Raw genomic sequence first — 57,671 nt, forward strand, 5'->3', positions numbered from 1 at the left:
CTGTACACCCGATTAATCCACCTGCAAACATCATCGTAGAAAGCGTTAGAATTGTTTTCCTCAAATTTAAAACCTCCTTTCACCTTTAGAATGTGAGGAGGCTGATGTTTTTAATCTGTTAGTTCTAGGTAACAATGGTACCTATTAAAGCACTTGCCGAATGAATGCCGACCTTTTCTCTTTCTGCTGCTCTGTTTTTACCAATAGTTCATTTCTTCCACTGGGATTCATTAACCATTCCCGGTAAAAATCGGCAGGATAAGCAAGAAGTCTTCTAAGAGAAGAATGTTCGATGCAATGACGAAGTGAAGAGATATGTGACTTCTCCCATTCCTCTAGCGACCAGTTACAGTGAGGAAGCATTCGATTTATCAACTGCAAATAATCATACTCACGCGGAGCGTAACTTATGAGATCACCATCAATTAAAAGCAACTGATCAAAATTAAAGATAAAGTTATGATGTGCAGGATCGCCGTGGACAATGCAATGACGTCGATAAGCAGACCGTTCAAGTTGTTCGACTTCCTTCATCTCAGAGAGAACACTTTCACCAATCGTTAAAAAATAATTAATAAGCTTTTCCTGTTCAAAAGAGAGTACCTCAGAATCTAAATTTTGCTTAAACCGTATGAAGCGGTTCGTCCATTTTCGAGTAAGAGAGACATATGGTATGTGCTTACTAACAATCCCCTGAACTTCATCTTGAAAATGATTGGTTTTTTCCAGCGCAAGAAATCGATCTTCTTTAATACTATAGTCAAGCGCTCGCCCTTCTATTGCTTTCATGCAGGCAAACGTCAGTCCACCACTTTCTTTCATCCACTCGCCATCTGCGAAAGGAATATAAGGAACAAAAGAAGTAGCACCAGCAGATGATATTTCGATTTGTTTTTTTATCGTTTCTTTCTTTACTGCTGCTTTTAAAAAAACAGGCTCGCCATTGTAAGAAATGCCCCTCCAAACGAGTGAATTTATCTGCTTCATTTGTAGAAAAAAAGGGCGTATCCCCTGTAGGATAGCCCCATTCATCTTACTAGCGTGATTCCGCATAGCTACTTTCCATTCCCATATAATCCATCATCGGCGCTTTATTAGCTCCCTGAACGAATCCAGGGTTCGCATATGACGGCATTTGTTGATAAGGCGATACTTGTTGATTTCCTCCACATCCACAGTCATGTTGCTGATAAGGTGAGACCATTGGTTGGTTAGGATAGCCAGGCGGCATCATCATGCCACCTAAATTTTGATTCGGATAACCATAAGCACCCATCACAGCTTCAGGATATTCTTCATTTCCTTTATGAGCATATGGCGCCATACCATAACCATTCATTGCTGCCCCGGCTACTGATCCAGGATAGCCGCCATTGTTTCCTTTATGGCCATAACCTTCATACGCTCCTGCTACGTCCTGATTTGGATACCCTTGTGTTTGCATGCCCGCTACATTTCCTGGGTAGCCGCCATTGTTTCCTTTATGGCCATAACCTTCATACGCTCCTGCTACGTCCTGATTTGGATACCCTTGTTTTTGCATGCCCGCTACATTTCCTGGGTAGCCGCCATTGTTTCCTTTATGGCCATAGCCTTCATACGCTCCTGCTACGTCCTGATTTGGATACCCTTGTGTTTGCATGCCCGCTACATTTCCTGGGTAGCCGCCATTGTTTCCTTTATGGCCATAGCCTTCATACGCTCCTGCTACGTCCTGATTTGGATACCCTTGTGTTTGCATGCCCGCTACATTTCCTGGGTAGCCGCCATTGTTTCCTTTATGGCCATAGCCTTCATACGCTCCTGCTACGTCCTGATTTGGATAACCGCTACCATACATATGCGCGCCAGCGACTGAACCAGGGTATCCCGGCATGCTTTGATTTGCTTTGTTTCCGTAGCTTGCTCCTGCAACATCAGAGCTTTCTTCCCCCATACCATAGTTGTTCATGTTAGTGTTAGCACCAGCTACATTTTGATTTGGATAGCCGTTTTGCTGGTAAGCCCCCGCTACGCTCTCTTCTCCTTTTTGACCATATCCGTTCATTTCAGCTCCTGCTACCGCACCTGGATAGCCGTTCCCTTTATTTCCAAAACCTCCATAGGCTCCAGCAACGTTTTGATTTGAATAGCCATAAGCTCCTGCTACTTCTCCAGGATATCCACCAGAATTTGCTTTACTTCCATACCCTTCATAAGCACCTGCTACGTTCTGATTGTTAGAGCCCATTTGTGCTCCACCCACAGAAGTCGGATAGCCAGGATAACCACCATTGTATTCTTTGTTCGCATAACTTGTAGTTCCAGCTACGTTACTAGGATACCCTTGATTCATTGGAGGTGGTGGCATTTCCATTGACGAAGACTCAAATTCACTTAACACTTCTTCATCATTCATTGGATAAAATAAATTTTCTGCTTTTTTGGCTTTTTCAACTGGTTTCTTTTCAGCTACTTTTTTTGCTTTCTCAACCGGTTTTTTCTCAACTGTTTTTTTCGCTTCCACTTTCTTTTCAGGCTTTGTTTCTTTTGGCTTTACTTTCTTAGGCTTTTCTTCCTGAGGCATCATATTCATATTCATGTTCATATTTAACCCCATGTTTAACTCATTGTTGATTGGCATAGTCATAGACGGCTTTTCTACTGGCTTCATCGGCGCTTCTTTTTTCTTAGGCATTTCTTTGATCGGCATTTCTTTTTTCATTTCTTTGATCGGCATTTCTTTCTTCTTAACGGGAACACCACCCGATGGTACTTTCACTTTCATACCTGGCATAATCATATTAGGATTCTTAAGCTGCGTATTGACAGCTTTTAATTGTTCAAAATCGACGCCATATTTTTTAGCGATTTTCCATAAAGTATCGCCTTTTTGAACGACATGTATTTTCAACCTAAAAACTCCCTCCTGTAATCAGTACAATGAAATTCAGTACAGTGTATGCATGACTGGGCAGATTGCTACCTTTTTGAAAGGATAAGATCATCACATTAATATGCAAAGGAGAGGGCGCCTATGAGTAATGTCAATTTAAAAACGAAAAAGGAATCAAACATAACGTTTGATCCCTTGATTTTATGCGCGAGCAAGCATTCGATTTAACGCTTGGATCGCATAGAATGCTGTATCTGATTCCACTTTAATCTGATTTGTTTTCTGCCCAACTAGAGCTTCTTCAAGCGCCCATAGAAGATGAGGCAAATCAATTCGATTCATAGTTAGACAAGGGCACATGTTTGGATTTAATGAAACGATTGTTTTATCGGGATGTTGTTGAATAATGCGATTAACAAGGTTCATCTCTGTCCCAATCGCCCATTTTGAACCAGGTTGTGCCTGTTCAATCGTCTCAATAATCATTTTTGTAGAGCCAGAGAAATCCGATCGTTCCACAACTTCAAAACTGCACTCTGGATGAACGATGACGCTAATGTCAGGAAATTCTCGTCTCACTTCATCAATATTTTCCACAGTGAATTTTTCATGCACCGAGCAATGACCTTTCCATAATATCACTTTAATTTCATTATAATCTCCTTCATACTCTAGCGTATCTGTAATCGGATCCCATACGGCCATCGCCTCTAAAGGGACACCAAGTTCATAAGCGGTATTCCGTCCCAGGTGCTGATCAGGCAAGAACAGGATGCGGTCTTTCTGAGTAAATCCCCAGTCAACCATCGCCATTGCATTAGACGATGTCACCGTTGCTCCACCATATTTTCCAACAAACGCTTTTATAGCAGCCGTAGAATTCACGTATGTTAAAGGAAGAATCGTATCACCAAATAACATTTGAAGCTTCGACCATGCGCGCTCAGTTTGATGAATATCCGCCATGTCTGCCATTGAACAACCTGCCCGCATGTCAGGAAGAATAACAGTCTGTTGGGTTTCTGTTAAAATATCAGCTGTTTCAGCCATAAAATGAACCCCACAAAAAATGATCGTTTCCGCTTTTTTATTACGTGCAGCAAGCTGCGCGAGTTGGAGAGAATCTCCTGTATCATCTGCAAACTGAACAACTTCATCCTTTTGATAATGATGGGCAGGAAGGTATAACCTTTCCCCCATCTCAGCTTTAATCGCTACAACCCTCTTAACCATCTCCTCTTCGGTAAGGTTTTTATATCGTTCTGGAAGACCAGGCTTTTTTAATGCATCTAAAATGTTCATTTCACTTCCCCTTTCATACGTAAACTAATATCAAGACTTTTAACAGAATGGGTTAAGCAACCTAGCGAAATCATCGTAACTCCTGTTTGCCGATAAGTTGCAAGATTATCAAGCGTAATGCCTCCTGACGCTTCTGAAATTAACGGGTAGGGAACTAATTTCGCATATCCGGCCACTTCTTTTGGCGAACAGTTATCAAACATAATCACGTCAGCCTGAGCTTTTACGGCTTCACGAACTTCCTCTTCCGTTGATGTCTCCACTTCGATTTTAGTCATATGTCCAAGGTGTTTCTTTACATGTGAAACTGCTTTTTCAATACTTCCAAACTGTGCAATGTGATTATCTTTTAGCATTACGCCACCATCAAGGGTCATTCGATGATTAACCCCACCTCCGCACCTCACTGCATACTTTTCATACATCCGAAGACCAGGTGTCGTTTTCCTCGTATCACAAACACGTATAGAAGGATCGTTAAGAAGTTCAACTGCTCGAGCCGTCATCGTAGCCACGCCACTCATTCGCTGAATCAGATTTAAAATAACGCGCTCCCCTGTTAGTACTGTTCGTACTTTCCCTTTTACAGAAGCAATGACGTCCCCACTTTGAACAACATCACCATCTGTCACGTAAACCTCAACGCGACTTCTTTCATCAAGTATTCGAAAACCAATTTCAATCACTTCTCGGCCACAAAAAACGCCACTTTCTTTTGCTATAAATAGCGCTTCTGATTGCTCGTCTGAAGGAAATAGCAGCTCACTCGACAAATCTGAAGTTCCTATATCTTCAATAAAAAATTGTTCGAGATCTTTCCTGACTTTTAACCCAATCATCCTGATAAATCCCCCTAAGTATTCTTTTTTGCTTCCATTTTTGCAGCTGCTTCGGATAGTCTGCTCGGTAATGAGCACCACGGCTTTCTTTACGTAAAACGGCCGAAGTTGCCATTAGCCAGCTGACTAGCCCCATATTAGCTCGTTCAATTGACTGAAAATCCAACTTACCAACTTCTTCCGTTGCAACGGGGTGAAGTAACTTAAGCGCATAACTAAGCCCCACCCTTGTTCTTTTCATTCCAACAAATTCATCCATGGTTTCTTTTAGTTCATGGAGTAATATTGAGGGTTGAGAAAATCTCGTATCTTGATCTATTAACTCTCTTTTTCTTACGTCTCGGTGATGGTGCAAAATCCACTCAGCTGCTTCACGTGCAAAAACAATACCCTCTAAAAGAGAGTTGCTGGCCAGGCGATTAGCTCCGTGAACACCTGTATGAGCAACTTCTCCAAGAGCAAATAACCCATCAAGAGAAGTTCTACCAACGTGATCAGTTATCACGCCACCCATAAGAAAATGAGCACCAGGTTTCACAGGAATCATTCCTTTTGCCAAATCCACATTATGGTTCTTACATTGCATCGCAATCGTCGGAAATCTCTCTTCAAACTTCGAAATCATAGAGATATCTAAGTAAACTGGCAACACTTCTTCGTGAATCGCTCTTGCTACAATATCTCTTGGTGCAAGATCGAAATGCTCGTGTTTCCCTTCCATGAGACGCTCTCCATTAGCTGTAACCAATACGCCACCTTCACCACGAACAGCCTCAGATATTAGGAAAGAGTGATCAGCATCCCCGTCATACATCGTTGGGTGAAATTGCATGAATTCAAGATCCGTTAATATCGCTCCAGCCCGATAAGCCATTGCAAGTCCATCTCCTGTAATGGCTGGATGATTTGACGTTACTGGATAGAGCTGACCTGCTCCCCCTGTTGCAAGTAGCGTATAAGCCGCATTAACAATCAAAGTATCTCCAGCTTGATTGATCACTTTAGCTCCGGTACATTCTCCTTCTTCGATAAGTAGGTCAATCGCCAGATGATCTTCAAGAATGGTACATCGTTTTTTCACTCGATTAATTAGTGTATTGATGATTTCTTCGCCTGTGGCGTCACCACCGGCATGAAAAATTCGCGATACGCTATGCGCTCCTTCTTTACATGTTTGATACTCACCATTCATGCTTTTATCAAATCGCACACCCAAGTTGATGAGGTGCCTTAGTTGCATTGGACCTCTTTTTACGAGAAGCTCAGTAAGTTCTTCGTTGTTATGAAAAACGCCAGCTCGGATCGTATCAAAAAAATGATTTGTCCAGCTATCCTCTTCCGTGGTAGCTGCAGCAATTCCACCTTGAGCAAGCTTGGAATTGCTTTCGCCGAGCTTAGACTTTGTGATAATCGTCACATTCTTTTCCAATGAAAGAAGTTCAGCTACCATTAATCCAGCAACACCGCTCCCAATCACTAATACTTCAGTACTAACTTGATTCATGAAACCACTTCTCCCACTAAACAATGTATAAAAAAACGCAAATACTTAACATCTGTCTTGACACCTATATTTACATATATTTAAATAAATAACAAGACTGAATATTAGTGAGGAGAAAAAATGATTTATCTTGATTATGCAGCGTCAACCCCAATTTCTGATATAGCTTTACATGCCTATACGCAATCCGCCAAACAATTCTTTGCAAACACTGAGAGTGCTCATAATGCCGGTACAGATGCTACTCATTTATTAGAAAATGCTCGTCGCTCCATCGCCTCGCTATTAAATGGCGACCCGAACGGAATTTATTTCACCTCAGGTGGAACAGAAGCAAATGTCTTAGCACTCCAAAGTATTGTAAAAACATTTTCACAAGGACATATCATTACATCAAGCGCTGAGCATTCTTCTGTATTAAATACATTTTCACAACTCGAACGTGAAGGTTACCATGTCACATACCTTCCTTATAATGAAAGCGGACAAATATCTCTTGAAAGTCTAATCAAAGCCATTCGCACAGACACCATTTTAGTTTCGATTACTTTTGGAAATAGTGAAATCGGTACTCTCCAACCTATTAAGAAGATCGGCAAAGAGCTAGCGAAACGTCGGATTTTATTTCACACGGATGCCGTTCAAGCTTTCGGAAAAGTGGATATTGATGTAAATGAGTTGTATCTTTCTGCCGTATCCGTTTCTTCTCATAAATTACATGGCCCAAAAGGCGTTGGAGCTTGCTATATTTCGCCCTCGATCTCATGGAAGCAAATTTTACCAGGGACTGTTCACGAAAATGGATTCCGTCCTGGTACTGTGAATGTTCCAGGTATTTTCTCCTTTGCGGCCGCTGCCGAGGATGCGATTAACCGATTGAATGCCGAACAAAAAAAATTCACAAACTTACGCGCTCACCTCGTGAACGAATTGTCACATCCGAATATTGTCATCGAAGGGGAACAGGGACTACCGCATATTATCGGTATCCGGATTAAGGGGCTTGAAGGGCAATATGTTATGTTAGAGTTAAACCGTAAAGGTATCGCTGTCTCAACGGGCTCAGCTTGCTCGATCGGCCAACAGCAACCTTCGAAAACTTTGCGGGCGATGGGAAGAACGAGTGATGAGGCAAGAGAACTCGTCCGCATCAGTCTTGGACGAGACACAACCATGCAAGAAATAGAAAAAGCCGTAGACGGATTTAAAGAAATCCTTACACGCTGTTCCGTAACAAAGATATAATAAGATTAAGATCGTGTTCTTGGAAAGGGGTTTTAGTTATGGGACAAGATGGAGAAAAAATATTAGGAGAGAATCGAAGATCACTACTTCTTCAGTGGCTAAAAGAGAGCGATAAACCACTAACAGGAAGTGATTTATCGAGTCGTACGAATGTTAGCCGTCAAGTAATCGTTCAGGATATTTCGTTATTAAAAGCAAGAAATGAACCGATTATTGCAACTTCACAAGGATATATCATGTTTAATACCGAAAGAGAAAACAGAAAGTATGAACAGGTTATCGCCTGCAAGCATTCACCCAAAGATACAAAAAATGAGCTTTATACGATTGTAGATCACGGAGGAACTGTTAAAGATGTTACCGTCGAACACCCATTATACGGGCATTTAACAGCTTCCCTTTTCGTAGGGAATCGCCTTGAAGCAGATCAATTTTTATCAAAGCTTTCTATGACAAATGCCTCGCTTTTATCTGAACTTACTTCAGGAGTGCACCTTCATACCATTGAAGCGAATTCTAAAACACAGCTTGAAGCTGTCATTCAGGCATTAAAAGAACAAGGTTTTTTGTTAGAACAAGATTAAACGAGTGATAATGAGTTAAAAAACACAAAAAAGAACGGTCGCAACTTGCGCCGTTCTTTCTTATGGATCGTATTTCAATGACACCAATTATTTAGGAGTTACGACGAAACATGGATACTCGCCTAGTACAGAAATCCCAATGCCAAGCGCTTGTATTTCCTCCATGACCCCTTTTAACAGGACATCACGGTTAGGACGTTCCACATCGATAATAAAAAAGTAATTTCCAAGTCCTGTTTTCATCGGGCGCGACTCAATTTTCGTTAAATTTAGGTTACGCCACGCAAATGCAGCAAGCACTTGATGAAGTGCTCCAGGATAATCAGATGGAAGAATAATTTTGTATGTGACACGATCTTCACGGAATAAAGGGGTTTTCGGTAAAGCTTCAGCAGTTTTGTGTAACACTAGAAACCGCGTGTCATTATCTTCCGTATCATGAATATCACCTTGAGCAATCGTTAAACCGTATTTTTCTGCAGCAAGTTCATTTCCGATTGCAGCCTCTTCAATCTTCCCAGAGTTTTGCACATGTTCAGCAGCAGCACTTGTTGAAGGTGCATTACTGAGCTCTGCTTCAGGTAACTCCTGTTGAAGAAAGACATGACATTGGGCGATCGCATGCGGATGCGAAAGGACACGCTTTACTTTTTTCCAATCCTTTTGATCAGGATGAATAAGCAAGTGCTGTCTGATCGGCAAAACGAGCTCTCCAACGATTGGTAGTGATACTTGTTGTGAGAGCAGGTCAAGCGTCATATTAACAGAACCTTCTATCGTATTCTCTAGCGGAACAACACCATAATCGACGTCTCCGTTTTCCACCGCTTCAAGGCAAGCGCGTATGGTTGGAAAAGGTGTACGATCCTCCTCATCAAATAACGTTTTTGCTGCAATTTCTGTAAACGTTCCTTCAGGCCCAAGAAAACCTATCTTTTTTTTGGTATCCATTTTCTCCCCCTATGCTCCAGATCCAATAATTTCAGCATTGTTAACCGCTTCAATTTCTTTTATTTTCACAAGTAAATCGTTTAAGCGCAGATTGGATTCTCCAATTTCCATTGTTAAGATAACCGTAGCATAGCCCTGTAGAGGGATTGTTTGGTTGATCGTTAATAAATTACAACCGAGCTGCGCGACTGTACTTAGCACTCTTGAGAGCGCTCCTGAACGATCCTCAAGGTGAACAGAAAGTGTTACAATCTGTTCAATGATCATCGTATGAAACGGTAAGATCGTATCGCGATATTTATAAAAGGCACTACGGCTTACCCCTACTTCATCAATGGCTTCTCTGACAGATTCAACTGTTCCACTTTCAAGAAGAAGTTTCGCCTGTAGCGTTTTTAACATCGAATCAGATAAAACATCTTCTCGAACAAGATAAAAATTCTTGTCTTCTTTGCTCATTCTTCCCCTCACCTCTATTTCGGCCAGCTACGGCCCATATTCGTCGAAGCATTACGGCTATGTAAAAAAGACCGTCCATCGATCAGGACAGTCTTCTTCGTTCATCAGTCTACGAACTCAAATTCGAACTCCAGAATCCGAACTGCATCTCCGTCTTCAGCTCCACGCTCTCGAAGCGCTTCATCAATACCCATGCTACGCATCTGTTGAGCGAACCTGCGGACGTTGTCTTCTCGATTAAAGTCTGTCATTTTGAATAGCTTTTCAATTCTAGGTCCATTCACTACGAACGTTCCATCGCTATCACGTGTCACAAAGAATTCTGGTGCACCTTTCTCGTGACGATACATTACGCGAGTTTCTTCTTCCTTCTCTTCATCAAGAGGGAATTCAGGTGTTGTTTCAAGCTTGTCTGCAATTTCAAACAATACTTCCTGTACACCCTGACGCGTTACAGCAGAAATCGGATAAATCGGGAAATCTTCCTCTAATTTTCCCTTGAAAACTTCAAGGTTTTCCTCAGAATCTGGAAGATCCATTTTATTAGCGACAATAATTTGCGGACGCTCCATTAGACGCATTTTATATTGCTTTAATTCATCATTGATCTTTAAGTAGTCTTCATAAGGGTCTCGCCCTTCCATACCAGACATATCAATGACATGAACGATGACTCGTGTACGTTCAATATGACGAAGGAACTGATGGCCAAGCCCAACTCCTTCATGAGCACCTTCGATAAGTCCAGGTAAATCAGCCATAACAAAACTGCGACCATCTTTCGTATCAACAACGCCTAAATTAGGAGCGATTGTTGTAAAGTGGTACGCTGCAATTTTCGGCTTCGCTGCTGATACTACGGATAAAAGCGTTGACTTTCCTACACTAGGAAATCCAACAAGTCCAACATCAGCTAGAACCTTGAGCTCTAAAGTAACATCTTTTTCTTCCCCAGGTTCACCATTCTCTGAAAGCTCTGGCGCCGGGTTAGAAGGTGATGCAAAACGTGAATTCCCACGTCCACCTCGTCCGCCTCGTGCAACTGTTGCACGCTGACCGTGTTCCGTTAAATCTGCAATTACTTCTCCGGTATCTGCATTTGAAACGATTGTACCAGGTGGAACTTTAACAACCATATCCTCTGCATTACGTCCATGCTGATTCTTTGAACGACCGTGTTCACCGGTTTTCGCTTTAAAGTGACGATTGTAACGAAAGTCCATAAGTGTACGAAGACCTTCTTCTACTTCAAATATGACGCTAGCGCCTTTTCCTCCATCGCCACCTGCAGGACCGCCATCCGGTACATACTTCTCTCGACGGAAGGCAACCATACCATTTCCGCCATCGCCTGCTTTAACAAATACTTTGACCTGATCTACAAACATACTTTCACCTCATTTAATCAAAAACGTGCTAACTAGCTCCTGTTCCGTTTGCTCTAATTCAATCAATTTAGCGCTTTTTACATCAGGATTCTCGAACGCCAGCTTGAGCTTGTTTTGATCGGAAACTTCACCCTGAAAGTCAAAAACAAGATGAATTTCTTCGTGGTACAACTGAAGCGTTAATAACAAGTGGTGATCCGCAGGCACATTCACATGTGAATCAAGCACTGTTGTACATTGAGCAATTAACGCAATGAGATCTGCTTCGTAAGCGCAAATATCATACTCGTCTCCGATCACTTCAAAATCCAACTGAAATAAATGGTTACACCAGTTAAACGTTAATATATATTCTGCAAGTTTCGGAGCATTTAAATTCGACAATTTTGCTTCCTGTCTCGACTGGATAATAATTTCTTCAATAATTTCCTTTGCCCTGTCCACATGATCCAGTGCAAGGTTGCCTTTGATTAACTGCAAACGATTTAACCAATCATGACGAGAATGGCGCAGAACATCAAAGGTATTCCACTTTTTAGACATAATTGCACTCCCAATGCTTTAACCATTTTCTTCATTATAACAATAGATGATTCATTCATGTTACCCTAAAAAAGAAAACAATCTTATGCGTATTCATGTGCATCGTCACTTTTTCTAGACCATTTCGTCCATTATATCAAAAAACTCTAACCGAACGGTTAGAGTTTTTCTTAAGCTGCTTATGCTTCTTTAGCAACTGGATATACACTTACTTGTTTACGGTCACGTCCAAGACGCTCGAACTTCACGACGCCGTCGATTTTCGCATATAGAGTGTCGTCTCCACCACGGCCAACGTTTGTACCAGGGTAGATCTTAGTTCCGCGTTGACGGAAAAGAATCGAACCGCCGGATACGAACTCGCCGTCTGCGCTCTTCGCGCCAAGACGCTTGGAGATTGAATCACGGCCGTTTTTTGTACTACCTACACCCTTTTTCGATGCGAAAAACTGTAGATTCATTTTCAACATATTGTCCCACCTCCTATGTGTGAGTAATTTGGATATGCTTGCCGTATTCCTCGGCAATAGCGGAAATGGATACTTCCATTCCTTGAAGGAGAAGTTGAATATTCTCATCCGTACGCTGGTCCAGACGAGCTGGAACGGTACAGCTGAGATACCCACCTTCATCCTCCATGTCAACTATGAGATGTACATCGCAAAGGGATTCAATCGCGTTCACAGTTCCAATCGACACAGCAGAAACACCTGCGCATACTAAATCATAGCCGTACGGGCCAGACTCAGCGTGTCCAGATAGGGAAAAAGAAATAATGCGATTGTCAGAATCGCGCTTCAAGTTGAAACGTATCATCGTTGATATCCTTAAGCGTTAATTTTGTCGATAACTACTTTAGTGTAAGGTTGACGGTGTCCTTGCTTACGACGGTAGTTTTTCTTTGGCTTATATTTATAAACCGTGATTTTCTTACCTTTACCGTGCTTGTCAACTTTACCAGTTACAGTAGCGCCATCTAGCATAGGAGAACCAACTTTAATGTCATCTCCACCTACCATTAGCACACGGTCAAAAGTAACCGTTTCACCTGCTTCAGTGTTAAGAAGCTCGATGTAGATTTCTTGACCTTCAGTAACCTTGATTTGTTTACCACCAGTTTCAATAATTGCGTACATACGTGCACCTCCTCTAATACTAAGACTCGCCATTGCAGGTGCTAGAAACTAGCTTAAAAACCTGTTTTTGAGCGGTTGTAGCTCTTTGGGTGCTTCCAAACGAACTAACCACTAAATCATACCACAGCGAAAATTGCGGTGTCAATGCAAGAAACGCGACTTCTTGCATTCCAAGCTTAAATCAGTTTGCTGAGAGGAAGTCCCGCCTTCTTTCGCTGCATTTCAAACAGACCAAGCTTTGTGAAGCCAGCGACCTTCAAACGTTTGTCTATTTTTTCCTTTTTCTTCATTTGAGCGAATAACGTTTGTCGTTCTTTCTCATCAACCCTTAAAAAATCAACAATAATCATGCCACCAATATTTCGAAGTCGCAGCTGTTTTGCAATTTCATCGATAGCCGTCAAGTTCACTTCAAAATGGGTTTGATTTTTTGTCATTTTTCTGACACCACCACTATCCACATCAATCGCTGTTACTGCATTTGTTTCTTCTATATGTAGAGCTGCTTTCCCTATTTTAACTGTTTTCTCCATTCCCTCAATCGTTCTTTCAAGGAGATGAAGAGCGTTCTTCTTTTCGTCTTGAGACATTACTTTCGCCTCTTTTGACAATAGAGGCAGGAATGTCTTAACCGTTTCGTCGTCATTTGTCGCTAGTTTCGTTACTCGATGAAGAGGATAAAGTTTGCTAATTCGTTCAGCAAGTCCCCCGGCTTTTTTTATAAGACACGGTGCTCGAACCGAAGCGGCGTAAACAATAAGCTGCTTCCACTCTTCACGATGGTTGTAAAGCTCATCTAAAAGCTCTGCTTCACTCAAATTTCCTGCGCTTGTCCGAAAGATAAGTCCTTCTTGTTCAAGGCAATGTTGATGAGCAATTTGAAGAAGCTCTTCTCTCTTTGTTGGCAGCTGTTTTGATACGGCTGAATAACAGGCGTACGGCATATAGACGAGAGAATCACCAGTTAACGCCACCAATTCTGATACAATCGGACCTTTTCGATCGAACCCAGGGTGCTTCACCTGAACAAGAATGGGCTGACCTTCTTCAATACAATCAGAAACAGCCGGCATCCGTTCCCCGGCTGTCTTTTTTTGCTGTGCACAAACGAGTTCATCACCATTTAAAAGGCCTGGTTTTCCGCTACCAAGTGAAATAAATGCCGCATTCTTATCGTCTAAAATAGACGATACTTTCCCTAGAATAAGGTCTCCCTCATCTGGTTTTTTTGGGTTGATTGCCTCCGCCCAAATATCTGTTATTTCTTGATCTTTTACAATAGCGGCCGCCTGCCACTCGTTTTTTTTAAGAACAATGAATTCCATAGCCGCTCTCCTTTTTTGTACTTTTCTCTAGTTTACCTAAATAGCGTACCAACTGCACAGCCAATTTGATTTTTCTTAAAATAGGCATGAAGTAAAACTTGCTCATCCGCCTCTACGTTTAGATCTGTTATGACGATTTGATAGTGATATCCACGATAAAATGTTGCGAGAAGATCTGTTAATTTCATTTCAGAAGCTACTGAAACAACCTTTTTTTTCCCTTTAAACGTTGTTGAATAACGTTCAAGTAAAAACCGCAAATAAATATAATGATGATGTTTCCACTCTTTGAACAATGATACGGAAAGAAAAATGATCACCATCCACAAATTTAAGTGAAATGGAAAAAAGACAATCGTTGCCATCATGAGTAAACATAAACAAACAAAGGACGAATGAAGCATTACTCTATGAGAAGCTTTAAAAGGATAACGTAGGGAATAAAATAAAAAAAGAAGCTTTCCGCCATCAAGTGGCCATATCGGCAATAAATTAAAGAGGAGAACCATTAAATTATGAAGTAGGAAAAGACTGAACATATCATCCCATAAACCTAAATAATAGAAGATCGCCCCAACTCCTATCATCCAAACATGTTGGAATGGACCAGCAAGAATAACAATAAGTTCTTCTTTTAACGGGCGGTTTCCATGCTCATCCACTACAGCAACACCACCGAACGGTAAAAGAACGATTTCATTAACTCGCCACCCAAAAAAACGAGCTGCTCCCGCATGTCCTAACTCATGAATAAGGACAACGAGGAACAGCAGCAGCATTTCTCGAAAACGCCCTGTTAGAATAGAAAGACCAATTGTCATCCAGAAAAGCGGATGGATTGTTATCATTCTTAGCATTATTCGATTGGTACAACTTGAAGCGGATCAATAAACGCTTCGTTTTTCTTTATGGCAAAATAAAATGTTCCTGTCTTGCCATCTTCAGAGTTTGAGACGCTTCCAAGTTGGTCCTTCGTTTGAACAAAATCGTAAAGAGAAACATCAATTGAATCCAGCATACCATACCATGACTCGCTTCCATCAGTATGTTGAAGAACAACAGTCTGCCCTATCCCTTCTTTATCTCCTGCATAGGTGACCACCCCTGCATCGATCGCTTCGACTCCAGAACTTAGGACAGTTTCGACCATAATCCCTTTTCCAGTGGTCTCAAAATTCTCAAGTACTTTCCCGCTCGCAGGTAGCGCATAGACAGGAGCTTCAGCATTCGAATTTGTTTCTGGAGATGTTGGAAATAAAGCAACTGGATTTCCAAAATTCCCTTCATACCAATCCTTCACCGAGGCAAACTGAAATTCTTCCGCCATCATATCAGTAACATAATCCTGGGCTGGAACGAGTCGATCGCTCTCTGCTTTAAATAAAATCCCTACACCTAGAAATAAGCAGGCCGCAATCATCGCTCGCATTAAAAAACTTTGCTTGTTAAAAAGCGGGTGAATTTTCATTTCAACATTTTGATTTGTAAGAGTAGGCATATGATCATGACTTTGGCTTGATCGAGGTGCTCCACGCATTGGCTGACGCTGCTTCTTTCTCGAATGGAGTCGTTTTCTCACATCATCCAGATCTTTCCGCATTCCTCACCCATCCTTCCTATATGTAGTATTCAGTTTATGACTTGTCCTGAGGGGATATGTCATAAACTGAATACTTTCAAGTAGGAATGAGTTTGAGTTGTACGTTCAGACTGCGCAATTAATGAGTATTACAGACAAAGAATTCTCCAACAAAAAAATCCCGGCCGTAGCCGAGATTTAAGAACGCATTCCAAAAAACTTTTTCACTTTACTAAACACGCCTCTTTCTTCTTGAAGAGAGAGAAGAGGAACCGATTCACCTAAAATTCTTCTTGCGATATTACGGTAGGCAATCGAAGCTTTTGAACTAGGATCAAGCGCAATTGGCTCTCCTTTATTCGAAGCTGTAATAACCGTATCGTCATCCCCTACAATGCCCAGGAGATCAATTGCAAGTATCGAAACAATTTCGTCCACATCAAGCATTTCGCCACTTTCCATCATGTGGTTTCGAATGCGGTTTACTACAAGTTTCGGTGCTTCGATGTTCTCTTCTTTTTCGAGAAGGCCAATAATGCGATCAGCATCTCTTACAGCCGACGTTTCAGGTGTTGTAACAACAACCGATTTATCTGCACCAGCGATGGCATTTTTAAAGCCCTGCTCAATGCCTGCCGGACAATCAATTAACACATAATCGTAATCTTGCTTTAATTCATCGATAATTTTCTTCATTTGCGCCGGCTGCACAGCAGATTTATCTTTCGTTTGTGCTGCAGGAAGCATGTAAAGTGCCTCAAAGCGCTTGTCTTTAATTAAGGCTTGATGAAGTCTACATCTTTCCTCAGCTACATCGACAAGATCATAAATAATACGATTCTCAAGCCCCATCACTACATCAAGATTTCGAAGACCGATATCCGTATCAACCAGACATACTTTTTTCCCCGATAGTGCAAGAGCTGTTCCAATGTTTGCTGTCGTTGTGGTCTTACCCACACCACCTTTTCCGGAAGTAATGACGATAGCGTCTCCCACACAACATTCCCCTTTCTGTCTACAACCTAGTCAAATTCGGTCGTACTTTGGTCAGTATTTGAACGCGATCAACGCTAATTTCAGATTGACCGTCTTTGACAAAAGCACATTCTGCTTCATGAATGCTTGCCCCTACTTGATCAGGCGGCCTACTGATTAAATCTGCGATTTTAAGCTGCGAAGGTTTCATAACAGCGGCTGTAATAACCGCCTTTATATCCCCATAAGCCCCCGCATGAGCAATGCCTCGAAGTGCCCCCATTACAAATATATTGCCAAAAGCTTTAACAGTACCACCAGGATTCACATCACCAATCAGGAGAAGATCACCTTCCACTTCAAGAACCTGCCCTGATCGTACCGTTCTCGCTACGGACGTAATCCTGGATCTCTTACGCTCTTCTTCGGCTTCGTCACGCGACATAACATTCGAATCAATGCGATCAATTTCTAGATTTTGCTTAGATTGAATCATCGCACGAAGTTCTCTTTCTTGCTTTTCTGTTAAATAACGATTCCCAAGCTTGAGCGTTACTGTAATCGTATGTCCTTCCGTCTGCTGAATATGACGAGCGGAAAGTTTTTCATCAAGTTCATTTATAACATCACGAAAAGCGCAGGAATCATCTAAAATCAGATTCAAGCCGTCTTTCGTTCCTTTAATCGTAACAAAATGCTGTGTTTGCTTTTGTACCATAGACAATTTCATTCACCTCAACATAGAATAATTCAACGTTGCTAAAGGAAACTCCTTCTTTTGGCCTGATTTTCTTGTCTACGGCTTTCAGATAAATCTTCAAGCAACCGTTTTACAGGGTAGTAAACAATAAGCAAAAAGATTCCATTTAAAAGTAAGGAAGGAAGATAGCGACTGTAGAAAAAGGAAGGAAAGGATACGTCGGTTACATTTATTAAAGAAAATAGTTCATACACATAGAATTCCATCAATGTTACACCTAATAACCCAAGTATAAGTGTCGTAAACCAATTTAGATGAAAAACCTTCGATAAGTAACCGATTATGTAGGCTGCAACCGACATTCCAAACATATATACCCCAACAAGATCTGTATAAATCAGATCATGTAGAAGTCCAAAAACAACACCGTATAGGACGCCATAAGCAGGTGACAAAACCATCCCAATCATAACCACAATCACCGTTACAAAACGCGGGATGAGCTGAAAGTCAAAGCCGTATTGTTCAGGTGCGAACACCTGAAAAACGGTTCCTTCCAAAAGAAAAAGAACAAATAGCGTTCCAACTAGAAAAAAACGCCTCATTCTTCTTCACCTTCCCCCTCATCAGGATTTACGTTTTGTGCTCCACGGTCGATGATCATAACATTGTTAATATCATATAAGTCAGACGCTGGTTTCACATAAGCAGTCTGGGTCGTACCAACGTTATCCGTTTCAATATCAACAATTTCACCGATAACAATACCGCGTGGGAATATTCCACCATTTCCTGCTGTAATAACGGTTTGGCCTTTTTCTACTTTCGTATCTACCGGAATTTTCGAGAAAAGCAATACCTCTTTTTCCGTATCATATCCTTCAATTGTTCCGAAAACATTCTTATCTTCCTGCGTCATTGCAGCAATTCGATTCGTACGGTCAACATCACTCACTAGTTGAACCGTTGATGAGAAAGGCTGAACATTTTTCACTTTACCAATTAGACCATCAGGTGTAGCAACGGCCATATCCGCTTCTACCCCATCCTGTTCTCCCTTATCAATCGTTAACAAATCGTTCCAACGGTCTGGTGAACGCGCAATCATATTCGCATGGAAGGTTTGATAGTTCGAAAGTCCAGTTGAGGAGTCAATATTTAGCTCACTTTTTAAATCTTCATTTTCTTTCTTAACGGTTTTCAGTTCTTCTGACACCGCAACAAATTCGTTGAGCCTCGACTTTAATAGCTCGTTTTCTTCATACATGTCTTTCATTTCTCCAATACTCTCAAATAAACCCGCTACTGAATTAGCGGGTTTATAGAAGATTGATTGAAGCCAACCAATGGAATCTTTAAAAAACTGCTCAGGCATTGTGAGTGCATCGCGTTCTTTCATTGATGTACCGATTAAGGCAACTAAAATAATAATGCTCACAAGCAATACAATGAGACGTTTATTTGAGAAAAATTGTGGCATGCGTTACACCTTCCAACTACTTCTGTTTAGAGCGGGAAGTTATACCAGCTCTAGATTTGAACAAATGGATATTTTCTAGCGCACGCCCGGTACCAATCGCAACGCACTCAAGTGGATTTTCAGCAACAATAACTGGCATTTTCGTTTCATCGCTAATTACCTGATCCAAGTTTCGCAGCAATGCTCCGCCGCCTGTAAGAACAATGCCCCGATCCATAATGTCAGCTGCAAGCTCAGGTGGCGTTTTCTCAAGCGTTACTTTAACAGCTTCCATAATACTATTAACCGTATCTCGGAGAGCACCAGACACTTCATCTGCCGATACACTGATCGTTTTTGGAAGTCCTGTCACAAGGTCACGGCCGCGAATATCCATCGCGTCAATGCCTTCTGTCGTTCCTGCAGAGCCAATTTCAAGTTTAAGTTGTTCAGCCGTACGTTCACCAATCATTAAGTTATATGTTTTCTTCACATACTGAATAATCGACTCGTCCATTTCATCCCCAGCAATGCGGATGGATTCACTAGTAACAATTCCTCCAAGAGAAATGATGGCAACTTCTGTTGTACCTCCACCAATATCAACTACCATACTACCTGTTGGCTCCCAAACTGGTAAATCAGCACCAATCGCTGCTGCAAAAGGCTCCTCAATGGTGTACGGTTCACGCGCGCCTGCCTGGCGCGTTGCATCTTCTACCGCTCTCTTTTCGACAGCTGTGATTCCTGAAGGCACACAAACCATCACGTTAGGCTTACGTGCAAAAACGGAACGATTTTTTTGAGCCTGTTGAATAAAATACTTAAGCATCGTAGCCGTCGTTTCGAAATCAGCAATAACACCATCTTTCATTGGACGAAGTGCAACAATATTACCTGGAGTACGACCGATCATATTCTTTGCATCATTACCTACTGCCTCGATTGAACCAGTATCTGTCCGAAGTGCAACAACGGAAGGCTCACGTACGACGACGCCTTTTCCTTTTACATATGCCAGCGTATTAGCTGTACCTAAATCTATTCCCATATCTCTTGAAAATCCACCAAACATTTATGTTAAATCTCCCTTCAATTCAAGCAAAACTCATAACTATGATTATACTTCATCAGTATTAAAAACGGTAGTGGGAAAACTATTCCACAGCCTATACATACCCTTTTTCTTTTAAACTAATAAACTTCTGATCTCCAATAATAATATGATCGAGCATATCAATACCAAGCATTTTACCACACTCAGCAAGACGTTTTGTAACTTCAATATCTTCCCTGCTTGGTGTAGGATCACCACTTGGATGATTATGAAAGCAAATTAATGAGGCTGCTGAACGTCTGAAAGCCTCTCGGAAAACTTCTCTCGGATGCACGATTGATGCATTTAAACTTCCAACAAAGACGGTTTGACGATGCAACACCTGATTCTTCGTGTTTAAGTATAAGCAAACAAAATGCTCTTGTGATAAAAAACGCATGTCTTCCATCACATAATTCGCACCATCTTCCGGTGAACGAATCGTATAGCGCTCTTCTAATTGAAGACGACTTACTCTTCTACCAAGCTCCATCGCCGCAATCAGTTGAACAGCTTTGGCAGTGCCCACGCCATTTAAAGAGGTTAACTCTTCGATACTGGCATCTTTTAATAGACGCAGCCCCTCAAAATACTGAATAATGCGATAAGATAACTGAAGTACAGACTCCTGTTTCGTTCCAGTTCTGAGGATAATCGCCAATAACTCTTGATTGGATAACGTCTCAGGCCCCTCTTTCACTAGGCGCTCTCTCGGGCGCTCTTCTTCAGGATAATCGCGAATCATTAACGGTGTTTTAAGCAACACGCTTCCTCCCTGGATTCATCTTCGTGTCTGACTAACGCTGAATCTCTGGAACAATTCCAAACGCCTGCAACTCTCGAAGCGTTTTGGAAATCGGAAGCCCTACCACACTATAATAATCCCCATGAATACGTTTCACAAAGGCGGCACCGAAACCCTGAATACCATAACCTCCCGCTTTATCAAACGGCTCTCCGGTATCGAGATAATTCTCAATATCTACATCTGTTAAATCCCAAAATTCCACTTCAGTGGCTTCATAGAACTGTGAATGCTGCTCATTTGAAAGAATGACCACACCTGAATAAACGATATGGGTCCGGCCAGACAAAGCTTTCAGCATCTGCCTCGCATGCTCGCGACTTTCTGGCTTTCCAAGAATATCGGCACCAAGCGTTACAACCGTATCGGCACCAATGACAATAGCGTCCGATTGGTTCGTAAATACATCATTTGCCTTTCCAAAAGCAAGCTGCTTCACAAGCTCAGAAGGGGGGACAGATTGAGAGTGATGTTCTTCAAAGCGGCTAACTATAATCTCAAATTGGAGGTTCACTTGCTCTAGAAGTTCTTTTCTTCGTGGAGACCCTGAGGCTAAGACGAGGCGCTTCATTTTACCACCCTTTTTTTGTAAATGATTCACAAGTGGGAAAAGGGCTTGATAACAGCTTATCAAATCCCTTTTCTTTCCACAATTTAATTTTGTAACGTTCCTCTACATTTTTCGTTTTACTTCGATTCTGTATGTGCATACAGTTAAAATTTGTTTAATCTTATTTTATTTCGTTCCGAAAATCATATTCAGGAGGGTTGCTCCCAACATTTATATCGTACCGTTAATTTAGTTACTCCGCAAATATCAGATTATTTCAAGCTTTCCACAACTTCTTGATATGTTTCTAGCGCATCCAATAAGTGCTGCTGAGCAATCCATAACGAGGATACTGTTTTTTCTGATGAGTAGGTTTCAATCTCTTTCGAGGCAGCACTTAAGTTTTCCGCTAAAGCTTTCCCCTCGCCCTCTTTCCATCCCTCTAATTTATCACCTTTCCCATTCCAGGTTTGAATCGCTTGCAATACATCAGTTACTTCACTATTTGATACTTCTCCATCTGATAAAGCAACTAGATCAAGCTTTGTTAGCTGTTCAATTAATTCCCTACCCTCTTGCAAATGACTCTCCATTTCGCCACTCGCCACTACGCTAGTTCCATCAATCGTCCATAATTTTTTATAAACATCCTGACCATTGTTTTCAAAATAAGCGGCAAGGGCATCCTGACCTTCAGCAGAAGCTGAGACGCCAATCAGCAAGAAGTATTTTTCACCTTTAAAAATCGTCGCTGGTAGACCTTGATCTTTTAGCTTTTCTTGAAATTCCCTGGCGGACTCTTTTGTTTCATACGCACCTGACTGCACAACATGAAGATCAAAAGATAAATCCGTCTGACTAGCTGTCACTGGTGCCGCTTCACTTGGCTTATTAGAGGGCTTCGCTACACTTTCTCCACCGAACACCATAAGTAAACCGAATCCAAATAAAACGCCAAGAACGATCGCAAAGACCACTGAAGCCACCACCTTTTTATGCAAGGTAATGACATTCTTACTTGGTACGAAATGTTTTTTCTTCTTACGCCCAACTGGTAACCTTGGGTTCTTCTTTGACTGATCAAAAAAAGAGGAGGCTTTTTTTTGACTATGCCGCTTCTTTAACTCTACGATCTTTTTAGAATCGCGACGCTCCGGTAAAATCCATTCAAATTCCTTTTCCTCAGCCGCTGCGCTTTCTTTATGTGTTTCTGGAGTCTTATGGACTTCATCATCTAGTCGAATTGAAATCGTCCGTCTCTCCTTATCCATTCTCATCCTCCTCAGGTACCGGCTTGTACTACAGTCTATGAAATCTCGCGAAATACTAGAACTGAAAATACTAGAGTTGAGCAGGATGACAACACAAATACCCCCTCCATGAGCGAGGGGGTTAAAATGAACCAAACTTATTTTAGTTCGTGATCGAACAAGCTAAAGAGCCTGCTATTCATTTTTTCATATAAGAAAATCAAAATACCATTGTAAGAGTTGTTTACCATAAAAATACGTTATTAGTGCCGCCAACGCCACAGAAGGACCAAACGGAATTTGCTGCTTCCTTTTTACTTTTCCAATCAATAACCCCGTGATCCCAATAATCGTTCCAATTAAAGTAGAAAAGAAAAAGACGAGAATTAATTCTTGATAACCAAAAACAACGCCTAGCACCGCAAACAATTTAATGTCACCGCCACCCATTCCACCACGACTAATCACAGCGATCAATAGTAGCAATAAAAAGCCTCCTACCGCTCCTATAAAAGGGCTATACCATGGATCCATCGGAACAACAATTCGACCCAAACCAAAGTAAGCTGCAAAAAACAAAAGAATGCGATTAGGAATCAACATATAGGTGAGATCTGAAACAAAAATAATAACGAGAAGTGAAATCAATCCATAGGTAATCATCAATTCTTTTGACCATCCTACCAAAATAGGTGCTGTTGTAAAAAGAAGTGCTGTAACGATTTCAACACATGCATAAATAGGTGAAATACTTGAAGAGCATCCCCTACATTTTCCCCGCTGAAATAAATAAGAAAAAACAGGTACAAGTTCGTATGGTGAAAGCTCACGTTCACATGTTGGACATGATGAGCGAGGGATGACAATCGATCGTTTGATCGGCACACGAAGACCAACAACATTAAAAAAGGAACCTAGCGCAAGGCCAATTAGAAATAAATAACTATGTAACAAAACCCCCATATCTTTCATCCTTCTTCATATTATTGTTTAAAAGTAATGGTAGATTTAGACCCAACCTTCTAACATGAGACGAACAACCTTTTTCAATTTTAATAACAGAAGAACGTGTCATTAAAACCACTGCTGTGCAAGAATCTATTGTATAACCCGAACCAAAATCCTTATCCTTATTCTCCGCATTTTGAAGAATGGGGATTTTCTTATCCAACATAGCTTGCAACACGATTTCTACCCCGTTGTTTTGCACCAGTATACATGGCTCGATCGGCATTTCGTATCAAGGTTTGTGCATCTTCTCCCTGATCAGGCGCTGTTGCAACACCGATACTTGCCGTCACGTAAATAACCTGACGATCGCCGTTATCCAAATCACTAAAGATCTCAAATGGTCGATCTGCTATTGCACATCGTAAGTCTTCCGCAACTTGTAAACTCTCATTATGAAAATGATTTTCTAGCAAAACTACGAACTCTTCACCGCCAAATCGAGCAACGGTACCCTCATTTCCAATTTCTTCCTCAATTCGATTAGCTACTCCACAAAGCACGTCATTTCCACTATGGTGCCCAAATGTATCATTTACTTTTTTGAAATGATCCAGGTCGAGCAATATAATTGAAAATGGAGCAGGGTTTTCATCAAAACGGTTGTATTTCTCGTCTAATACCTCGTTAAAAAAACGGAAATTGTATAGATTCGTTAAAGGACATCTCTCACTTCGCCTTTTGGTCTCTTCATAATGCCTTGCATTATCAACAGCTACAGCTAAATAATTAGCTAGAATTTGCATCACGAGTATATGGTGTTTTTCATATGACCGAACGCGATCTGTTGCTAGTGTGATAATGCCGACGACCTTTTTATTGCGTTTCATCGGTACCGAAATAACAGCATTCGCTGTTTGGGGGAGAATTCCCTCTGTAAGATTTTTCCACTGCGCACGCTTCGTGTATAATCGGCTACGTCCACTACGCCAGACTCTTCTGCTAATCCCTTCTTCAAAAGAATGATCTTTTGCGCTAGCTTGAATGCCTCTTTCCTTCTCAAAGCTTTTAATAATCCTTAAATTCTCTACCTGTTCTGCATCCATAATGTAAGCATAATCAACCACAAACATATCCTTAACTTCATATAAAAATAAGTCAAGAATTTCGTCTATATCAAGAGACTGAGTAATTTGCTGACCGATTTCACTCGTTTGTTGAAGTAGGTCATTTACTTTTCGACTTGAGTAATACAACCTGAGCATAAGAGATGCCAACACAAATGGGACTCCAACAAAGAAAATGGCAATTGTTCCTAGATAGGTATGTAACATATAGAGAAGAAATCCAACCGGCAGTGTTACTCCTGTAGAAATGGCTTCCCAAAGCATATCTTTGTCAAAAAACTTTGTATTAACCTCTTTATAAATATAAATACGTAAAAAATGAAGGAGAATTTGATTAACAATGATTAACGAAAGAATATAGCCGATAGAGGGAACAAGCTGTGTAATCGCATTTCCAGAGAATTCACCAGTGGATCCTCCAAGTAAATAAAAAAATCCACCTGATACCAGGGAAACGATCATAAACATGAGCATATTAACTGGATAGCGATGACTATCTTTCTTTGTAACTCTCAAATTCAAAAGAAAGACAAGTATCGCTAACTGAGTTAAAATCGTTTCCACGAATAAGCCATATCTGAGAAATACAGCTAGTGAAATCCCCTGGATAAAAAAAAGGTCTGTTCCTTTTACGTTAATTGGCATCATTGCAACGACGGCAAGAAGCACAAATAGCGCAAGAACATCGGCCTTATTTCCAGTAAAATCAGGGGGAAAGAAATAGAACGTTGCAAAAATGAGTAGTGGCCAACACAAGAACCATACAATCCAAACTTTACGTTTCATTATTGCAGTCAATTGTTTCCCCCTCCATCTTCTGCGGTAAAGAAGAATATTTTTCCATTCTAAAGTGGTTACGTTTCATTTTAGCAAAAAGTAGCGAAAAAGTCCTATTTTTTGCATTAAATTCTAATTTTTTAGAAAACGGCGTACTTCTGATACAAAATAGAGAGAACCCGTAATTAGAACTAGCTCATTTTCACTTACTTGCTTAGTTGTTGTTTGAATTGCTTTTTTCCAGTTTTCTTCATACGTCTTGGCCGAAAAACTTGCACGTTGAAATAAACTCTCAGCTGAAATAGCTCTTGGAAAGTCAAAGGTGGTAAACGTCATCTTTCGAATAAGCGGATAGAGCGGCTTTAACATTGACTCAATATCTTTATCTCCTAGTGCGCTGAAAATGACGTGTATATCCTTATCTGGATAGTGCTGCTCTAACGTTTTTGCAAGACTTTCAACCCCTTCTGGATTATGTGCACCGTCTACAATGATAGTGGGGTTGGAACGAATCTTCTCAAATCGTCCTGGCCACGCTGCTCTTTTAAGTCCGCGCTGAACCATGTCATGTTCGATATGTAGACCATAAAAGACGCGCAAGTATTCGAGTCCCATTAGTGCTGCAGCTGCATTTTTCACCTGATGCTCACCTTTCATCTGAATGTGTAGATCAGCTAGTTTACGATAAGGAGATTGAAATGAGAAGTGTTCACCTTCATCATCACTTCTCTTGTCGCCAATGGAAAACTCTTCATTCAAACGATAAATTTTCGTCTTTTTCGCTTTAGTTGTTTCATGGAAGAGTGTGAGAACTTCTTCTTTTTCTGCAGTCGTAACAAGAGGTACACCTGACTTAATGATTCCCGCTTTTTCATACGCAATTTGTTTCAGGTCACTACCAAGGATATGGGTATGGTCATACCCTACATTCGTAATGACACTAATAAGCGGATGGATGATATTGGTTGAATCGAGTCGCCCCCCTAGCCCAACTTCCATTAAAACCAGATCTGGGTATGCTTTAGATCCAAAGTACAAAAGCGCGATTACCGTAATAACTTCAAACTCGGTAGGTGAACCAAGGGGGGAAGCTGCAGCCATATCAACAAGCGGCTGAACGCGATTGCATAGCATAACTAAATCTTCTTCTTTAATAGGTTGTCCGTTAACCGCTATTCGTTCACTAAATGATTCGATATAAGGAGAAGTAAACGTCCCTACTTCATATCCAGCCTCCTCTAGCACTGTACGTAAGTAAGTAACTGTGGAACCTTTTCCGTTAGTCCCGCCAACATGCACCGTTTTTAACCGTCTTTCTGGATGGTCAAGCTGTTCAAGCATCCATTCCATCCGCTCTAAACCAGGTTTAATGCCGTGATTTAACAAACTATGAATCCAACTTACCGCTTCATCATACGATTGAAACATTTCCTCTCCTCCTTAAAAGAAGACGAACCTCAAAAAGAGATCCGTCATTTGCTTATTTTTTAAGTTCGTTAATACGAGCTTCAACGTTGCTTCTTCTTTCGAGATAGTCTTTTTCTTTCGCTCGTTCTTCTTCAACAACTTTCTCGGGAGCCTTGCTAATAAAACGTTCATTTGAAAGCTTTTTCTGAACACGATCTACTTCAGAATCGAGCTTCTTCATTTCTCCTCTTAGACGCTCTATTTCTTCATCAATGTTAATTAAGCCTTCAAGCGGAAGAAATAGCTCTGCTCCAGATACGACAGCCGTCATTGATTTTTCAGGAGCCTGAAGATCCGAAGAAATGGTTAGCGTCTCTGGATTACAGAACCGCTCAATGTATTGACTGTTTTGTTCAAGTTGCTTTTGAGCTTCCCCTGACTTCGGTTTAATGCGAAGCTCAATTGGCTTGCTTGGTGCTACATTCATTTCAGCTCGAATGTTTCGAACTGAACGAATAATCTCAGTTAGTAGCGCCATATCGGCAGCTGCTTCTGGGAAATGAAGCTCTTCATTCTTCACTGGCCAGCTTGCAACAGTAATCGATTCTCCTTGATGAGGAAGGTGTTGCCAGATCTCTTCTGTAAGATACGGCATAAATGGGTGAAGAAGTCGCATCGTTTGGTCAAGCACATAAGCGAGAACAGATCGTGTCGTTTTCTTAGCTGCTTCATCTTCTCCATATAGGGGAAGCTTTGCCATTTCAATATACCAGTCACAGAAGTCATCCCAGATAAAGTTATAAAGATAGCGGCCAACTTCACCAAATTCATAGTTATTAATCAGGCGCGTCACTTGTTCGATCGTATCGTTTAAGCGAGTAAGAATCCATTTATCAGCTGTTGATTTTTCACCTGATAATTCCAGCTCTTCATACGTCATGCCATCCATATTCATTAAGGCAAAACGAGAAGCGTTCCAAATCTTATTGGCAAAGTTCCAAGTTGACTCTACTTTTTCCCAGTAGAAACGCAGATCCTGTCCTGGTGATGAACCAGTGGATAAGAAGAAGCGCAGCGAATCTGCACCGTACTTTTCGATAACATCCATCGGATCAACACCGTTTCCGAGAGATTTACTCATTTTACGCCCTTCAGAGTCACGTACAAGTCCGTGAATCAATACATCGTTAAATGGACGCTGTTCCGTAAATTCAATTCCCTGAAAGATCATACGCGCTACCCAGAAATAAATGATGTCATACCCTGTTACTAAAACGTTCGTTGGGTAATAACGATTAAAGTCTGCTGCTTCTTCATCTGGCCAGCCCATAGTAGAAAACGGCCAAAGCGCTGAGCTAAACCACGTATCGAGTACATCTTCATCTTGCTGCCAGTTTTCGATATCTGTCGGTGCTTCTAGTCCAACGTGAATCTCCCCAGTTTCTTTATGGTGCCATGCAGGAATGCGGTGTCCCCACCAAAGCTGCCTCGAAATACACCAGTCCCGAATATTCTCAATCCAGTTTAAGTACGTTTTTTCGAACCGTTCTGGGACAAAGTTAACTTTGTCGTCTGATTTTTGAAGTGCAATTGCCTGCTCAGCAAGTGGGCCCATTTTAACGAACCACTGAGTGGAAAGATACGGTTCTACTACAGCACCACTTCGTTCAGAGTGCCCTACGGAATGAACGTGCTCTTCAATGTTGAAAAGAATCCCTTTTTCCTGCAAATCTTTTACTAGCTTTTTACGACATTCGAAACGATCCATTCCTTGATAGTCGCCTGCATTCTCATTCATTGAGCCATCTTCATTCATAACAAGGATACGCTCAAGGTTATGACGATTACCAATTTCAAAGTCATTAGGGTCATGGGCTGGCGTGATTTTAACAGCTCCAGAGCCAAATTCCATATCAACGTAGTCATCTGCCACAATTTCAATCTCACGACCTACTATTGGTAAGATCGCTTTCTTTCCAACAAGATGCTTGTAACGCTCATCTTTAGGATGAACCGCAATTCCTGAGTCACCAAGCATGGTTTCAGGACGCGTTGTTGCAATTTCGATATGCCCTGACCCATCAGCAAGAGGGTAGCGCATATGATAGAAGTGTCCTGTCACTTCCTGATGAATAACTTCAATATCCGAAAGGGCTGTTTTTGTTTGAGGGTCCCAGTTGATGATATATTCCCCACGATAAATCAAACCTTTTTCATAAAGCTTTACAAACACTTCGCGAACCGCATCAGAAAGCCCATTATCAAGTGTAAAACGCTCTCTTGAATAGTCTAAAGAAAGACCAAGCTTCGCCCACTGACTGCGGATAAAGTCTGCGTATTCTTCTTTCCATTCCCACGACTTCTCAAGAAACTTCTCTCGGCCAAGGTCATAGCGCGAAGTACCTTCCTCCCGGAGCTTCCCTTCAACTTTTGCCTGTGTCGCAATTCCAGCATGGTCCATTCCTGGAAGCCAGAGAACATCGTAACCCTGCATTCGCTTCACTCGTGAAAGAATATCTTGAAGCGTTGTATCCCATGCGTGCCCTAAATGAAGTTTTCCTGTAACGTTTGGCGGCGGAATTACAATTGTATAAGGCTCTTTCGTTTTATCACCTGTTGCTTCAAAAAATTTACCATCTACCCAGTATGGGTACCATTTTTGTTCGGTTGCCTTCGGATCGTATTTCGTCGGCATCGTTAGCTCTTTATTCACCATTGCCACTCTTCCTTTCCATTCAATAAGTCTTAGGCCGTTTGCATCGGATTTTCCATCCCATTTTCAACAAAGTGGTGTTTTTAAACAACAAAAAAACTTCCTCCATCCTTAGGAAAAGGACGAAAGAAGTTTCTTCGCGGTACCACCTTTATTTACAGCTAAATAAACGTTAGCTGTACGCTTCATTCTAATAACGGGATTACCGGATTCTCCTACTACTATTTCAGAGAAACAGCTCAAGGGCGACTTCAAATGCTTCAATCCTGAGAAATCTTTCAGCGGATGATTTCTCTCTCTGAAGGGTTCACATTCTACTACTCCCTGTCTTTGCCTGTCGACTATTTGTATAAATAAGTTTACCGTGTAGATTCAAGATCGTCAAGATACTAAGCGCCCTTTTTCTTAGCTTAGCCAGTTCTCTCTCTTCTTAATCACCCCATCCGCTTTCGCACATAGACTATTTGTAACGACAGATGAAAACAAAGGGGAAAACACTATGAAAAAACGTTTTGGGGGAATGAATCGCTACCAGCTCCCGCCGGCTGTTTATAAATTCAGGGATATTTGCGCTCAATTTGTACCGCCGTTTATTGTATTTCAAACGATTCGAACCATTCTTTTTCCAACTTCAGTCGATGTGCTTATCCTCATTATTCTTGTTGCATTAGAAGTGTGTTTTTATTTTGAATGGATCTAGAATGACTGCAGCACATTATGGATGCCATTCATCACTTCTATTTTTTTCGTAAATAAGCGGACATGCTTAATATGTGGCCAGCTTTGCCTGTTTTCATTAAAGAGGAGCACACTATTAAAAACAGGCTCTGGAAAATACAAATAGCTTGCAAGAAGCTCTTTCTCTTCTTCAAATAATGAAAATTGCGTCTCATATCGAGTGATATGCGCTGTTGTAGTAGCAGGATTAAATTGAAATGGGTGAACAGAGGAACGAATAAAATAGGCCAAATCTCGTACAGGCGTATCCACAACAGACCTTTCAAAATTAATAAAGTACCCCTTTCCACCATTCATGACATAGTGGGAAGGTGAACATTTTCCATGACAAAAAACACTACGATATCGTTTCGCTTCAACAACCTGTTCATACCAATTATCCAATCTTGTTTTGGCCAGATCACAGTACTTCATTAACTGATGAAAATGAGTAACAAAAGTTAATTCAAAAGGTGAGAGATAGATTCGTTTTTCAATTGAGTTAACGTATTTCTCCATTTCAAACTGTCTGCTTTCCCTCATTAAGATCATCTTTTGATACGATTGTTTGATGACTTCTTCAGAGAATGCTTGATCTCTTGCTGTATATCCATGAAGTTCTGCAAGATTTATTATTAAGTTCTCCTCTTTTTGAGCAGCTTGCCCTTCACCACCGTCGACCCATGGAGTCAAATAAGCTACACCCGTACCTGTAAAAACAAAGGAGTCGCCGTATTTTGTTCGAACGAGTGGCACAAAACTTTCAAAATGAAGCTGTTTAAATCGATCCTCAATGGACAAGATACGATCCATCTGTTCTTTAGTTAGCTTTGTCTCCTTTAAGGCAAACATTCCTCGATCCGTTTCAACCTTTGTTACTTTCCCCATTCTTATTACACGTTCTGGATATAAATCATATTGAAATAGAACTGCCGGATCACTCACTAACCGAAACCCTCCCCTCCGAAATGGAGAGCTGTACCGTACAGGTTATCTTTCTCATCGTTTCCCACTTTTCAACAAACTCCTCCATCACCTGAGTCACGTTAACACCTTCATACTGAAGTGCTTGAATACACGACCACCAGTCCCAAGGAGCGATAATCGTTTGAATAAGAAGGTGACTCGTTTCCCTGTCCACCTCATCGAATAAAGCCTTAAAGCATTGTTTAAATTCGTCCTGACCTTTCTTTTCATACCACATATGAATCGCTTTAGGGAGTACTTCATACACGGGAACAGGCCCTTCATCACTACTTTCAAAGTAGAATTGGCCCATTACTTCTTTTATAGAATGATTTGAAATTGGAAGCGCTAACTGTGAAATGCTTTTATTATGACTGAGACGTTTTTTCACTTCTGGAATTAAACGAACAAGGAGTAAATACGGCTCTGGATATAGGGCCTTGATTGTACCTAAAGCTTCTAAAGTCTCTCGGTAAGGAAATGTTGCAAACCCATCATAATTGTTCACATCTACACTCACACCTATCAAAGAGGAAAGAAGATATCCTTCCATTTCAGGGAACTGTTCGAATGCAAACTCCTCTTCAACCGAATCATGAACCGACAAATATCCTTGGTGTATCGGAATAAACGCCTCTTGATCAATCGTTCGAATCATACGATTACATAGAATGCCACATTTAGAAAAAAGACGGTCGCGGAAGTTGAGATGATACTCAAGCAAATCCCGCTCCCGCCAATATGATAACTTCCGCTTACCTAAGTGTGTCATGATGACTTCGGGCTTTCGAACCCAACTCACTTCTTTAAATCCATATTTTTCAGCTATGAACACTAATAAATCCATCTTTATTACTCCTTTTCACACCACCAAAAACAATTGATTCGTTAGCGGTCAGGCAAGAGAATTTACCGATTCACTGGTATATATAAGATCTGCCCTTCCTTTACCTCTTCTTCTTCAAGACGGTTTACGCGAGCAAGGTGACTTGGAAGAACACGATAGCGTTCTGCAATTTCAGACAATGAATCACCAGGTTGGATGATACACATTTTCATTTTCGAAAACTGCTCTTCTTCTTTTGTTAACATACTTGTTAAATAAAGGGCATTTTCTTCACGAGGTGTTTGTTTCTTTTGTTCAAGTATCTCTTCCTCATCATAATCGTTGGTTTGAGCAGAGCGCGTTTCTTCTACTATAGGCTGATTGTTATATTCAGTTGATCCTTCCAATTGGCGAGCCATCCGTGTTAGAAAGTCATACGTTGGTTCCAGGTATTCCTCATTTTCTTCAATTTCTGCACTCGTATTTGAATAATCAACTTCATCCGAATCGGATTGTGCTCGCATATCTACTTGAGGGGTGCGTAAATGAGAGATCTGTTCAAGTGATTCTTCCTCATGCTCAACGTATTTAATATCATTCTCCCACACGCTTTCCTCTTCTTGACTAAATTCACTTTCGTCTTCTTCCACCTCATCGACCTCTATTTCTACACGATTTGGATCACCCTGGATCCCACTGATAGATATGTCAGCTTTCAACTGAAGGCAATTCTCCTCCACTACCGTGTAGTCAAACGTATCGACCGTAACAAATATATCTTCTAGACTTCTAATACGACTTGCAGGAATCGTAATATCTACCGGAAATCGGTGTCCCATCGACGCCGTACCATCTTCTCTTACATGAACTTCATGAATTGAGCGGTAGGGAGATCCTTCACTGATATCTTCATGACCTGTTTGATCACGCTGCAAATATTCTCCCGTTAAATATAAACAGCCTTTCACAGCTACATAATCCTCATACTCTTCAATCGAAATTTCAGGATCGAGTGATATCGATAGAACCTCTTCAACTTCCTGTCCTTTCTTTAACCAGACCTGCTCCTCTACGGAGAAATGCAAATATGAGCCTTCAGGCATGCTTTCTCCTCCTTTCAAACATTATCCATACATTACACATGTATGAGTAATTCACAGGATTATGTCTAATTTGAATAAGATTGAGAAAGTTCCCTCTGTCTCCTCAATCAAAAAAGCTACTGGCAAATGCCAGTAGCTTTGGATTAAACAAGCTTTGAGAAAGCCGCTTCTGCAGCAGCAATTGTTTCATCGATGTCGTGCTCAGTATGAGCTGTTGAAAGAAACATTCCTTCAAATTGAGATGGGGGTAGTGAAATTCCTTGTGCAAGCATTTCTTTAAAATAGTTAGTAAAGTGTACAAGGTTAGAAGAAGATGCTGTTTCAAAATTAATAACATCCTCGTTCGTAAAGAAGAAACCAACCATCGACCCTGCACGATTAACGGTATGAGGGATATTGTATTTTGCTGCCGCTTTTGAAAGCCCTTCTCCAAGTCGCTCTGCTTTACGTTCGAAATCCTGGTAGCTTTCTGGTGTGAGTTGCGAAAGTGTTTCATATCCTGCTGTCATCGCAAGTGGATTTCCACTAAGTGTACCCGCTTGATAGATCGGACCACTTGGAGCAATTTGCTCCATGATTTCCTTTTTACCACCATAGGCACCAACCGGTAAGCCTCCACCAATTACTTTCCCAAGACAAGTTAAATCAGGCGTAACATTATAGTACCCTTGCGCACAATTGTAACCTACGCGGAAGCCAGTCATAACTTCATCAAAAATAAGAAGCGTTCCATTATCCTCTGTGATCTTACGAATTTCTTCAAGGTATCCCTGCTGAGGTGGCACAACACCCATGTTTCCCGCTACAGGCTCGATGATAACGCCAGCGATATCATCTCCGAACTCCTGGAAAGCATAACGAAGGCTTTCGAGATCATTATATGGTACTGTAATGGTGTTTTTAGCAATTCCTTCAGGTACCCCTGGACTATCCGGAAGGCCTAGCGTCGCGACGCCAGACCCAGCTTTAATTAGCAAGGAGTCACCGTGACCATGATAGCATCCTTCAAACTTAAGTATTTTATTGCGACCTGTGTAACCTCTAGCTAAACGCAACGCACTCATCGTAGCTTCCGTTCCCGAGTTTACCATACGTACGATCTCAATTGATGGCACTCGTTCAATCACAAGCTCAGCAAGTTTTGTTTCATACTTACTAGGTGCTCCAAAACTCGTACCAAGCTCCGTTACCTCTTTAAGCCGATCAACAACCTGCTCATCAGCATGGCCAAGAATGAGCGGACCATAGGAAAGTACATAGTCGATGTATTCGTTTTGATCAATGTCATAAATTTTAGAGCCTTTTCCTTTTTCCATAAAAATCGGATCCATACCAACTGACTTAAAAGCTCTTACTGGACTGTTCACGCCACCTGGCATTACTTTAGATGCTTCCTTAAATGCTTCTTTGGAACGTTCATAATTACCCATATAATAGTCCCTCTCTTTCAATTCTATTTATTTAGCCAGCGAGCAGCGTCTTTCGCAAAGTAAGTAATGATTAAGTCTGCGCCTGCACGCTTCATACTTGTTAATTTCTCAAGAACTACTTCTTCTTCATTCAGCCACCCATTTTGACTTGCGGCTTTTATCATGGAATATTCCCCGCTGACGTTATAGGCAACCATTGGAAGTGGGAAGCGGTCTTTTAGTTCGCGAATGATATCAAGATAAGAAAGGGCCGGTTTTACCATTAAAAAATCAGCACCTTCTTCAATGTCGCTTTCTGCTTCTCGAATGGCTTCGAGTCGATTAGCTGGATCCATTTGATACGTTTTGCGATCACCAAACTGTGGTGTACTATGAGCAGCATCACGAAATGGACCATAAAAGGCGGATGAGAATTTCACAGCATAGCTCATAATAGGAACATCAACAAAACCTGCTTCATCAAGTCCATGACGAATGGCCGCTACGAAACCATCCATCATGTTCGATGGCGCAATCATATCAGCTCCTGCTTTAGCTTGAGAAATCGCTGTTTTTGTAAGCAGTTCAAGTGATTCATCATTTTGTACGTAACCATTCTCGATAACACCACAGTGCCCGTGATCTGTATATTGACACAAGCATGTATCTGCAATAACAGTTAACTCAGGAAACTCATCTTTAATTTGCGCAATTGCTTTTTGGACAATTCCCGTATCACAGTAAGCCTCTGAACCAACGGCATCTTTATGGTTTGGAACACCAAATATCATAACGGATTTAATACCAAGATCAACGACTTCACGTACCTCTTCATTCAAACGGTCTAGTGAATAGTGATAAACACCTGGCATAGAAGGAATTTCTCTTTTCACATTTTCTTCTTCAACTGCAAAAATCGGATAGATAAAATCCTCTTTATGTAAATACGTTTCTCTTACGAGGGATCTCATTGATTCAGAACGTCTTAATCGACGGTGACGATGAAAGTTTGCTTTTTCCATTATCATTTCCTCCTATTTATTAAAAAAACGCTCAAGGCTTTCAAGCATTCCTTCAATGGTATATTGGTCAGGCATGACTTGCGGTACGATCCCGTACGATCGCAGCGTCTTCTCAGTAATCGGGCCAATTACTACTATTGTGATCCCTTTAAGCAGATCTTTCAAATTGTCCGCTCCGAGAAGTTGAGCAAAATGATGGACTGTTGACGATGAAGTGAACGTAATCACATCACACGCCTGATTTTTCACTACGTCTATTAACGCTGCCTTGGATTCAAAAGGAATGACTGTGTCATAAATAGGTAGGTCAGTAACGTCGTACCCTAATTCACTTAATTGCCCCGGTAATACCGCTCGACCAAGATTTCCCCTTGGTAGCAGTATTTTCTCATTGGGCTCAGCTTGCTTTGCTAGAGCGGCAACTAGTCCTTCCGCCACAAAATCATTTGGCATAAGATCAATTTGAATTCCGTAACGCTTAAGGGCTTTTGCTGTTTTGCTTCCAACCGCGCCAACTTTTATACCCTTTGGAATATTCGCCTGCTTTAAGAAAAAACGTACGCCATTGGCACTCGTAAATAAAAGCCAACTATATTCGCTTAATTCAATCGAATTTAACAATTGATTTCGGGGTTGGAACGAAATAAGAGGGATTTCAATCGAAATCCCCTCTCTTTCTTCAATTAATTTCGTAAATGTTCCTGCCTGCTCCCTAGCTCTCGTGACCATTACACGCTTTCCTGAGAGCGGAGAACTCATTGATCTAATTCCTCTTTCACACGATCAAGGATGTCTTTAGCACCCTGTTCCTTCATTCGATTCGCAAGCGTATTTCCTACTTGAATAGGATCACTACCAATTTCCATCTCTTTAATAATAATAGATCCATCCGGTTCTCCAACAAGGCCCGTAACCGTAACTTTGTCACCATTAAGCGTCGCATGACCAGCAATCGGAACCTGACAACCTCCTTCAAGTGTATGAAGGAAAGCGCGTTCTGCTAATACAGTCCTCGTTGTTTCTTTATCGCTGAATTTCTCAAGAATCGCTTTTAACTCATCATCGCTCTCTCGACACTCGATGGAGAGTGCTCCCTGCCCTACAGCGGGAACGCACAAGTCAGGATCAAGGTACTCTGTGACAATTTCTTTTGACCAACCCATGCGATGTAGACCTGCAGCGGCTAGCACAATCGCATCGTAATCTTCATCGGTTAATTTACGGATACGTGTGTCAATATTTCCGCGAATCCACTTAATTTCAACATCAGGTCGTATCGCTTTTAACTGTGCCCCGCGTCTTAGGCTACTTGTACCAATAACAGCACCCTCAGGCAGTTCTCTAAATGGTTTTTTTGATTCAGAGATAATCACGTCTCGATGATCTTCACGTTCTGGGATACAACCAATCATGAGACCCTCCGGAAGAACTGAAGGCATATCTTTCATACTATGAACAGCCATATCGATATCACCGTTTAACATCGCGTCTTCAATTTCCTTCACAAACAACCCTTTTCCTCCAACCTTGGAAAGGGTGACATCCAAGATTTTGTCACCACGAGTGACGATCTCTTTTATTTCAAAATCTACGCCGGGGTTTAACTCCTTTAACTTACTGATCACCCACTTCGTTTGAGTAATCGCTAATTTACTTCTTCTTGAGCCTACGATAATTTTACGCATGGTTACTCCTCCAACCTGTTCTCCCTTATACATACCAGAAATGAAATTCTGACAATGTTCCAGAAAGGAAGACATTAATTAATACAATAAGAAACGCAGCAACGTTCCATAACGCAAGGGAACGCCCTTCCATCTCTCTAGCCACTTTTTGATATAAGTAGGTACTATAAGCGCCTAGTACAAAAAATGAAATAATTACTTTAGCATCGAACAGGCTAAATTGGTCTACCTTTAAAATAGCCCAAACAATTCCTAATATAAGACTTAGTAATAGCAGTGGAACACCGAGAACGCTACATAAATAGGACAGCTTCTCAAGCTGGGATAGATCGCCAAATCTTCTTAATCGTTTATTCCATTTTTTCCTCTTCAGCATCTGGTAAAGAATCAAATACATGATTGAAAAAATAAACGAAAGCGAAAATGCCCCATATGATAAAAAAGCCATTGTAATGTGAATAATCGACAGCTCAGACATCAGTTGTTCCGTGAGCAGACTTGAAGCCTGCTCTCTAGTAGCAAATAAATTGATAGCCATAATGCTGAAACCGAGTACATTTGCAAAAAACACAAAAAAGTCGACTCGAAAAAACCAGTTAATCAAGAGCGATAGCGAAACAATCACCCATGCATAAAAAAATAACCCCTCAAAAGGTGTTAAAATCGGGAAACCGCCAATTTCAATAATCTGCGTTACAAGAAACGCACTTTGCAGCACCCAGACAATAGAAAGCAACCAGAAAGCAAACTGATTCACTTTCCGGCTGTTTTGCAAGAAATCAATAAAATAACCCAGTACACTAAGGGCATAAAGCAAAATAGTTATATCATAAAGCCAGCTGGCGTTGGTCACAAATCATGTCTCCTCTCCTAGGAGCGCAACTGCGATGCCTGTAATAAAGGGGAGTAGTCAACGGATTCATGCTGTCTTTTTTCTTCGTTTTCTTTCACTCGCTGCTTATGAAGTTCTCTCTCAATTTCTTCTTCAATCGCAAAGATTTTCGTGAAGATCTCAAGCGACTCCTCTGCATTTGGCTCTGCAGCCATCTCCTTCACACGAACAATGGGATCACGTAGCAGCTGGTTCACTATACTTTTCGTATGTTTACTTAATACTTTTCGTTCTCGATCCGTTAAGTTAGGCAATTTACGTTCAATACTATTCATTGTTTCTGCTTGAATCGCAAGTGCCTTCGTACGTAAAGCTGTAATCATCGGTACAACGCCGAGTGTATTAAGCCACTCTCTAAATTGAACAAGATCTTCTTCAATCATTAGCTCAATTTTCTCTGCTTCTTTCTTACGTTCTGCAATATTTGTTTCAACAATTCCTTCTAGATCGTCAATATCGTACAAGAAAACGGAGTCCATATTATTAAGGGATGGATCTAGATCTCTCGGAACAGCAATATCAACCATAAACAATGGACGACCTCTGCGCTTTTTGAGAAGCGGTCTTACATTTTGCTCGGTTAAAACATAGTTTGTAGACCCAGTTGAACTGATTAGAATGTCTGCATCAGCAAGCGCAGTTTCTACTTCATCCATAGAACGAGCCTGTCCTTTAAAACGAGAAGCAAGCTCTGTTGCTTTCTCAAGCGTACGATTCACGACGGTTACTTGGTCTACGCCGTTACTTTGCAAGTTCTTAGCAGTAAGCTCACCCATTTTGCCTGCGCCAAGAATGACAACGTGTTTATTTTGGAGCCCACCAAAAATCTTCTTCGCTAACTCGACTGCAGCATAGCTGACCGAAACGGCGTTTTCTCCAATTTCGGTTTCCGAATGGGACCGTTTAGCAAGAGTAATCGCCTGCTTGAAGAGCTGATTAAAAATAGTTCCTGTTGTCTCTGAGTGCTGAGCAAGCAAGAAAGCATCACGAACTTGTCCAAGTATTTGCGTTTCCCCGATAACAAGAGAGTCAAGTCCAGATGCTACACGATAAAGGTGTTCTGTCGCCGCATCGTTTTCGCGAATTACTAGATATGGTGAAAATTCTTCTTTCTCAATTCCGAACCATTCAGATAGAAAAGCTTTTGAATAATATCTCCCTGTATGAAGCTGATCAGCAACAACATATAACTCTGTACGGTTACAAGTTGATAAGATCACAGCTTCTAGAATACTTTTAGAGTGACGCAACTTATCTAATGCTTCAGGCAAATCATTCTCCTGAAAGGAAAGTTTCTCTCGTATTTCCACAGGGGCTGTTTTGTGGTTCAACCCTACGACCAGGATGTGCATCGTTCCACCCCCAAAAAATTGTTAACCAAACCTAATCTTTTGCTATCATCTATCACTATTATAACATGTGACAAATTGCACAGAGTTATGAAATGTGAACAGACTATGAAAGCAATTATGATATGATGAATAAAGAATTATCTCTGCATATTATTAGTAATCATACAACTATTAATGTACCAGAAAATCAAATGTATAGCAAAACTTGCGTATCTCTTTCAACTAGGAGGATTTTCATTGAAACGTCAAAGTATTTTTCCGGGTGTTTTATTTATTGGAATCGGACTTTATTATTTATTTCAAACGCTAAACCTTCCCTTTTCAGATCATCTCATGAATTGGCAAGTTATTTTAATTGTGATAGGTCTCGCCATGATCATTCAAGGTACTATTGCAAAAGAAGGGAATATGCTTTTTCCGGGGATTTTGCTCCTTGGGCTTGGTGTACATTTCTATTTTGTCACTAAAATCGCCGTTTGGCCTGATAGCTGGGGAATGTATACACTGATCCTAAGTGCAGCTTATCTAGTTACTTACTATAAAACAAAAAAAACCGGTCTCGTTCCTGGGTTACTTTTACTTGCCCTTTCCATTATTGAACTTCTTTATTCTGGCTTGGAACTCTGGCTTAACTCCACTTTTTCCTTTGTTGGAAAGTTTTGGCCACTCGGACTAATTCTTATTGGAATTTATCTTGTAACGAAAAAAAAGTAAGGGGCCAGCGCCCCTTACTTTTTTTATTCCAAAATTCATGTTATAAAATAGAACTTAAAAAGTCCTGCGTTCTCTGTTCCTTAGGTTCACTAAACAACTCACTTGGGTGGCCTTTCTCTACAACTTTTCCATCGTGCATGTAGACGACCCAATCTCCTACCTCTCGAGCAAAACCCATCTCATGCGTGACGACAACCATTGTCATACCCTCTTTTGCTAGTTCTTTCATCGTAGATAGAACTTCTCCCACTAATTCAGGATCCAGCGCTGATGTCGGCTCATCAAACAGCATAATATCAGGCTTCATGGCAAGCGCTCGCGCAATAGCAACTCGCTGCTTCTGACCGCCGGAAAGTTTATTAGGATAGACATTGGCTTTATCTCCAAGACCTACTTTTGCAAGAAGTTCCTTTCCCTCTTTCTCCGCTTCGGCCCGCTTTATTTTTTTTACCATTAACGGAGCTTCAATAACATTTTCTAAAACCGATTTATGAGGAAAAAGGTTAAAATGTTGAAAAACCATGCCGACGCGCTGTCTGACTTTATTTAAATCGTTTTTTTGAGGGTCAATCGTTTCGCCTTCAATAATAACGTTTCCGCTATTTTTGATCTCAAGAAAATTCATGCACCGAAGCAGCGTACTCTTACCAGAGCCACTGGCGCCTATAAGCACAACAACGTCGCTTTCATTTACTTCAAGATCAATATCTTTTAGGACGTGAAGATCTCCAAATGATTTGTTCAATTTCTCTACTCGAATCATTTCCGCTTTTTCTACCATCGACAGCACCTCTCTCGTTCTTAATCACTAGCAGATAATCGTTTTTCAAGGAGATTAACAAGAAGCGTGAAGATTAAAACAAGGACGAGATAGTATACAGCCACTATAAGTAAATACGTCATCTCATCAAACGTTCTTGCCCCCTGTGTAGTTGCAACGCTAAACAATTCCGGAAGGGCTATAAATGCTGCTAGCGAGGAATCTTTCAATCCAATGATAAATTGGTTACCAAGGGGTGGTAACGCTCTTCTAAAAGCCTGTGGAAGAATAATACGTCGCATCGCAAGGGTATGACTCATCCCAAGAGAGCGACCTGCCTCCATCTGACCTTTGTCGATTGATTGAATGGAACCACGAAAAATCTCTGCAATATAAGCCCCGTTATGTAGGGCAAGTCCAATTGAGGCAGCCCAAAACTTTGGGATATTGAACTCGGTTAAACCAAAATAGAAGATAAAAATTTGAACTATTAGCGGTGTACCTCGAATAACAGCAATGTACACATTTGCAATCCAATTTAAAATCTTTGATTGTGAAATTTTAAATAAAGCAAAAAACAGGCCAATAAAAACAGCTATTAAAACAGATACGAATGTAACCCGAATCGTAAGCCAGAGTCCTTCAAAGAATACCGGATAGCTCTCTAATAGCGTTTCAAAAAAATGAGCAAAAGTTGGCAAGTGCGATCAGCTCCTTAGAATTCAGTAACATTACAGGTAAAAAAGGAATGCGCGCACCGCACACATTCCTCAATCTTACTCACTTTCAGGATTCTGGGTGATATCGACTCCGATGTATTCCTCGCTAAGTTTTGTTAACGTTCCGTCTTCTTTTAACTCTTCTAGAGCTTTGTTAACTGCTTCAAGAAGATTTGAGTTTTCTTTCTTAATCGCAACAGCTTGTTCACTTGTTCCTAACTGCTCTACTTTCTCAATATTAAAACCTTCTTCCATTGCCTGTTTGCCTGTAATATCATCTGTTATAACCGCATCGTGTTTTCCTTCACTTAGGGCGCGCAACGCAGTTTGGTCACTATCATAATTGGAAATTTTATCAGTGTACTCTTGAGCTGATTTCTCATAAGTTGAACCTTTTGAGACAGCTACTTCTTTACCTTCAAGGTCTTCTACACTCTGAATATCACTACCAGGTTGAACATAAAGAACAGGTCCTGAATAATAGTAGGGCTCACTAAAATTCACGGCTTCCTTACGTTCATCAGTAATCGTGTGACTAGCAACCGCTGCGTCATAACGACCAGATTGAATTGCAGATACCATCCCGCTAAATTTAAATTTTTCAACGGCGGGTTCGAGATCAAGTTTTTCCGCAATAGCTTTACCTACCGCAACGTCAAATCCGTCAAGATCACCATTTGCATCTACTGTACTAAATGGAGGAAATTCCCCTGATACAACATAACTAAATTTGCCATCATCCGTTAATTCCAATCCGTCCTCTCCTTCAGAACTAGAGGTTCCACTACTTTCTTCATTTCCTCCGCACGCTGTTAAAACAAGTAAAAACATTACCATAAGAGCCGTGAGAAAACTCCATTTTCTTTTCATCATCACATGTCCCCCTTATACGACTTTTCTTTTATGCAGTTAGGATTATGTAAACTGCGTTATTCTTATAATACCAATATTTAGACATTTCTTTCAATTCTGACTCATAGTCTTTACACCCCCTATTCCAGCCTAAGCTTTGATAGCACGCAAAGAGCCTGTACATCCTTCTTTTTCCTCTACTTTATTCCCATTCCCTTTCCAACCCATTTAAAAACATTCTTTTCTTAATAATCTGAAATTAAAACCAATAGAAAAACCCGGTCCTTTGACCGGGTTTGAAATCTATAAATAAGATTTTATTGCATTCCAGACATCTTCTTTTCCTTGTCCAGTATGAGAAGAAAATGTAACGAGTCGATCCGTTGGTTCAATTTTTAATGTCTGACTCACAACTTTTAAATGTTTTTGCCATTTCCCTTTAGGGATTTTATCCGATTTTGTCGCTACGACAATCACCGGAATTTCATAGTGCTTTAACCAATCGTACATTACCACGTCGTCATTTGATGGGGCATGGCGTAAATCTACGATTTGGATGACTGCTTTTAACTGATCGCGATCAGTTAAATAGGTTTCGATCATTTTCCCCCAGGCATCTCTTTCTTTCTTAGATACCTTAGCGAATCCGTAACCGGGAACATCAACAAAATGCAATCGTTCATTAATAAGATAAAAATTAAGCGTCTGGGTTTTACCAGGTCTTTGAGAAGTTCTAGCAAGGTTCTTACGATTAATCAGTGTATTAATGAGCGAAGATTTCCCCACGTTTGATCGTCCGGCTAAGCCGATCTCGGGCAAGCCTTCTACTGGGTACTGCTCTGGTTTAACAGCACTGATAATAAAATCTGATTTTGTTACTTTCATTTGTTCTCCCCCACGAGTGCGGTTTTTAACACTTCGTCCAGATGTGACACTGGAAGGAATGTTAAATCTTTGCGAATGCTTTCTGGAATATCATCCAGATCTTTCTCATTTTCTTTTGGCATAATAATTGTTGTTAATCCAGCACGATGAGCACTAAGCGACTTTTCCTTAAGTCCACCAATCGGAAGAACTCGTCCTCGAAGCGTAATTTCTCCCGTCATTCCTACGTCTCTTCGAACTGCCTTACCCGTTAACGCAGATACAAGAGCTGTAGCGATTGTAATACCTGCAGAAGGACCATCTTTAGGCGTAGCTCCTTCTGGAACATGGATGTGAATATCGTTCGTTTCATGGAATGTTGGATCAATCGATAGCTCTTCGGATTTCGAGCGAATGTAGCTGAACGCAGCTTGTGCTGATTCCTTCATCACATCCCCTAGCTTGCCTGTTAAGATCAATTTGCCTTTTCCTGGCGAGAGAGATACTTCAATTGCTAGCGTATCTCCTCCTGCTGTTGTATAAGCGAGCCCTGTCGCTGTACCAACTTGATCTTCTTTCTCAGCTTCACCATAACGGAATTTCGGATGACCTAGCAACTCTTCCAGCATTGTTTCAGTAACAATAACTCGTTTTTTCTTCCCTGATACAATTATTTTTGTTGCTTTCCGGCAAACCGTTGCAATTTGACGTTCTAGGTTACGCACCCCGGCTTCTCGTGTATAATGACGAACAAGCTTATAAAGACTCTCTTCTCTAATTTGGAGATTCCCTTTTTTCAACCCATGTTCTTCAAGCTGCCTAGGAACAAGGTAATTTTTAGCAATGTTCACTTTCTCAATTTCCGTATATCCTGCAATTTGAATCACTTCCATTCGATCAAGAAGTGGCTCAGGAATCGTTGAAAGGTTATTTGCAGTTGTCACAAACATCACTTTTGAAAGGTCATACGGTTCTTCGATATAGTGGTCACTAAACGTATTATTTTGCTGCGGATCCAATACTTCCAATAATGCTGAAGATGGATCACCACGGAAATCATTCGACATTTTGTCGATTTCATCCAACAGGAAGACCGGATTGACAGTACCCGCTTTTTTCATTCCACGGATAATACGACCAGGCATCGCACCAACGTAAGTTCTACGATGTCCACGAATTTCTGCTTCATCACGTACACCACCGAGAGAAATTCGAACAAACTCACGGCCAATTGATCGTGCAACCGATCTTGCAAGTGACGTTTTCCCAACTCCTGGTGGTCCAACAAGACAAAGAATCGGTCCTTTTAAAGACTTTGTAAGCTGTTGAACGGCAAGGTATTCGAGCACTCTTTCTTTCACTTTCTCGAGGCCATAATGGTCCTCATCGAGAATTTTTTCGGCATGATTAATGTCAAGGTTATCTGTTGTCTCATTGGACCAGGGCACTTGTATTAACCAATCGATGTAATTCCGAATGACAGAACTTTCGGCGGAGCTTTGTGGAATTTTTTCATAACGATCTAGCTCTTTATACGCCATTTCCTGAACGTTTTCAGGCATATTGGCTTCCTCGATCTTTTCCTTTAAAGTAGCGATTTCACCAGTTTTGCCTTCTTTTTCACCAAGCTCTTTTTGAATAGCCTTCATTTGTTCACGAAGATAGTACTCTTTTTGCGTTTTCTCCATTGAGCGCTTTACTCGTTGGCCAATTTTCTTTTCAAGATCAATAACATCTTTTTCATTTTGAAGAATTTCAATCAACTTATTCAATCGTTCATGTGAACTATACGTTTCGAGAATTTCTTGTTTTTGCCGAATCTTTAAAGAGAGGTGAGAAGCAATAATATCAGCTAATCGCCCCGGCTGTTCAATATCACTCACTGAAGCAAATGTTTCTGCCGTCACTTTTTTTGAAACTTTAATGTATTGTTCGAACAAATCAAGCACTGTTCGCATTAATGCTTCCTCTTCTACATTCACATCAGCACTTTCATCAATTTGCTCGATCTCAACTTCGTAAAATTCTTCAGTATCTTTAAATTCAATAATCTTACCTCGCTGAAGTCCTTCAACGAGTACGCGAATTGTACCATTTGGTAATTTTAACATTTGCTTTACAGTAGCAAGTGTTCCAATCTCATAAATATCCTTTACTTCAGGTGTTTCAATCTCTACCTCTTTTTGGGTAGATAGAAAAATCTTTTGATCATCCATCATGACCTTTTCAAGTGCTTGAACCGATTTATCCCGGCCTACATCGAGATGAAGAACCATTGAGGGATAAACAAGCAATCCTCTTAAAGGTAGCAATGGTAATGTTTTATGTTCATTTTTCAATCATGGCACCTCCAGACAACAAACTATAAAAACGTTATAAAAATTCGTTTTGATCCGAGCTTATACTATTGATAAGTTGTACTTCATTGTATCCTAAGTTTCTTCTACTTGTCTAATCATCCCTGCTTAAACTCTAAAAAAACTTACATCCATTAGAAAACTCACTTTGTAAAAGTAGTAGCAAGTGCTTCCTAGAAATGAAAACCGTTTAGTCAATTCGATGTTCAACCGTTACATAGGAAACTGCATCAATCACTATTGCAAAAAGAAAAACCCCGCCCGTTAACTTCCTGGCTGGGATTTTCCAATAACAATGGAAGGGAATTCTTGGGGTTTTCCAGTTTCAAACGCTGCATCAAACACTTCCGAGAGATGTGTAACGGCTACAACTTTAATACCTTTAATTATTTGCAACATTTCTTCATCGTTTTCTTTCGGAATAAGCGCTAGTTCAGCTCCGGCATCACGCGCAGCCGTAACTTTTGCAAAAACACCGCCTACCGGCTTAACAAATCCATGAATACTAATTTCGCCCGTCATCGCAATTTTATTACTTACTGGAGTTCCTTTAATTGCTGAGTATATCCCTGTTGCAATGGCCACACCAGCTGATGGACCATCTACAGGCACTCCTCCAGGAAAATTAATATGTAACTGATAAGCGTCGACAGGAATGCCCATGGACTTTAATACAGTCATTACATTTTCTACGGAAGATTTGGCTAAACTTTTTCTTCGTATGGACTTTGATTGATTTCCGATGCTTTCTTCTTCTACTATTCCTGTAATGGTAACGGAACCTTCTTTATCTAATTTTCCTTTAACTGCCGTGACCTCAATCTCAAGTAACGCACCAGTATTAGGTCCATAAACCGCTAGCCCGTTCACGACACCTACTGCCGGATAAAGCGGTACTTTTCTTTCAGGTCGAGGCGAAAGCCGACTCGCATGGACGACCCATTCCATGTCGGTAGCCGTTATCCTATCACGGTTTTCTGTAATGGCTAGTCCAGCTGCTATTTGCATTAAATTAACTGCTTCGCGCCCATTCCTTGCATATCGACTTACTCGTTCAATTCCATCTTCATCAAGAGTTAAATTTAGCTTTTTGGCTGCTCTGGTTGCAATTCGTGCGATTTCATCCTGGCTTAACTCACGAAAATATACTTCCATACATCTTGAACGAATAGCAGGAGGAATGTCGTCAGGTGTTCTTGTTGTAGCTCCGATCATCCTAAAATCTGCCGGTAGTCCGTTTTGAAAGATATCGTGTATGTGATTCGGTATTGTTGTGTTTTCTTCATTATAATAAGCACTCTCAAGATACACTTTACGATCCTCAAGCACCTTCAATAACTTATTCATTTGGATCGAATGAAGCTCTCCTATTTCGTCAATAAAAAGAATACCGCCATGAGCATTCGTAACTGCTCCTTGCTTTGGCTGAGGGATACCCGCTTGTCCCATTGCTCCAGCACCTTGGTATATAGGATCATGAACAGAACCGATTAATGGATCCGCTATCCCTCTCTCATCAAACCTCGCCGTCGTTGCATCCAACTCTACAAAGACAGCAGACTGTTTAAAAGGCGTTCCCCGATTACGTTTCGCTTCTTCCAATACAAGTCTTGCTGCTGCCGTCTTTCCTACTCCAGGGGGGCCATAAATGATAACGTGCTGTGGGTTTGGCCCGCAGATCGCCGCCCTTAACGTACGAATTCCTTCTTCCTGACCAACGATTTCTGAAAAGCCTGTAGGGCGAATACGCTCTGATAACGGTTCGCTTAAAGAAATGCTTCTCAATCGACGTAAATGCTCCATTTCTTTTCGTGATTCTTTATCTATAGAAACCTTTTGAGTTCGCTGATTCCGAAGTAAATTCCAGAAATACAATCCTATGACAATCCCAAAAAACAATTGTATCGCTAGTGCTATCCCTGTCCAATTCATACTCCTACCTCCTGATGATTGATCAATAGCACTAGTATCTCCTCAGCATTGGTTCCATAAACCGGAAATCAACAAAATGACTAGCCGAAAGTTAGCATCCAATCCACTAAGTGTAAGACCGAGAAGGATATAGTGTTAGTTAGAGAGGAGCTATACATACAAAAAACCAACCACACTTCAGTGGTTGGTTTTTAGATTAAGCACTTTCTTTTGGCGATTTCTTGTCTTCATCGATGACTGAACCATCTTCAAGGATTAATTTAGGTGTCGTTTTTTCGCTTACTGTAGAAGCGGATAATACGCACTTTTTAATTTCATCACGTGAAGGAAGATCATACATGACATCAAGCATGATGCCCTCAATAATGGAACGAAGTCCACGCGCACCTGTTTTACGTTCAATTGCCTGTTTCGCAATTTCAACAAGTGCATCATCTTCGAATTCAAGTTCAACATCATCAAGTTCAAGAAGCTTTTGATATTGTTTAACAAGCGCATTCTTAGGTTTAGTAAGAATTTCAACAAGTGCTTCTTCATCAAGCGGCTCAAGGCTTCCAATAACAGGAAGGCGACCGATAAATTCAGGAATAAGTCCAAAGCGAAGTAAATCTTCTGGAAGAACTTTACCTAGATATTCACCCGGTTTAAGATCTTCTTGTTTCGCTTCACCACTAAATCCGATAATCTTCTTACCTAGACGACGCTTGATAATTTGCTCAATTCCGTCAAATGCCCCACCACAAATAAAGAGTATATTTGTTGTATCAATTTGAATAAATTCTTGATGCGGATGTTTTCGGCCACCCTGTGGAGGTACGCTAGCTGTTGTACCTTCAAGAATTTTAAGAAGTGCCTGTTGAACACCTTCACCAGAGACATCACGTGTGATCGACGGATTTTCCGACTTACGAGCTACCTTATCAATTTCATCGATGTAGATAATTCCTTTTTCGGCCTTCTCCACATCGTAATCCGCAGCTTGGATTAGCTTAAGAAGAATGTTCTCAACATCCTCACCAACATAACCAGCTTCTGTTAACGACGTAGCGTCTGCAATAGCAAAAGGTACGTTTAGAATTCTAGCAAGCGTTTGTGCAAGTAGTGTTTTACCACTACCGGTTGGTCCGATAAGAGCAATGTTACTTTTCGCCAACTCTACATCATCAGGTTTCGAAGATGCATTGATTCGCTTATAGTGATTGTAAACAGCTACTGATAATGACTTTTTAGCCTTCTCTTGTCCAATGACATAGTCATCAAGAATCTGGCAAATTTCATGAGGTTTCGGTACTTCTTTGAAATCCACCTCTTCTTCAGTTCCAAGCTCTTCTTCAACGATTTCAGTGCAAAGTTCAATACACTCATCACAGATATAGACACCTGGTCCTGCAACTAACTTACGGACTTGATCCTGTGTTTTACCACAGAAAGAACACTTAAGTTGTCCTTTTTCATCGTTAAATTTAAACATGAATTCACCCCTAACCTTTGATCTCGATGAAACCCGAGTAGGTCTATCTGGAAAAGGAACTCCGTCTGTTCATTTGAACTCCGATTACAAAAAGCAATCATAACGGTTATCCACCACTGGTTTCTCATCCTATTTATGTACTGAAATTGTATCATATAACACAAAAGGATACGAAGTAAAACGACTCTTTATAGCTTATTATGTATCGAGTGATTGTCTTACTACTATGTTTAGCAACTTCGTGTCATTTCATTACTACTTCTTTTTGTAAAAACAAGGCGCAATTAAGCGCCTTGTTCAAAATAAGCCAGTCTATTAGCTTGAATTATGCTTTTTTACTGTTATCTACAAGAACATCAATTGCTTTACGAATGCGTAGGTCACCTTTAAGTGCATCAGTGCCACCTTGCATCGTTAACATGGAACGAATTTGTTCTTCTTCCATGTTGTACATTGCAGCCATCTTAGAAAGTTCTTCGTTTACTTCTTCTTCAGAAACTTCCACGTTTTCAGCATCTGCAATCGCTTCAAGCGTTAAGTTTGTGCGTACGCGCTTTTCAGCGTCTTCTTGCATTTGTTCGCGAAGTGCTTTCTCATCTTGTCCAGAGAACTGGTAGTACATTTCAAGGTTCATACCTTGTTGCTGTAGACGCTGCTCAAATTCTTGAAGCATACGATCTACTTCTGCATCTACCATTGCAGATGGAAGATCAATTTCACTGTTTTCAGCAGCTTTTTCAATCAACGAGTCTTTCTTTTGAACGTCAGCATCTTCTGCTTTTTGTTTTTCAAGATTTTCTTTCGTTGTTTTCTTAAGCTCATCAAGCGTTTCAACTTCTTCATTTACGTCTTTAGCGAACTCATCATCAAGCTCTGGAAGCTCCTTACGCTTGATGTCATGAATCTTCACTTTAAAAGTAGCTTCTTGTCCAGCAAGATTTTCAGCATGGTACTCTTCAGGGAAAGTTACTTTAACTTCCTTCTCAGCGCCAGCTTTCTCACCAATCAATTGCTCTTCAAAACCAGGGATGAAAGTGTTAGAGCCAACTTCTAATGAATAGTTATCGCCTTTTCCACCTTCAAATGGTTCTTCACCAAGGAAACCTTCGAAGTCGATTACAGCAGTATCGCCTTCTTTTAGCTCGCCATCTTCAACTACTACAAGTTCAGCTTGTTTTTCTTGAAGAGATTTAAGCTCTGCTTCTACTTCTTCATCTGTAACGTTTGTATCTTGTTCTTCAACTTCAAGACCTTTGTATTCGCCAAGTTTCACTTCAGGCTTAACGGTTACAGTTGCTTTAAAGATCAAGTTTTGACCTTTTTCCATTTGCTCAACGTCAACTTCAGGACGGTCAACTGGTTCGATACCAGATTCGTCAATTGCTTCTGAATAAGCTTTAGGAAGAATAATATCAAGAGCATCTTGATAAAGAGATTCTACACCAAAACGTTTTTCAAAAAGAGAACGTGGCATTTTTCCTTTACGGAATCCAGGAACGTTAACCTGTTTTACAACTTTTTTGAATGCTTCATCAAGCGCATTATTTACCTCAGCAGCGTCTACCTCAACAGTAAGGACGCCCTGGTTACCTTCAAGCTTTTCCCAATTTGCAGTCATTTACACATTACCTCCAACAATAAATATATTTCCACTAATCGAGCGTTTAAAAAAGATGACGCCTTTTGGAGTATAAAAGCGTCTACTGTCTTTTAAACGGTCTCTTTTACTAGTAAATATGGGTTTGCAACTATTGTATTATAACATAGAACAGCGAGTTTTCAACACATACGGCGTGAATGAAAACCGTTTAGCCATAGTACAGCTTAACGATAATGACGCGTTAGCGCAAGCAAAACCATTTCGTTTCCATGTATTACTATTCGAATGGCCGATAAAAGGGTTGATTCTCAATATTCATGATTCGATTCGCAGCCACTTCGAACTCGGAAGGCTTTACTTCGTAAAACATACGTAGTTCTTCATTTGTTACGTCTTCACCATTCATTTCAGATGCAACCTTATGGACAGCAGCAGCCCACACTGAACTATTTGGAGGCTCTGCTTCAAATGGAGAGATGGCAAATAAATAGTGCCACCAAATTTGCATGCACATTTCAAATAGTGCTGGATTTCCCTGCTCGACAACATCAGAGAGCTTGGATTTCACACTTAAGGAGAAATCTTGTAAAAAGATATCCTGTAATGTAGCTGGATTCACCTTGATCTCTCTTCCAAACTTATGTACGACCACTTCTTGATCCAATTCCTTTTCTCTCAATACTTGTAAAACAAGACTTTTAAGAAGAGGATCCTTGTTTGTTGCATTTAAATATGTAAGATATACGGGGAGAGACTTTTGTTCATCTACAGTGCTTAATTTTTGAATGGCTAACCACTGTTTTTCCGTCTTATCGCTCTCCAAATAATCAATGAGCTTGTCAACATCTTCCTCGTGACCAGCATCATAATCAGCCTCAGAATCAAGGTCATAATTCGTCATTTGTCTGCTAAAATGTAGCAACTGGTAGAGCGACTCCGCAATGTTAGACGGAAGTTGATTTTCTTGTAATACTGCTTCGATCATCGTAACTACTTTCTGATACTTTCCAAGCTGAACTAAAATTGATATGTATACTTGAAAAATGTCGTAATAGTCCCCGATCCCCTGCTGCATCATTGTTTCACAGCGTTCAGACGCTTCACTCAAATTGCCCATCTCCACCAGGCTTAAAACCATTCCAAAATGCCCCTGTGGATGTTCCGGCTCAATTTCAAGTAGCTGACTAAAATGTTCATGCGCTTTTGTTATTTCTTTAGCTTTTAGTGCTGCCATTCCTTTTTCGACAAGCTTACCTGCCACGTTTGGAAAATAAACTATTTTCCTTTCATCCTTTTCTTTATCCATGACGTAATCGCTCCACTCTCTTATATTCTCTATTAAAAGAGTTTACAGCAGGAAAGGCGCAGCTACGATTAGATATCAGTTTATCAGTATCCACCTGTAAACTCAAGCTGAAGCACGCTACCGGAATCTGAAATCCTTTTATCTGTTTATTCATGATTGCTGTAAAAGCTCATTAGCAACATCAGATATACAAAAAAAAGCCATTCTATCACAAAGGATAAATGCCTTTAAAGAAAACATATAATGGTGTCCCAGGCAGGATTCGAACCTGCGACCCACAGCTTAGAAGGCTGTTGCTCTATCCTGCTGAGCTACTGGGACATTGTTAGTATAAAACGATTCAGTTTCTAGCGACATGTATTAATATATCGGATTACATTAGTAAAGTCAATAGGAAACAATAGAAAAAAACACAGCATGCGCTGTGTTTTTTTCTATTATGAAAGAGTAAACGTTGAGGAAATTTCCTCAATCACTTTTCCATTTTCATCATGGTATGTGACTTCAATTGCATCACTCGTCCACTCCACAATAGCGTAAGTTTGAATAGCGGGTTTTCTCGGAAGTTTCACGCTGCCTGGATTAAGGAAAAGCGTACCTTCTTCGAATACTGTTAACACTTCATGCGAATGACCAAAGCAAACTAAATCTGCCTGGGCTTCTTTTGCTTTATAGTGCAATTTCATTAAGGTCATCTTTACATTATACAAGTGGCCGTGCGTAGCGAAAATAGTTTTATTTCCCACCGTTTGCACTAACTCATCTGGATAGCGGTCATCAAAGTCACAATTCCCTCTGACTCTTACATGGAACGGAAGCATCTCCTCTGCATCATAATCAAATTCAGAGTCTCCACAGTGGATCATACATTCCACTTCGTGCTTATGTCGTTCTACCAGATGGTGTAATTCTTCATTAGAGCTATGATTATCACTTACAACTAGTACTTTCACATCACGCCACCTCTTTTCATTAAAATAATTCCTTAAATACCTCTTCTAAACGATCGAGTGCTTGTCCCCTATGAGAAATCGCATTTTTCTCTTCAGGAGAAAGTTCAGCCATCGTTTTATCATAGGAAGGAACGTAGAAAATCGGGTCATATCCAAAACCATAGCTTCCAGAACGTTCAAACGTAATCATGCCACTGCACGTCCCCGAGAAAATTTCTGTGTTTTGACCCGGTATCGCTACTGCGAGGACACAATGAAAGGAGGCGTTTCGCTGTTCTTTAGGAACATCTTTCATTTCCATTAATACTTTATCAATGTTTGCCTCATCATCTTTTTCAGGTCCTGAATAACGAGCAGAATACACGCCTGGGTCTCCATCAAGCGCATCGATAACAAGCCCTGAGTCATCAGCAATAACAGGCTGGTTTGTTAGCTTCATGATTGCTTCCGCTTTTAACACTGCATTTTCAGCGAATGTACTGCCTGTTTCAGCTACATCCGGAGAGTTTTCAATGTCAAGTAAAGAAAGAACACTCAGCTCATCAGATTCAAACCTCCGCTTAAATTCTTTTACTTTGCCTTCATTTTGCGTCGCAATAAGCAGTTTACGCATCTGCTGCTGATGCCTCCTTTATCTTAGTCGCAAAGTCTCCGATTACTTCAGCTTGTGTGTTAATTAATTCTTCCACACCAGTTTTTCCAAGTGCAAGCATTTCATTAAGTTGGTTCATATTAAACGTTGCTTCTTCACCTGTACCCTGAAGTTCAACAAATTCTCCGCTTCCTGTCATAACAATATTCATGTCTACTTGAGCAGAAGCATCTTCTTTGTAGCATAAATCTAATAAAGCTGAACCATTACGGTCAATGCCAACAGAAGTAGCTGCAAGGAAGTTCGTTAATGGCATTTTCTTAATTTGCTTCCGATCCATTGCTTTTTCTACGGCAATTGCAAGAGCCACAAATGCTCCTGTAATGGAGGCTGTACGTGTTCCACCATCGGCTTGAATCACATCACAATCAATCCATATCGTGCGCTCACCAAGCGCTTCAAGATTTACCACGGTTCGCAGCGCCCTTCCGATTAACCGCTGAATTTCCATCGTACGACCAGCCACTTTCCCTTTACTTGATTCTCTTATATTTCTCTGCTCAGTCGCACGCGGTAACATGGCATATTCAGCAGCAATCCACCCTTTGCCCTGTCCACGCATAAATGGAGGAACTCGATCTTCAATTGAGGCAGAGCAAATTACTTTTGTCTCGCCTACTGTAATTAAAACTGAACCCTCTGGATGTTTTATATAATCTCTTTCAATATGTACTTCTCTTAACTCATTTTTTTGACGCCCGTCAACTCTCATACTCGTCCTCCTATTAGCAAATCTTCCCTTTTCTCATCAACGATCATGTAGTCATTTACCTCTCTTAATAAACATGAAAAGAGGCAGTATCCCTGCCTCTACATCCTATCATATTCTATTTTAAAAACCCACTTTGTTAACGTCCTCCGGTCTTGAAACCGGCTCAGATAGTGCGTTTCCAGCTTCATCAATCACTTCAGAATGGCCATCTACGGTTATTGCCACTTCTTTAATGTCTGCTTGTTCAGTTAACGATAAAACAAGACTATTTAACATATCTTGCTGGAGCACCATTTCTTCAGATCCTGTTAAAATCGCCTCATTGAAATCAAGTGTTAACAAACCATCCTCTTCATTAGCACCCAATAACTTAATATCTTTAGAAAACTGACTAAATAATCCAGATTGCACAGGTGGCCCTTCCATTAAACCTTTCAATACTCCCCTTACATCATCAGAAACGCCTTCCATCCGCTTCGTTACTGGTACATAATAGGAGTAGTCTTCATTTTGAGCCATGAAGTAGACTGTAATGTCTTCACTATTGGAAACATCCACAACATTGCCCATCTCATGATTTATACCATTTGCTCTGCTAACATTTTCTCCAATCGGCGTGCCATTAACGGGCATTTCTGTTTGATCATAACCGTTGATTTGAATCTTCACGTTCTCTACACCATCAAATTGGGTAAGAGTCCATGTAACTGCTTCAAGAATTTGCTTCTCATTTTCAGCAGCATAGTCTTTAAACTCATTTGAAAAATCGACTACTAACGTTTTATCCACCTGGTCAATTCCTTGAACAACCGTACCTGCAGGTAACACTGCTTTAAACCCGTTAGGTAGCATTTCGGTTACTGGACCGTCCACCACGAGATATTCAAGCGCCTGTTTTGCAGCGCTTTCCACTGCAGGGAGCTGAAAACTTTGAGGCACTACCATCCCATTTGCATCAAGTAGATAAAGCTGACGAGTCGTCATTTCAGTCACTTCTTCAGAAGGTTCTTCACCAGTTGCTTCTTCTACCTCTCCTTCCTTAGTTGCGCCAGTTTCATTATCCTCCATCTGCTCCCCTTCATTAACATAATCGACCTTTGGAGGATCAATTTCCTTAAGTGACTTTTCAAAACCAAATCCACAGCCAGATATCGTTAGTATACATGAAAGCAACAATAGCGCGAATCCAATCCCGCGTAAACGCATAGCTATCCCTCCCCGGATGGTTTGTACTACCATTTATACGAGTTATATTTCAATTTATACCTGACTGTTGATAATAAGTTGTGTATCCATTCTGAAAGGTAAAAGAATGAATGATTCGGATGTTCGTTATGAAGCTTAGTGATCAGTGATGTTTTATTAAAGAGCGTCATCCTAATTTTCTATAAAAAAACTCTAATCCAAAGTGGATTAGAGCTCAATACGTTTCACATTTTTCACAGGATATTCTAGCCAGTGGCTCGCAATCCTTGTAAAATTATCTATCGATCCAGTTGTTAGAAATGTATGGGAAGGTCGGTTATCACCAGTATATAGTAGCGAGCTATATTCTAAGATGCCACTTACTTCATAGGCAGTTTCATCACCTGAACAAATAATAGTCGTCTCTTCTCCCATCACTGATTGAATAACCGGTTCTAACAATGGATAATGAGTACACCCGAGAATCAATGTGTCAATCCCTTTATGAAGTAGGGGAGAAAGGGTATTACTAACAGTCTGGTAGGTTTCTTCACTGGATAGATTACCCGTTTCAACAAGTGGAACGAAAGGCGGGCATGCGAGGCTTTCCACCTTAACGTCGTCATCAATTGCTTTTAATGAATATTCATAGGCCCTACTTTTAATCGTGCCAGCTGTGCCGATAACCCCTATATACTTATTCGTTGTTTCTTTGATCGCACTTCTTGCTCCAGGATGAATTACGCCCCTTACTGGTATGTTGAGCTCATCCTGAATTTCTTTTAGAACGACTGCTGTAGCGGTATTGCATGCAATAATTAACATTTTAATTTGATATTTCTCAAGAAGATAATTTGTCATTTCCCACGTAAACTGCTTTACTTCAGGCGCAGACCTAGGTCCGTATGGACACCTTGCCGTATCGCCTAAATAAACAATCTCTTCCTTTGGTAATTGACGCATTATCTCTCGAGCTACCGTTAAACCGCCAACTCCAGAATCGATAACCCCAATTGGTTTTTTCAAAACATTTCGCCTCTCTACTTACCGGTCCTATTCGTTTTTTTTCATTTCGTCATAAAGCAAATGCAAACTTTCTTCCAATGCTTTGACTTGATCACCTGAAAATTTCCATGTAATCTTCTCCAAATAGACCTGTCTTTTATGAATAACTTTTTTGATAATGTCATTTCCCTTATCAAGTATATGAATTCGAACAACGCGACGATCATGTGGGTCTTTGACTCGTTTTACTAGATCCGTCTTCTCCATTCGATCGACTAGATCCGTCGTAGTACTACAAGCAAGGTACATCTTATTTGATAGCTCACCAATGGTTAAATCTCCATATTCAGAAAGCCATTGGAGTGCCAGGAATTGAGGAGGTGTAATGGAGAATTCACTTAAAAGCTCACGTCCATTTTGCTTAATGATACCAGCCACCATTCGAAGTGATTTCTCTATATCAACAATCGAAGCTGGTTCTCTCGTTAATTCTTCAGACATTCAGTCTCCCCCTTATTTTATCCTATAGTCTATTTTGATTGTAGGCGCCGTGAATTGCAAGAAGAGTGTGCTTTCAGCTTCGTTTACCCATTCAAATTGTGCTAACTCGATCTCACACGCTATGTGACACTTACCAATAATTTTTTAGTCCCTTTAGAACACACATTAAAACGAAAAAAAGAGCTATAGTTTCCTATAGCTCTTCCGTTGCGAAATGTTCTTGTACATAAGTAACCACTTCTTCATTTGTTGCAAGTGAAAGAATGTGATCGATGTGCGAAGAAATTTCTTCTTTTGATAGCTTCGTCATTTGACTTCTAGCAGGCAAAATTGACGTTGCACTCATGCTGAATTCATCTAGGCCAAGACCAAGAAGAATCGGAATCGCAATTTGATCTCCAGCCATTTCACCACACATACCAGCCCATTTACCTTCTTTATGAGCTGCGTCAATAACCATCTTAACAAGTCTAAGAATCGCAGGGTTATATGGTTGGTACAGGTAAGAGACTTTTTGATTCATTCGGTCAGCAGCCATCGTATATTGAATAAGATCATTCGTTCCAACACTAAAGA

Annotated in this window: 58 protein-coding genes, 1 tRNA gene and 2 other annotated features (2 of these 61 running past the window's edge); of the genes, 4 read left to right on the top strand and 55 right to left on the bottom strand. The window is 40.7% G+C overall.

What is annotated here, in order from left to right; genetic code table 11:
- From ATG70_RS11250 to nadB, 6 genes are all read right to left on the bottom strand, one after another.
- Window positions 1–64, bottom strand: the start of a protein-coding gene (locus ATG70_RS11250) for a YhcN/YlaJ family sporulation lipoprotein (protein ID WP_098444391.1). 563 nt of this gene lie to the left of the window's left edge; 64 of the gene's 627 nt are visible here — the first part of the coding sequence; the start codon lies at window positions 62–64; its stop codon lies beyond the left edge, outside the window.
- Between the two features lie 80 nt (window positions 65–144).
- Window positions 145–1,053: a phosphotransferase gene (locus tag ATG70_RS11255; protein WP_142329573.1), complete on the bottom strand. Its 909-nt coding sequence runs from the start codon at window positions 1,051–1,053 to the stop codon at window positions 145–147.
- On the bottom strand, window positions 1,037–2,893 hold the full coding sequence (gene safA, locus ATG70_RS22670; RefSeq protein WP_098444393.1) for a SafA/ExsA family spore coat assembly protein: 1,857 nt from the start codon (window positions 2,891–2,893) through the stop codon (window positions 1,037–1,039). The genes ATG70_RS11255 and safA overlap by 17 nt, the downstream gene beginning before the upstream one ends.
- 183 nt (window positions 2,894–3,076) lie before the next feature.
- Window positions 3,077–4,177, bottom strand: a complete 1,101-nt coding sequence (nadA, locus tag ATG70_RS11265) for a quinolinate synthase NadA (protein WP_098444394.1) — start codon at window positions 4,175–4,177, stop codon at window positions 3,077–3,079.
- Window positions 4,174–5,016: a carboxylating nicotinate-nucleotide diphosphorylase gene (nadC, locus tag ATG70_RS11270; RefSeq protein WP_098444395.1), complete on the bottom strand. Its 843-nt coding sequence runs from the start codon at window positions 5,014–5,016 to the stop codon at window positions 4,174–4,176. The genes nadA and nadC overlap by 4 nt, the downstream gene beginning before the upstream one ends.
- Window positions 4,970–6,520: an L-aspartate oxidase gene (nadB, locus tag ATG70_RS11275; RefSeq protein ID WP_098444396.1), complete on the bottom strand. Its 1,551-nt coding sequence runs from the start codon at window positions 6,518–6,520 to the stop codon at window positions 4,970–4,972. The genes nadC and nadB overlap by 47 nt, the downstream gene beginning before the upstream one ends.
- Before the next feature lie 120 nt (window positions 6,521–6,640).
- Between nadB and ATG70_RS11280 the strand changes: the two genes are divergently transcribed.
- Together ATG70_RS11280 and ATG70_RS11285 are read left to right on the top strand one after the other, a co-directional pair.
- The gene (locus ATG70_RS11280; RefSeq protein WP_098444397.1) at window positions 6,641–7,765 is read left to right on the top strand and encodes an IscS subfamily cysteine desulfurase; all 1,125 of its coding nucleotides are present in this window, start codon (window positions 6,641–6,643) and stop codon (window positions 7,763–7,765) included.
- Window positions 7,766–7,803: 38 nt separating this feature from the next.
- Window positions 7,804–8,349 (top strand): transcription repressor NadR, encoded by a 546-nt coding sequence (locus ATG70_RS11285; RefSeq protein WP_098444398.1) that lies wholly within the window; start codon window positions 7,804–7,806, stop codon window positions 8,347–8,349.
- A gap of 87 nt (window positions 8,350–8,436) precedes the next feature.
- Here ATG70_RS11285 and pheA read toward each other — a convergent pair whose 3' ends face one another.
- The 23 genes from pheA to ATG70_RS11400 form a co-directional block, all read right to left on the bottom strand.
- On the bottom strand, window positions 8,437–9,300 hold the full coding sequence (pheA, locus tag ATG70_RS11290; RefSeq protein ID WP_098444399.1) for a prephenate dehydratase: 864 nt from the start codon (window positions 9,298–9,300) through the stop codon (window positions 8,437–8,439).
- A gap of 9 nt (window positions 9,301–9,309) precedes the next feature.
- Window positions 9,310–9,759, bottom strand: coding sequence for an ACT domain-containing protein (locus ATG70_RS11295; RefSeq protein WP_098444400.1), 450 nt, complete (start codon window positions 9,757–9,759; stop codon window positions 9,310–9,312).
- A 104-nt stretch (window positions 9,760–9,863) separates the two neighbouring features.
- Window positions 9,864–11,147: a GTPase ObgE gene (gene obgE, locus ATG70_RS11300; RefSeq protein ID WP_098444401.1), complete on the bottom strand. Its 1,284-nt coding sequence runs from the start codon at window positions 11,145–11,147 to the stop codon at window positions 9,864–9,866.
- A gap of 9 nt (window positions 11,148–11,156) precedes the next feature.
- Window positions 11,157–11,690 carry a Spo0B C-terminal domain-containing protein gene (locus ATG70_RS11305; RefSeq protein ID WP_098444402.1) on the bottom strand — a complete coding sequence of 178 codons (534 nt, stop codon included), beginning with the start codon at window positions 11,688–11,690 and terminating at the stop codon, window positions 11,157–11,159.
- A 179-nt stretch (window positions 11,691–11,869) separates the two neighbouring features.
- The gene (rpmA, locus tag ATG70_RS11310; RefSeq protein ID WP_098444403.1) at window positions 11,870–12,160 is read right to left on the bottom strand and encodes a 50S ribosomal protein L27; all 291 of its coding nucleotides are present in this window, start codon (window positions 12,158–12,160) and stop codon (window positions 11,870–11,872) included.
- Window positions 12,161–12,173: 13 nt separating this feature from the next.
- Entirely contained in the window at window positions 12,174–12,506 is a 333-nt protein-coding gene (locus ATG70_RS11315; protein ID WP_098444404.1) for a ribosomal-processing cysteine protease Prp, read from the bottom strand.
- A gap of 11 nt (window positions 12,507–12,517) precedes the next feature.
- Window positions 12,518–12,826 (bottom strand): 50S ribosomal protein L21, encoded by a 309-nt coding sequence (gene rplU, locus ATG70_RS11320; RefSeq protein WP_048312605.1) that lies wholly within the window; start codon window positions 12,824–12,826, stop codon window positions 12,518–12,520.
- A 12-nt stretch (window positions 12,827–12,838) separates the two neighbouring features.
- Window positions 12,839–12,913 (bottom strand) — a sequence feature (ribosomal protein L21 leader region).
- Between the two features lie 89 nt (window positions 12,914–13,002).
- Window positions 13,003–14,151, bottom strand: coding sequence for a ribonuclease E/G (locus ATG70_RS11325; protein ID WP_098444405.1), 1,149 nt, complete (start codon window positions 14,149–14,151; stop codon window positions 13,003–13,005).
- A 32-nt stretch (window positions 14,152–14,183) separates the two neighbouring features.
- A complete protein-coding gene (locus ATG70_RS11330; protein ID WP_257147676.1) occupies window positions 14,184–14,999 on the bottom strand; it encodes a M50 family metallopeptidase in 816 nt (271 codons plus the stop codon).
- 8 nt (window positions 15,000–15,007) lie between these two features.
- Window positions 15,008–15,751, bottom strand: a complete 744-nt coding sequence (locus ATG70_RS11335; RefSeq protein ID WP_098444407.1) for a M23 family metallopeptidase — start codon at window positions 15,749–15,751, stop codon at window positions 15,008–15,010.
- A gap of 177 nt (window positions 15,752–15,928) precedes the next feature.
- Complete coding sequence (gene minD, locus ATG70_RS11340; protein WP_098444408.1) at window positions 15,929–16,729, bottom strand: septum site-determining protein MinD; 801 nt, start codon at window positions 16,727–16,729, stop codon at window positions 15,929–15,931.
- 19 nt (window positions 16,730–16,748) lie between these two features.
- Window positions 16,749–17,438, bottom strand: coding sequence for a septum site-determining protein MinC (minC, locus tag ATG70_RS11345; protein ID WP_373560762.1), 690 nt, complete (start codon window positions 17,436–17,438; stop codon window positions 16,749–16,751).
- A 29-nt stretch (window positions 17,439–17,467) separates the two neighbouring features.
- Window positions 17,468–18,013 carry a rod shape-determining protein MreD gene (mreD, locus tag ATG70_RS11350; protein WP_098444410.1) on the bottom strand — a complete coding sequence of 182 codons (546 nt, stop codon included), beginning with the start codon at window positions 18,011–18,013 and terminating at the stop codon, window positions 17,468–17,470.
- On the bottom strand, window positions 18,010–18,888 hold the full coding sequence (gene mreC / locus ATG70_RS11355) for a rod shape-determining protein MreC (RefSeq protein WP_098444411.1): 879 nt from the start codon (window positions 18,886–18,888) through the stop codon (window positions 18,010–18,012). The genes mreD and mreC overlap by 4 nt, the downstream gene beginning before the upstream one ends.
- Window positions 18,889–18,904: 16 nt before the next feature.
- On the bottom strand, window positions 18,905–19,942 hold the full coding sequence (locus tag ATG70_RS11360; protein ID WP_098444412.1) for a rod shape-determining protein: 1,038 nt from the start codon (window positions 19,940–19,942) through the stop codon (window positions 18,905–18,907).
- Between the two features lie 94 nt (window positions 19,943–20,036).
- Entirely contained in the window at window positions 20,037–20,708 is a 672-nt protein-coding gene (gene radC, locus ATG70_RS11365) for a RadC family protein (RefSeq protein WP_098445795.1), read from the bottom strand.
- A 52-nt stretch (window positions 20,709–20,760) separates the two neighbouring features.
- Complete coding sequence (locus ATG70_RS11370; RefSeq protein WP_098444413.1) at window positions 20,761–21,339, bottom strand: Maf family protein; 579 nt, start codon at window positions 21,337–21,339, stop codon at window positions 20,761–20,763.
- A 251-nt stretch (window positions 21,340–21,590) separates the two neighbouring features.
- Window positions 21,591–22,589 carry an SPOR domain-containing protein gene (locus ATG70_RS11375; RefSeq protein ID WP_098444414.1) on the bottom strand — a complete coding sequence of 333 codons (999 nt, stop codon included), beginning with the start codon at window positions 22,587–22,589 and terminating at the stop codon, window positions 21,591–21,593.
- Between the two features lie 186 nt (window positions 22,590–22,775).
- Window positions 22,776–23,531, bottom strand: a complete 756-nt coding sequence (locus tag ATG70_RS11380; RefSeq protein ID WP_098444415.1) for a prepilin peptidase — start codon at window positions 23,529–23,531, stop codon at window positions 22,776–22,778.
- Window positions 23,512–23,754, bottom strand: a complete 243-nt coding sequence (locus ATG70_RS11385; RefSeq protein WP_098444416.1) for a hypothetical protein — start codon at window positions 23,752–23,754, stop codon at window positions 23,512–23,514. Before ATG70_RS11385 ends, ATG70_RS11380 begins: the two co-directional genes overlap by 20 nt.
- Window positions 23,732–25,441, bottom strand: a complete 1,710-nt coding sequence (locus tag ATG70_RS11390; RefSeq protein WP_098444417.1) for a sensor domain-containing diguanylate cyclase — start codon at window positions 25,439–25,441, stop codon at window positions 23,732–23,734. The genes ATG70_RS11385 and ATG70_RS11390 overlap by 23 nt, the downstream gene beginning before the upstream one ends.
- A gap of 111 nt (window positions 25,442–25,552) precedes the next feature.
- Window positions 25,553–26,848 carry a bifunctional folylpolyglutamate synthase/dihydrofolate synthase gene (locus ATG70_RS11395; protein WP_098444418.1) on the bottom strand — a complete coding sequence of 432 codons (1,296 nt, stop codon included), beginning with the start codon at window positions 26,846–26,848 and terminating at the stop codon, window positions 25,553–25,555.
- Between the two features lie 52 nt (window positions 26,849–26,900).
- Window positions 26,901–29,543: a valine--tRNA ligase gene (locus ATG70_RS11400; protein ID WP_098444419.1), complete on the bottom strand. Its 2,643-nt coding sequence runs from the start codon at window positions 29,541–29,543 to the stop codon at window positions 26,901–26,903.
- 112 nt (window positions 29,544–29,655) lie between these two features.
- Window positions 29,656–29,880, bottom strand: a binding site (T-box leader).
- 159 nt (window positions 29,881–30,039) lie between these two features.
- Between ATG70_RS11400 and ATG70_RS11405 the strand changes: the two genes are divergently transcribed.
- Window positions 30,040–30,240, top strand: coding sequence for a hypothetical protein (locus ATG70_RS11405; RefSeq protein WP_098444420.1), 201 nt, complete (start codon window positions 30,040–30,042; stop codon window positions 30,238–30,240).
- On the opposite strand, the gene ATG70_RS11410 is transcribed toward ATG70_RS11405, so the two are convergent.
- The 9 genes from ATG70_RS11410 to hemA form a co-directional block, all read right to left on the bottom strand.
- The gene (locus ATG70_RS11410) at window positions 30,237–31,202 is read right to left on the bottom strand and encodes a phosphotransferase (RefSeq protein WP_098444421.1); all 966 of its coding nucleotides are present in this window, start codon (window positions 31,200–31,202) and stop codon (window positions 30,237–30,239) included. The genes ATG70_RS11405 and ATG70_RS11410 overlap by 4 nt on opposite strands.
- A complete protein-coding gene (locus ATG70_RS11415; RefSeq protein WP_098444422.1) occupies window positions 31,195–32,070 on the bottom strand; it encodes a hypothetical protein in 876 nt (291 codons plus the stop codon). Before ATG70_RS11415 ends, ATG70_RS11410 begins: the two co-directional genes overlap by 8 nt.
- Before the next feature lie 62 nt (window positions 32,071–32,132).
- A complete protein-coding gene (gene spoVID / locus ATG70_RS11420; RefSeq protein ID WP_098444423.1) occupies window positions 32,133–33,152 on the bottom strand; it encodes a stage VI sporulation protein D in 1,020 nt (339 codons plus the stop codon).
- A gap of 143 nt (window positions 33,153–33,295) precedes the next feature.
- Window positions 33,296–34,582: a glutamate-1-semialdehyde 2,1-aminomutase gene (gene hemL / locus ATG70_RS11425; RefSeq protein ID WP_098444424.1), complete on the bottom strand. Its 1,287-nt coding sequence runs from the start codon at window positions 34,580–34,582 to the stop codon at window positions 33,296–33,298.
- 23 nt (window positions 34,583–34,605) lie between these two features.
- Window positions 34,606–35,583 (bottom strand): porphobilinogen synthase, encoded by a 978-nt coding sequence (hemB, locus tag ATG70_RS11430; RefSeq protein ID WP_098444425.1) that lies wholly within the window; start codon window positions 35,581–35,583, stop codon window positions 34,606–34,608.
- Window positions 35,584–35,595: 12 nt separating this feature from the next.
- Window positions 35,596–36,342, bottom strand: a complete 747-nt coding sequence (locus ATG70_RS11435) for a uroporphyrinogen-III synthase (protein WP_098444426.1) — start codon at window positions 36,340–36,342, stop codon at window positions 35,596–35,598.
- The gene (gene hemC, locus ATG70_RS11440; protein ID WP_098444427.1) at window positions 36,339–37,268 is read right to left on the bottom strand and encodes a hydroxymethylbilane synthase; all 930 of its coding nucleotides are present in this window, start codon (window positions 37,266–37,268) and stop codon (window positions 36,339–36,341) included. The genes ATG70_RS11435 and hemC overlap by 4 nt, the downstream gene beginning before the upstream one ends.
- A gap of 25 nt (window positions 37,269–37,293) precedes the next feature.
- Window positions 37,294–38,121, bottom strand: a complete 828-nt coding sequence (locus tag ATG70_RS11445) for a cytochrome C assembly family protein (RefSeq protein WP_098444428.1) — start codon at window positions 38,119–38,121, stop codon at window positions 37,294–37,296.
- Between the two features lie 17 nt (window positions 38,122–38,138).
- Window positions 38,139–39,512 (bottom strand): glutamyl-tRNA reductase, encoded by a 1,374-nt coding sequence (gene hemA, locus ATG70_RS11450; protein ID WP_098444429.1) that lies wholly within the window; start codon window positions 39,510–39,512, stop codon window positions 38,139–38,141.
- 237 nt (window positions 39,513–39,749) lie between these two features.
- On the opposite strand from hemA, the gene ATG70_RS11455 reads away from it, so the two are divergent.
- Window positions 39,750–40,226, top strand: coding sequence for a LiaI-LiaF-like domain-containing protein (locus ATG70_RS11455; RefSeq protein WP_098444430.1), 477 nt, complete (start codon window positions 39,750–39,752; stop codon window positions 40,224–40,226).
- A gap of 40 nt (window positions 40,227–40,266) precedes the next feature.
- Here ATG70_RS11455 and ATG70_RS11460 read toward each other — a convergent pair whose 3' ends face one another.
- The 17 genes from ATG70_RS11460 to ptsP form a co-directional block, all read right to left on the bottom strand.
- Window positions 40,267–41,007: an amino acid ABC transporter ATP-binding protein gene (locus ATG70_RS11460; protein WP_098444431.1), complete on the bottom strand. Its 741-nt coding sequence runs from the start codon at window positions 41,005–41,007 to the stop codon at window positions 40,267–40,269.
- A 20-nt stretch (window positions 41,008–41,027) separates the two neighbouring features.
- On the bottom strand, window positions 41,028–41,687 hold the full coding sequence (locus ATG70_RS11465) for an amino acid ABC transporter permease (RefSeq protein ID WP_098444432.1): 660 nt from the start codon (window positions 41,685–41,687) through the stop codon (window positions 41,028–41,030).
- A gap of 75 nt (window positions 41,688–41,762) precedes the next feature.
- Window positions 41,763–42,578, bottom strand: a complete 816-nt coding sequence (locus ATG70_RS11470; protein ID WP_306472703.1) for a transporter substrate-binding domain-containing protein — start codon at window positions 42,576–42,578, stop codon at window positions 41,763–41,765.
- Between the two features lie 282 nt (window positions 42,579–42,860).
- Window positions 42,861–43,442 carry a ribosome biogenesis GTP-binding protein YihA/YsxC gene (yihA, locus tag ATG70_RS11475; RefSeq protein WP_098444433.1) on the bottom strand — a complete coding sequence of 194 codons (582 nt, stop codon included), beginning with the start codon at window positions 43,440–43,442 and terminating at the stop codon, window positions 42,861–42,863.
- Window positions 43,439–45,760, bottom strand: a complete 2,322-nt coding sequence (lon, locus tag ATG70_RS11480) for an endopeptidase La (protein WP_098444434.1) — start codon at window positions 45,758–45,760, stop codon at window positions 43,439–43,441. Before lon ends, yihA begins: the two co-directional genes overlap by 4 nt.
- Before the next feature lie 282 nt (window positions 45,761–46,042).
- Window positions 46,043–47,710, bottom strand: a complete 1,668-nt coding sequence (gene lonB, locus ATG70_RS11485; protein WP_098444435.1) for an ATP-dependent protease LonB — start codon at window positions 47,708–47,710, stop codon at window positions 46,043–46,045.
- Window positions 47,711–47,906: 196 nt separating this feature from the next.
- Complete coding sequence (gene clpX, locus ATG70_RS11490) at window positions 47,907–49,181, bottom strand: ATP-dependent protease ATP-binding subunit ClpX (RefSeq protein ID WP_098444436.1); 1,275 nt, start codon at window positions 49,179–49,181, stop codon at window positions 47,907–47,909.
- Window positions 49,182–49,506: 325 nt separating this feature from the next.
- A complete protein-coding gene (gene tig, locus ATG70_RS11495; protein ID WP_098444437.1) occupies window positions 49,507–50,799 on the bottom strand; it encodes a trigger factor in 1,293 nt (430 codons plus the stop codon).
- 259 nt (window positions 50,800–51,058) lie between these two features.
- The gene (locus ATG70_RS11500) at window positions 51,059–52,087 is read right to left on the bottom strand and encodes a tetratricopeptide repeat protein (protein WP_098444438.1); all 1,029 of its coding nucleotides are present in this window, start codon (window positions 52,085–52,087) and stop codon (window positions 51,059–51,061) included.
- Window positions 52,088–52,331: 244 nt separating this feature from the next.
- Window positions 52,332–52,408, bottom strand: a tRNA-Arg gene (locus tag ATG70_RS11505).
- A 116-nt stretch (window positions 52,409–52,524) separates the two neighbouring features.
- Window positions 52,525–53,040 carry a metallophosphoesterase gene (locus ATG70_RS11510; protein WP_098444439.1) on the bottom strand — a complete coding sequence of 172 codons (516 nt, stop codon included), beginning with the start codon at window positions 53,038–53,040 and terminating at the stop codon, window positions 52,525–52,527.
- A gap of 19 nt (window positions 53,041–53,059) precedes the next feature.
- On the bottom strand, window positions 53,060–53,653 hold the full coding sequence (locus ATG70_RS11515; protein WP_098444440.1) for an XTP/dITP diphosphatase: 594 nt from the start codon (window positions 53,651–53,653) through the stop codon (window positions 53,060–53,062).
- On the bottom strand, window positions 53,646–54,404 hold the full coding sequence (gene rph / locus ATG70_RS11520; RefSeq protein WP_098444441.1) for a ribonuclease PH: 759 nt from the start codon (window positions 54,402–54,404) through the stop codon (window positions 53,646–53,648). The genes ATG70_RS11515 and rph overlap by 8 nt, the downstream gene beginning before the upstream one ends.
- A gap of 120 nt (window positions 54,405–54,524) precedes the next feature.
- Window positions 54,525–55,610 (bottom strand): GerMN domain-containing protein, encoded by a 1,086-nt coding sequence (locus ATG70_RS11525; protein ID WP_098444442.1) that lies wholly within the window; start codon window positions 55,608–55,610, stop codon window positions 54,525–54,527.
- Window positions 55,611–55,817: 207 nt separating this feature from the next.
- Window positions 55,818–56,615 (bottom strand): glutamate racemase, encoded by a 798-nt coding sequence (racE, locus tag ATG70_RS11530; RefSeq protein ID WP_098444443.1) that lies wholly within the window; start codon window positions 56,613–56,615, stop codon window positions 55,818–55,820.
- Between the two features lie 27 nt (window positions 56,616–56,642).
- A complete protein-coding gene (locus tag ATG70_RS11535; RefSeq protein WP_098444444.1) occupies window positions 56,643–57,095 on the bottom strand; it encodes a MarR family winged helix-turn-helix transcriptional regulator in 453 nt (150 codons plus the stop codon).
- A gap of 193 nt (window positions 57,096–57,288) precedes the next feature.
- Window positions 57,289–57,671, bottom strand: partial view of a phosphoenolpyruvate--protein phosphotransferase gene (gene ptsP / locus ATG70_RS11540; RefSeq protein WP_098444445.1) — the end only. Its footprint extends 1,345 nt past the window's final position; the window shows 383 of its 1,728 coding nt (coding positions 1,346–1,728); the start codon falls outside the window, past its right edge; the stop codon is at window positions 57,289–57,291.

This window comes from Bacillus sp. es.036, from assembly GCF_002563635.1.
Classification (GTDB): domain Bacteria; phylum Bacillota; class Bacilli; order Bacillales; family Guptibacillaceae; genus Guptibacillus.

Excerpts from the sequence above, each read along its gene's own strand:
- ATG70_RS11255 (WP_142329573.1), bottom strand. The coding sequence starts at position 1,053 with ATGCGGAATCACGCTAGTAAGATGAATGGGGCTATCCTACAGGGGATA.
- nadA (WP_098444394.1), bottom strand. The coding sequence starts at position 4,177 with ATGAACATTTTAGATGCATTAAAAAAGCCTGGTCTTCCAGAACGATAT.
- nadC (WP_098444395.1), bottom strand. The coding sequence starts at position 5,016 with ATGATTGGGTTAAAAGTCAGGAAAGATCTCGAACAATTTTTTATTGAA.
- nadB (WP_098444396.1), bottom strand. The coding sequence starts at position 6,520 with ATGAATCAAGTTAGTACTGAAGTATTAGTGATTGGGAGCGGTGTTGCT.
- ATG70_RS11280 (WP_098444397.1), top strand. The coding sequence starts at position 6,641 with ATGATTTATCTTGATTATGCAGCGTCAACCCCAATTTCTGATATAGCT.
- ATG70_RS11285 (WP_098444398.1), top strand. The coding sequence starts at position 7,804 with ATGGGACAAGATGGAGAAAAAATATTAGGAGAGAATCGAAGATCACTA.
- pheA (WP_098444399.1), bottom strand. The coding sequence starts at position 9,300 with ATGGATACCAAAAAAAAGATAGGTTTTCTTGGGCCTGAAGGAACGTTT.
- ATG70_RS11295 (WP_098444400.1), bottom strand. The coding sequence starts at position 9,759 with ATGAGCAAAGAAGACAAGAATTTTTATCTTGTTCGAGAAGATGTTTTA.
- obgE (WP_098444401.1), bottom strand. The coding sequence starts at position 11,147 with ATGTTTGTAGATCAGGTCAAAGTATTTGTTAAAGCAGGCGATGGCGGA.
- ATG70_RS11305 (WP_098444402.1), bottom strand. The coding sequence starts at position 11,690 with ATGTCTAAAAAGTGGAATACCTTTGATGTTCTGCGCCATTCTCGTCAT.
- rpmA (WP_098444403.1), bottom strand. The coding sequence starts at position 12,160 with ATGTTGAAAATGAATCTACAGTTTTTCGCATCGAAAAAGGGTGTAGGT.
- ATG70_RS11315 (WP_098444404.1), bottom strand. The coding sequence starts at position 12,506 with ATGATACGTTTCAACTTGAAGCGCGATTCTGACAATCGCATTATTTCT.
- rplU (WP_048312605.1), bottom strand. The coding sequence starts at position 12,826 with ATGTACGCAATTATTGAAACTGGTGGTAAACAAATCAAGGTTACTGAA.
- ATG70_RS11325 (WP_098444405.1), bottom strand. The coding sequence starts at position 14,151 with ATGGAATTCATTGTTCTTAAAAAAAACGAGTGGCAGGCGGCCGCTATT.
- ATG70_RS11330 (WP_257147676.1), bottom strand. The coding sequence starts at position 14,999 with ATGATAACAATCCATCCGCTTTTCTGGATGACAATTGGTCTTTCTATT.
- ATG70_RS11335 (WP_098444407.1), bottom strand. The coding sequence starts at position 15,751 with ATGCGGAAAGATCTGGATGATGTGAGAAAACGACTCCATTCGAGAAAG.
- minC (WP_373560762.1), bottom strand. The coding sequence starts at position 17,438 with ATGAAATTGTCTATGGTACAAAAGCAAACACAGCATTTTGTTACGATT.
- mreD (WP_098444410.1), bottom strand. The coding sequence starts at position 18,013 with ATGAGGCGTTTTTTTCTAGTTGGAACGCTATTTGTTCTTTTTCTTTTG.
- mreC (WP_098444411.1), bottom strand. The coding sequence starts at position 18,888 with ATGCCACAATTTTTCTCAAATAAACGTCTCATTGTATTGCTTGTGAGC.
- ATG70_RS11360 (WP_098444412.1), bottom strand. The coding sequence starts at position 19,942 with ATGTTTGGTGGATTTTCAAGAGATATGGGAATAGATTTAGGTACAGCT.
- radC (WP_098445795.1), bottom strand. The coding sequence starts at position 20,708 with ATGATTCGCGATTATCCTGAAGAAGAGCGCCCGAGAGAGCGCCTAGTG.
- ATG70_RS11370 (WP_098444413.1), bottom strand. The coding sequence starts at position 21,339 with ATGAAGCGCCTCGTCTTAGCCTCAGGGTCTCCACGAAGAAAAGAACTT.
- ATG70_RS11375 (WP_098444414.1), bottom strand. The coding sequence starts at position 22,589 with ATGGATAAGGAGAGACGGACGATTTCAATTCGACTAGATGATGAAGTC.
- ATG70_RS11380 (WP_098444415.1), bottom strand. The coding sequence starts at position 23,531 with ATGGGGGTTTTGTTACATAGTTATTTATTTCTAATTGGCCTTGCGCTA.
- ATG70_RS11395 (WP_098444418.1), bottom strand. The coding sequence starts at position 26,848 with ATGTTTCAATCGTATGATGAAGCGGTAAGTTGGATTCATAGTTTGTTA.
- ATG70_RS11400 (WP_098444419.1), bottom strand. The coding sequence starts at position 29,543 with ATGGTGAATAAAGAGCTAACGATGCCGACGAAATACGATCCGAAGGCA.
- ATG70_RS11405 (WP_098444420.1), top strand. The coding sequence starts at position 30,040 with ATGAAAAAACGTTTTGGGGGAATGAATCGCTACCAGCTCCCGCCGGCT.
- ATG70_RS11415 (WP_098444422.1), bottom strand. The coding sequence starts at position 32,070 with ATGGATTTATTAGTGTTCATAGCTGAAAAATATGGATTTAAAGAAGTG.
- spoVID (WP_098444423.1), bottom strand. The coding sequence starts at position 33,152 with ATGCCTGAAGGCTCATATTTGCATTTCTCCGTAGAGGAGCAGGTCTGG.
- hemL (WP_098444424.1), bottom strand. The coding sequence starts at position 34,582 with ATGGGTAATTATGAACGTTCCAAAGAAGCATTTAAGGAAGCATCTAAA.
- hemB (WP_098444425.1), bottom strand. The coding sequence starts at position 35,583 with ATGGAAAAAGCAAACTTTCATCGTCACCGTCGATTAAGACGTTCTGAA.
- ATG70_RS11435 (WP_098444426.1), bottom strand. The coding sequence starts at position 36,342 with ATGAGTTCTCCGCTCTCAGGAAAGCGTGTAATGGTCACGAGAGCTAGG.
- hemC (WP_098444427.1), bottom strand. The coding sequence starts at position 37,268 with ATGCGTAAAATTATCGTAGGCTCAAGAAGAAGTAAATTAGCGATTACT.
- hemA (WP_098444429.1), bottom strand. The coding sequence starts at position 39,512 with ATGCACATCCTGGTCGTAGGGTTGAACCACAAAACAGCCCCTGTGGAA.
- ATG70_RS11460 (WP_098444431.1), bottom strand. The coding sequence starts at position 41,007 with ATGGTAGAAAAAGCGGAAATGATTCGAGTAGAGAAATTGAACAAATCA.
- ATG70_RS11470 (WP_306472703.1), bottom strand. The coding sequence starts at position 42,578 with ATGATGAAAAGAAAATGGAGTTTTCTCACGGCTCTTATGGTAATGTTT.
- yihA (WP_098444433.1), bottom strand. The coding sequence starts at position 43,442 with ATGAAAGTAACAAAATCAGATTTTATTATCAGTGCTGTTAAACCAGAG.
- lonB (WP_098444435.1), bottom strand. The coding sequence starts at position 47,710 with ATGAATTGGACAGGGATAGCACTAGCGATACAATTGTTTTTTGGGATT.
- clpX (WP_098444436.1), bottom strand. The coding sequence starts at position 49,181 with ATGTTTAAATTTAACGATGAAAAAGGACAACTTAAGTGTTCTTTCTGT.
- tig (WP_098444437.1), bottom strand. The coding sequence starts at position 50,799 with ATGACTGCAAATTGGGAAAAGCTTGAAGGTAACCAGGGCGTCCTTACT.
- ATG70_RS11500 (WP_098444438.1), bottom strand. The coding sequence starts at position 52,087 with ATGGATAAAGAAAAGGATGAAAGGAAAATAGTTTATTTTCCAAACGTG.
- ATG70_RS11515 (WP_098444440.1), bottom strand. The coding sequence starts at position 53,653 with ATGCGTAAACTGCTTATTGCGACGCAAAATGAAGGCAAAGTAAAAGAA.
- rph (WP_098444441.1), bottom strand. The coding sequence starts at position 54,404 with ATGAGAGTTGACGGGCGTCAAAAAAATGAGTTAAGAGAAGTACATATT.
- ATG70_RS11525 (WP_098444442.1), bottom strand. The coding sequence starts at position 55,610 with ATGCGTTTACGCGGGATTGGATTCGCGCTATTGTTGCTTTCATGTATA.
- ATG70_RS11535 (WP_098444444.1), bottom strand. The coding sequence starts at position 57,095 with ATGTCTGAAGAATTAACGAGAGAACCAGCTTCGATTGTTGATATAGAG.